This is a genomic window from Vibrio clamense (assembly GCF_050337905.1).
In the GTDB taxonomy this organism is placed as follows: Bacteria; Pseudomonadota; Gammaproteobacteria; order Enterobacterales; family Vibrionaceae; genus Vibrio; species Vibrio cortegadensis.
Genome location: NZ_JAKJTJ010000022.1, coordinates 288,358 through 346,028 on the forward strand (window position 1 = coordinate 288,358; position 57,671 = coordinate 346,028).

Consider the following 57,671-nt stretch of genomic DNA (forward strand, 5'->3'; position numbering starts at 1 on the left):
CGTACTAACAGAAGCTGCGGTTTCTGGTAAACGTGATGAGTTACGCGGCCTGAAAGAGAACGTTATTGTTGGTCGATTGATTCCAGCTGGTACTGGTTTCGCTTACCACCAAGAGCGTCAAAAACAGCGTGAAGAAGAGCAAGAAGGTCCATCTGCTGAACAAGCAACAGATAACCTAGCGGCACTTCTAAATGCTGGTTTCTCTTCTAACGAGTAAGCTAGTGTAGAGATAAAGGCAGCGTAATGTTGCCTTGATAGATAAATCCTCGGGCCATGCTCGGGGATTTTTTTTATCTTTAGAAAATGAACCATTTAATGCTGGTGGCTTTCTATCTGTAGGGAACAACTAAAGAAGAAAGAAGAAAGAAGAAAGAAGAAAGAAGAAAGAAGAAAGAAGAAAGTTAAGGAAAGGAGCTAAATCGCTGATGAGAAGCGATAGTTCGACCTCCTAAGCTGATTAGAGCTCTTAGGCTAGCATTGCGGTGCACAAAACCCTCTTACCATCGTAAGAAGGTTTCGGTATCTAATATTATCTTAGATATCGTGTTATCAAGCGCCTGGTGGAACGGCTAAGCTGTCAGCGATGAGTCGAATGAGCTGATCTTCAACTTCAAAGCGAGCTTCCGTTACTTCGCCAATAAATGAGAGATCGCTGTCTAGATTCTCAAGTAAATCTTCGCTCTGTATCGCTGCGTATTTGTCCGTAAAATTCAGTAGGGGCTCTGTGGTTAACACAATCTTGCCATAAGCTTGATTGATCTCTTCTGTCACTTCGAAACCTGTAGAACGCCACTTATCCATGACCATATCGTAAATTTTGAAATGTCCTTCAGAAATATAATCAACGAGATGTTGGCAAAATACCTGAAGCTCTTTTGGTGAAGGGAGCTCTGAGACAGCGCTGTTTGTTGTACAGGGCTGTAAAGTTGCGAGTTTACAGTATTCAACAATCAGTGATTGTCTGGTCTCGAGCCAATGGTCGATGACCTCACTTGAGCCACCCCACTGTTCTTGTACTTGTTTGAATTTATTTAGCATGACCATGTCCTCATGATCGGACCACAAGAGTGGTGATCGTCATCCGTGAAAAGCAAAGTATCCATAACACAATTTAAATTCTTATCTACCTGAGTTTTCGTTGATATTTCAATCTAAATTCTGGTATGAATTTAGATTGCCAGTAAAATGGAATAACTGCAAGTGGAGAGGAACAGAGATGTTAAAAAAAAGTGACAAAGGAACCAGCGACGTTTATTGGTGCATCGTTCTTGGCAGTGACTTATGGGTTGTAGATGGCACGCTTCCTTTAGGGAGTGCAAGTGAACTCGGCTTACCTTATGAAAAAGCCGTAAACATTGGAACCTATCAGGGGATTCCAGTGATGTGGTTAAACGATGCTGATGTGGATTGTCGCTATCCATTGACCTCTTTGCGCGAGTTACTGTTATTACCTGAAGCACTTTTTCTTCTCGCAAGCAAAGCTGTTCAGTATGGACACATGACACAAACTATGCGTTTCTGCGCTCAGTGCGGAGGACGCAATCACCTAAACCATAATCAGTTAGCTATGCAGTGTGGAGATTGCCGGACATTGCATTATCCGCGTATTTTTCCATGCATTATTGTTGGGGTAAGAAATAGTAAGCAAATACTTTTAGCGCAACATCCAAGGCACCGTAATGGTATGTACACAGTTATTGCAGGCTTCTTAGAAGTGGGCGAGACGTTAGAGCAATGTGTAGCGAGAGAAGTAAAAGAAGAAACTGGAATTGATGTGAAAAATATTCAATATTTCGGTAGCCAACCATGGGCATTTCCATCCAGTATGATGATGGCTTATATCGCAGAATATGAGTCAGGGGGGTTAAAACCAGATTATAGCGAGCTGACCGATGCGCAGTGGTTCTTGCCGAGTGAGATGCCAGCTGTTGCGCCTGAAGGGACGATTGCTCGTGCGTTGATTGAACATACGCTCGATCTGCTACATGAACCGACCACGTGAAAACGATGGTAATTCAACAAAATAGCTTTCAAATGATAAAAAAAACCCTCCGGTCAAGGAGGGGGTAAGTAAGATGTCGTTATGAGATGCTGAGTACTCTCATACTCAGTATTTATTATTTTAATTTTCGCTAGCGAGCAAATTTTTATCACGCTCTATAAACAGGTGCAAATTAAGCATTGATTTAAAAGTTAATAACTTGATCTAGGTTGCAAAGCACACAGCTTTTACAGTTAAATCAGTGTTAGAATAATGGCAAATAAATAGATATAGCTTTAATTGGAAGAACGGAATGACAGAATTAAAAAATGATCGCTATCTACGCGCCTTACTTAAGCAACCTGTAGATTGCACTCCGGTTTGGATGATGCGCCAAGCAGGCCGTTACCTACCAGAATATAAAGCTACGCGTGCACAAGCAGGCGATTTCATGTCTTTGTGTAAAAACGCAGAGCTAGCATCAGAAGTGACGCTTCAGCCTTTGCGTCGTTTCCCTCTTGATGCTGCGATCTTATTCTCAGACATTTTAACCATCCCTGACGCTATGGGACTTGGCCTATACTTTGAAACTGGCGAAGGTCCGAAATTCGAGCGACCAATTACTTGCAAAGCAGATGTAGAAAAAATCGGTGTGCCAGATCCTGAAGGTGAACTTCAGTACGTAATGAATGCAGTACGCCAAATTCGTAAAGATCTAAAAGGCGAAGTGCCTTTGATTGGTTTTTCTGGTAGCCCTTGGACACTAGCGACATACATGGTTGAAGGTAGCAGCTCTAAAGCCTTCACAAAGATCAAAAAAATGATGTATGCAGAGCCAGCAACCTTGCACCTGCTGCTAGATAAACTGGCTGACACGGTTATTGAATACTTAAATGCACAGATTAAAGCAGGCGCTCAGTCGGTGATGGTATTTGATACGTGGGGTGGAGTATTAACGCCTCGTGATTACAATGAGTTCTCACTTCGTTACATGCATAAAATTGTTGATGGACTGATTCGTGAAAACGAAGGTCGCCGTGTTCCAGTTACTTTGTTTACCAAAAATGGTGGCATGTGGTTAGAATCAATTGCGGCAACAGGTTGTGATGCGGTTGGCCTAGATTGGACGATTAACATTGCTGATGCAAAAGCTCGCATTGGTGACAAAGTCGCTCTACAAGGCAATATGGATCCATCGATTCTTTACGCTCAGCCTGAACGTATTCGCCAAGAAGTTAGCTCTATTCTTGAAGGGTTTGGTGATGCAGGAACAGGACATGTTTTCAACTTAGGTCACGGTATCCACCTAGATGTTCCACCTGAGAATGCAGGCGTGTTTGTTGAAGCGGTGCATGACTTGTCTAAGCCATACCATAAATAACGAATTGGTTATTTAATTGATTTAAAACGCCGACTTATCACAAGTCGGCGTTTTTATTTATCAGTTCCAAGGGTGGCTAAATGAGTGCGAACATAAGGAAGAACGCTCTGCTCGAACCAGCCATTGCTCTTGAGCCAAATATTATTTCGTGGTGATGGGTGAGGCAATGGGATGAATATAGGCGCCCAACGTTGCCATTGTTGAACCGTTTCGGTGAGCGTTGTTGGCTTATTAGGAAGGTAATACTTTTGTGCATATTGCCCGATGAGTAGCGTCATTTCTACATTTGAAAGTTGTTCTAATACTCTTTGGTGCCATAGAGGCGCGCACTCTTTTCTTGGTGGTAAGTCGCCACTTTTACTTTTTCCGGGATAACAAAGCCCCATTGGGACAATCGCAACGAGGTTCGGATCGTAGAAATCGGATTTATCCATCGATAGCCACTCTCGAAGCCTGTCCCCACTCGCATCATCCCAAGGGATAGAGCTCCGATGTACCTTAAGCCCTGGTGCTTGGCCTATAATTAAGATCTTTGCCTTAGCTGAGGCTTGTATGATGGGGTTCGCTCCATCAATTAAGTTGGGACCACAAACTTGGCAGCGTCGAATTTCCTCGAGCAATGTATCAAGCATTAATAGCCCTTATCAAAATCAATTATATTATTGAGTTGGAAGCCATCTCGCCAAAGCTGGTAGTTGTGCGCGAATATATTGACCACCTGACGAGGTTCACTCAAGGCCGCGATATGTGGAGTCACTGTTATCTGATTAAGCTTCCAGAAAGGGTGCGTAGGAGACAGCGGCTCATTTTCAAACACATCCAGAAAAGCATGTTCAATCCAACCGTTTTTTAGTGCCAATAAAAGAGATTTATTATCTAAAGTCTCACCTCGCCCAACATTAAATAGCAACGCTCGTTTGCAGTAACTCAATGTCTCTTCATTTAAGAGTGAACGGGTATTTTCAGTTGCAGGTAACGTATTTACAATAATATCCGCTTGCTGAAAGGCGGCTTTTATTTCATTGATATGGAAAGTGTCTTTAAAGCCAAACTTTTCATTCACAGTTAGGTTTTTGGTTGGGATCCCTGTTCGATTTATTCCAATAGTATGCAACCCGAGAGCTGACGCAGTTTGAGCAAGGTGGCTACCAATGGATCCCGTGCCCAGAATAACCATCACTTTTCCGGTCAGTGACTGATAGAAGTGGGGTTGCCATTGCTGTTTGGCTTGTTGCTGGTGGTAGAGAGCAAAATGGCGGTAGTGGCTCATTGAGTAGCCCAATACATATTCTGCTATCGCGGGTCCAAAAATGCCTTTGATGTTCGTTAGCGTATAGTCTTGGCGCAAATCACCCGACACTAAAGCATTAATTCCTGCATAAGTGGATTGGAGCCAATCGAGTTGCGTGAACTCATTGAGTTTAGCCGCTGCAAGTGGGGGAGATGCGAGTACAATTTCAGCTTGAGCAGGATCCTCACAGATCTCTAAATCGGGTAGAGACTGATTTTGAATGAGTTGTTTATAGGTGTCATCGTGTTCTGTGAGAATATACAGCTTATTCGAGAAATTGTTCATAGGCTTGTCTTTTTTCCCTAAGGTTTATCAAGTACACTTCTGCTGTCCTTTTCTGCAACTATTGAGTCACTATGCTACAGAATCCACTTCAGGTTCGTCTTGAAAAATTTGAACCTTGGCAACAAATTACTTTTATGGCTTGCCTGTGCGAGCGTATGTACCCTAACTATGCCATGTTTTGTGATAATACGAAATTTGCAGAAGCTCGCGTATATCGTGACGTGCTTGATAGTATCTGGGAAATTTTGACGGTCAAAACGGCTAAAGTTAATTTTGAACGTCAATTAGAAAAATTAGAAGAGTTATTTCCAAGCGCTGATGATTTTGATATCTACGCTGTCTATCCTGCAATGGATGCGTGCCAAGGGCTATCTACGTTATTGCATGGATTACTGGATCGTGAACAGCTATTTGACTGCATGATTAAGCTGAGCCAACAATCAGTACTGACGGTTGCTCATTTAGAGCAAGCTCAAGGCGAAGATGAAATCACAAACGACAATCAAAAAGATAATGAAGCGGTTTGTGAGGAGTGGGACGTTCAATGGGCTATTTTCAGACCATTACGTGAAGCGGAAGCTCGTGACATTGAGTTGATCAAAGATTTGCGTCAAGAATTGCGCGATGAACCGTTAAGTAATATCGGTATCACGATCGATTACTAATCACGGAAACCATGTCTAAAACAAAAAAAGCTCCTCGTAGGAGCTTTTTTTATATCGATGCTATTCGTGATTGTTTTTAGTCTGTTCGTTCTCATTTGAGATGCTGTCGTCGTCATCTCGACTTTCAATCACACCATGCTTGGTTTTCCATACTTCCCAGCGCTGAAACGCGAGTTCCTGCATATCCGTATTTTTATCCGCTTCATCGATAATCTCTTCCCCTAGTAGGTATTCAAAAATATCTTCTAAGGTGATTAAGCCTTGAATTGTTCCGTACTCATCCACGACGAGAGAGAGTTGCAGTCGATTAGCCATCATTTGGTCGAATGCTTTAGGAAGCGCTAAGTTATTGAGCATGACGTGAATCGGGCGCATGACCGCACCGAGTCGCTTCTCACCTTGGCCTAACTGCTGGAGCCTGAATAACTCAAGTCTGTGTACAAACCCGATGATATTGTCTTTCTGCTCGCTGTATATCAAAGGGCGAGAGAATGGTGTGTCTTTATGATGATTAAGAAAATCATTGATGCTTATCTCTGCATCGACCCGAAAAACGACCGTTCTTGGCGTCATGACTTGGGTGACCGGTACTTCCTGGATACCCAGTAAATTACTTAGAATTTTAGATTCACCTTCTGCAAATTCTCCGCTTTCTTTGGCGAGAATTGCCATTGCGGATAATTCATCACGCATTTTGGGCGCTACATGCCCTCGCGCCAAACGTTTGGTGATTTGTTCTGAGAACCATACAAAAGGAGTCAATGCCCATACCATCCAGCGCAGTGTGGTTGCCGTCATTGGAGAGAGTTGACGCCAATAAGTGGCACCGATTGTTTTCGGAACAATTTCAGAAAAAACTAAAATCCCCAGAGTTAACACAGCTGAAAAAACACCAAGCCATTGACTGCCGAAAACAACAGAAGCCTGAGCTCCTGCTGTCGCGGCACCAATAGTGTGTGCGATGGTATTTAAAGTTAAGATCGACGCTAATGGTCGGTCAATGTCTGATTTCAGTTTAGATAACGCTTCAGCCGCAGGGTGTTCTTGTTGGCGCAGTTGTGCGATGTAACTAGGGCTGATACTCAGTAATACCGCTTCGAGAACTGAACAGATGAATGACACTCCAATTGCGATGGAGATGTAGATAATTAACAGCAGCATAATGCCTCTATATAAAAATAATTAAGGTCTCAATTGCACACGTTTTCAACGGTTTTACTGCAACTGAGACTCTATAAATTGGTTCTCAAAGCAGTAAAAACAAGGCATGGAGAAGGTTAATAGGTAACAAATTGTGAGTTATTACTCATATTATGGTTAAAAGTACGGCATTGGGACTAAAGATCGATGACAAACCTTTGCCAGATGGGGCATTTATGTTTTAGAGTGAGTTGAATTCGATAACCTATGAGAAGGGAAACCTAATGAACAAGACCCAATTAATCGACTTTATTGCTGAAAAAGCAGACCTTTCTAAAGCACAAGCAAAAGCGGCACTTGAAGCAACTCTTGGTGGCGTAACTGACGCTCTTAAAGAAGGTGACCAAGTCCAACTAATTGGTTTTGGTACATTCAAAGTGAACCATCGCAATGCACGTACTGGCCGTAATCCTAAGACTGGTGATGAGATCCAAATTGCTGCTGCAAATGTTCCTGCGTTTGTTGCTGGTAAAGCACTGAAAGATTCAGTGAAATAATTTAGACTACGCCGAGGTACTTTTATCTCGGCGTGATTCCTTAATGAAAAAACTTCTTTTAGCTTCTGTACTCACTTCTTTCCTACTTGGATGTTCCACGACATCACCACGCCCTAATTTAGATCAGTTTTCAGAGTATTCTGGCGGCCTGTCTATGGGTGATGCAACAAGCTTCTATTGGTACACCGAAAAGTTAACCAAACCAAACACCGCCGCTGATTATGTGAGTGCCGGGGATTACGGTTGGTATAAATCTGATTACCGATGGGATGAAAATCAACTGCGTGAATTCATCCGAGAAGGTCAACAGCTCAGCTTTTCTGACAACGGCTTGGTGCCATATCGCATTCATGTTCGTTTTAATAAAGAAGGTGACGCGATTTATCAGCAATACCGTTTGAATGGGAAAGTATTGCCTTTGCAACGTGAACAATTGCAGCGTTATCAACAAGAATCGCTCGCTATTATTGATACAACAAAACAGCAAAATAGAGATGGTGTAGAACTCATTCAAGGTTATTGGGATGGCAGCGAGTTTGAAACGTGCTCTGGACGCGAGTTTAATAAATTTGAATTTAATCAAACGTTACCGAGCTTTGTGATAAATCGTTTAGCCTCCATTGATAGCTATGTGGCGTTTTTAGGTAGGCAATCAAATCGTAAGCTTGAAGTGACAGAGTTGTTGATGCTTGCCGATGACGATCACGACTGTATTGAAAGAACATCGTTGCTTGACTAGCAAGAAGATGATTAAGAATTAAAAAAAGGCGCTCATTGAGCGCCTTTTTTGTGTCACATTAACGGGCCAGATTATTTTAGCTCGTTTTCGCGCTCAATCGCACGGTAACCAATGTCATTGCGGTGGAACATGCCATTCCAGCTTACTTGCTTTGTTAACGCGTAAGCACGTTCCTGAGCTTCAGATACGCTATTTCCCAGAGCGGTAGCACATAGTACTCGTCCCCCGTCGGTGATCACGTCACCAGCAGTGTTATTCGCAGTACCAGCGTGGAAAACCTTTTGGCCTTCAACTTCGCTTGTTGGTAGTGAAATTACATCACCTTTTACGTAGTCAGCAGGGTAACCGCCAGCCGCAAGAACCACACCGATAGACGCTCGTGGATCCCATTTAGACTCTGCTTCATCGAGTTTCTCGTCGATAGCCATTAGGCAAAGCTCAACAAGATCCGATTCCATACGCATCATGATAGGTTGCGTTTCTGGATCGCCGAAGCGGCAGTTGTATTCGATAACCTTAGGTGTGCCGTCAGCATCGATCATTAGGCCTGCGTAAAGGAAACCGGTGTAAGGTGCACCTTCTGCATCCATGCCACGTACCGTTGGGTAGATAACTTCCTCAAGGATACGGTTGTGGATTTCAGGAGTTACTACTGGAGCTGGAGAATAAGCACCCATGCCACCTGTGTTAGGGCCAGTGTCTTTGTCGCCAACACGTTTGTGGTCTTGGCTGGTGGCCATAGGCAGAACGCTAGAACCGTCAACCATTACGATGAAGCTTGCTTCTTCGCCTTCAAGGAACTCTTCGATAACCACGCGGCTGCCTGCTTCGCCAAATGCGTTGCCTGCTAGCATATCTTTGATTGCGTCTTCAGCTTCTTCCAGTGTCATCGCAACGATAACGCCTTTACCCGCCGCAAGACCGTCAGCTTTTACTACGATTGGAGCGCCTTGCTCACGTACGTAAGCGATAGCTGGGTCAATCTCAGTGAAGTTTGCGTAATAACCCGTTGGGATGTCATGACGAGCTAGGAAGTCTTTGGTGAATGCTTTAGAGCCTTCAAGCTGTGCCGCCGCTTGAGTTGGGCCAAAGATTGGTAGGCCGACTTCGCGGAATGCATCTACCACTCCAATAACCAGTGGTGCTTCAGGGCCAACGATAGTCAGTTCGATTTTTTTCTCTTGAGCAAAAGCGACTAAACCAGCGATGTCTTCAACACCGATGTTTACGTTCTCAAGTTTCGGCTCAAGTGCAGTGCCTGCGTTACCTGGAGCGATGAATACCGTTTCAACGTTTGGGTTTTGTGCTGCTTTCCAGCCTAGTGCGTGCTCACGACCGCCAGCACCAATAATCAATACATTCATTTATTTATCCCTTGATAGCTGCGCCATATTGCTAATCTCTGTGTCGAGCTTGCTCATTTATACTTATAAACTCCGCGAGCTCTCCTTGACCTTATCAATATGGCTTTGCTCTAAAATGAAAATTTCTAAATTAAGAGTATTTCAAATTAGCTAAATTAAATAAGTTTTGCTCAAAGTAGTTGGCGCTTGCGTCATTCAACTATTCGAGGCCGCTTTAAATCAGTGGGAGCGCTAACAAGGCGACAAGCGAGCTTATCCCTATGAGCATAGCCCGCTATGTGATTAGGGTAAGCGAGCGTAGTCAACGCAGTTACCGCCCCAATGATGACAAGAGAATTAGTGGCGGAAGTGACGCATACCAGTAAAGATCATCGCCATGCCATGTTCGTCTGCTGCTGCGATAACTTCATCATCACGCATAGAGCCGCCTGGCTGGATAACGCACTTGATGCCTGCTTCTGCTGCCGCGTCGATACCGTCACGGAATGGGAAGAATGCATCAGATGCCATTGCACAACCTTCAACAACTAGACCTTCGTCAGCCGCTTTGATGCCTGCTATTTTAGCAGAGTAAACGCGGCTCATTTGGCCAGCGCCGACACCAATCGTCATGTCACCTTTCGAGTAAACGATAGCGTTAGATTTAACGTACTTCGCTACTTTCCAGCAGAATAGTGCATCTTTTAGCTCTTCAGCTGTAGGTTGGCGCTTAGAAACGACTTTTAGGTCGTCTTCAGACACCATGCCTTGGTCGCGGTCTTGAACTAGCAGGCCGCCGTTAACGCGCTTCACATCAAAGCCAGTCGTCTTCGTTGTCCACTCACCACACTCTAGTAGGCGAAGGTTTTTCTTAGCCGCTACGATTTCTACTGCTTGTGCAGAAACAGACGGTGCAATGATAACTTCAACGAATTGACGCTCAGTGATAGCCGTTGCTGTTGCTGCGTCTAGTTCACGGTTGAATGCGATGATGCCGCCAAATGCAGACGTTGGGTCTGTTTTGAATGCACGGTCGTAAGCTTCTAGGATGTCTTCACCTAGTGCTACACCACATGGGTTAGCGTGCTTAACGATCACACATGCTGGCTGGTCGAATTCTTTCACACATTCAAGTGCTGCGTCAGTATCAGCGATGTTGTTGTAAGAAAGGGCTTTGCCTTGGATTTGGCGAGCCGTTGAAACTGATGCCTCTTCAGGGTTTGCTTCAACGTAGAATGCGGCTGCTTGGTGGCTGTTCTCACCGTAGCGCATATCTTGTTTCTTCTCGAACTGTTGGTTGAACGTGCGAGGGAATTTCGACTCTTCGTCAGCCTTCTTACCTTCTTCATCAAGTAAAGAGGCGCCGTAGCTAGGAACCATAGTACCGAAGTAGTTAGCTATCATGCCGTCGTAAGAAGCTGTGTGCTCGAATGCTGCGATAGCGAGGTCGAAGCGAGTCTCTAGCGTTAGAGATTTCTCGTTCGCGTCCATTTCAGCAACAACGCGCTCGTAGTCGTGTGCGTTAACAACGATAGTTACGTCTTTGTGGTTTTTCGCTGCAGAGCGAACCATTGTAGGACCGCCGATGTCGATGTTTTCAACAGCGTCAGCAAGGGTACAACCTTCTTTAGCAACGGTTTCTGCGAATGGGTATAGGTTTACCACAACCATATCGATAGGGTTGATACCGTGAGTGGCCATCACGTCATCATCTTGGCCACGACGGCCAAGTACGCCACCGTGAACTTTCGGGTGCAGAGTCTTAACACGGCCATCCATCATTTCAGGGAAACCAGTGTAGTCAGATACTTCTGTCACAGAGATGCCTTTTTCAGCAAGCAGGCGAGCGGTACCGCCTGTCGATAATATATCTACACCACGGTTAGTTAGAGCTTGTGCAAACTCAACGATACCAGTTTTGTCTGATACGCTGATAAGAGCGCGGCGAATAGGGCGAGCGTTATTCATGCTTCCATCTTCCTCAAATTCACGGAGTTAAAGTTAAACTAAAGATATTTGCCAAAAAATGAACCTGTTCTTATTGCATTTTAAAGCCATACATTAAAAACTGGGTTTATTTTGGTAAAGACCTTTTGCGTTAATGGAGTGTATCTGTAACTCAAATTTGATGGCGCACATTCTAACCAATTAATGACATAAAAGCTCGCGCAATCGATTGGCATCTCAAAAATAATTATAAAAAAGTGCATTTAGGCGCTTAAAAGTAACGAAATGGTTAATAGAGGACATTATGTTTCAGATAGGAGAATTGGCAAAACGTTGTGGTGTAAGTACTGATACGCTACGTTTCTATGAGAAAAACCAGTTGCTTCATCCTGCTGGGCGAAGTGAATCTGGGTATCGTCTATATAATGAAAAAAATCAGCAACAAGTTACCTTCATCTTAAAAGCAAAATCTCTAGGGTTAAGTTTGGACGAGATAAAAGAGCTATTAGAGATTAAGTTGGAAGCAACACAGCATAGTTGTGCGGAAGTAAAATCGATCACGTCTTCTAAGCTCGATATGATTGATGAGAAGATTGCAGAATTGACGAAGATCAGAAGTGCATTGAAAAAGATTAATGACGCCTGTTGTGGGCATGTTGACGATGATGCGAGCCACTGTTCTATCTTGGCTGCATTAGAATAATGAGGTTTTTGTCTAGGCTCTTTCAATATTTGACGGCGAGATCAACTACACTGCTATAGTGTGTTTTATTTGGAGCAAAGAATGGCAGATCAAAATGTAGCGCAAATTTTAACGGCGTTTAGCAAAATTGAAGCTCAGTTGACGGCTCAGAATCGCACCTTGTCTGAATTGGCTGGAAAAGTCGATAAGCTTGAAAAGCAAAATATACAGCTGGTTAAGATGATTCAAGAAAAAACACACCTTGATAAATCAATGCAACAGTTAGATGGTGAGGGTAAAGTTGAAGTTACTCGACGCTTAAAGGTGTTGGAAGATAAATCAAAGAAAATTATCGATATGCTACAAGCGGGTGGTATTGGTGGTAAGAAAAGAGCTTGGCCTTAATGAATTCTATTTAGTCTTTGATACTTCAGATAGAATACGTGCCCATTTGTTGTTCAGTTAGTAGACGTGAAAATGAAATTAACGAAAGGTTTTACATTAATCGAGTTGGTTGTTGTGATTGTTGTTTTGGCTATTTTAGCCGTTGTCGCTGCGCCAAGGTTTTTATCTATTAATGAAAATGCCGACGTATCCGTGGTTAAAGGTCTTAAAGGTGCATTATCATCATCGTTTGGGATCGCCTATGGAAAGTTGATTGTTGATGAGCATGATGTGACAAATCGCGTAATACTATTGGACCCACGAGATCCGGAAGATGCTTGGTGTAAGCCAATAGCACCAGAGGTTCAATGTTCATTTGCTTATGGCTACCCTTCAAGCCGTGGCACGATTAAATCGGTAACTGAACTTGGTGATGATTGGAATATTAACCAGAGTGGTGGGGATCAAAAAGTATTTAAAATATATCTTAAAAAAGATGCCGATACGACGAGCACCGAAGGTACTTATAGTGATTTTTCACCATTAGCAGGCTCTTGCTATGTTGAATATATCGTGGATTACACACTGGGTTTAGAACTCGATGACCGGATCCGAATAGCAAATAAAAACTGCGGCTAATGTTATACCGTTGATGGTTATTTGTCGCAGTTAGTCTAGTTCACTTTCATTGTTTCATTTACAAAAAAAGCCAAACTATAAATAGCTTGGCTTCAAAGTAAAATAAACAGAAGAACTGTATTAGTTCATGCCGTATTTTTTAAGTTTCTTACGAAGAGTACCACGGTTGATACCCATCATAGTTGCTGCGCGAGTTTGGTTGCCGCGAGTGTATTGCATGATAGTGTCTAGTAGTGGCTGTTCAACTTCTGCCAAAACTAACTCATATAATTCGCTGACTTCCTGACCATTTAATTGAGCAAGATAGTTTTTCAACGATGCTTTAACAGAGTCACGTAGTGGCTTCTGAGTGATTTGATCTTGTGATGTAACTGTAGTCACTGTTAATGCTTCTGAAGTCAGATTTTGTTCGAACATATTTGGTCTAGCTCTTCTCGTAATTATGATGCAACGTTATCAAAATAACCTTCTAACGCTTCAAGTTGCAGCTGTGCTGCTTCTATCGCATTGAAGGTACGGCGAAACTCACTGGCTTGCTCATGCTCTTTTAGATACCAACCCACATGCTTGCGAGCAATGCGAGGGCCTAAGTACTCCCCATAAAACTGGTGAAGTGCGTCAACATGACCAAGTAAAATGCTTTTTACTTCCTCAAGAGGAAGTGCAGGCATCGTGGTACCGTTTACCAAGTAGTGTTGGATTTCCTGAAAAATCCAAGGTCGGCCCTGGGCGGGACGTCCTATCATTAAAGCGTCTGCACCTGTGTACTCCAGCACATACTTCGCTTTCTCAGGACTGTCGATATCACCATTGGCGATAACCGGAATCGAGATAGCTTGTTTAACCGCTTTAATGTTGTCGTATTCGGCCTCTCCTTTGTACATACAAGCTTTTGTGCGCCCATGTAGCGCTAAAGCTTGGATGCCGCAGTCTTCGGCTAATTTCGCAATATGGACACAGTTTCTGTTTTCTGTGTCCCAGCCAGTACGGGTTTTCAACGTCACAGGAACATCGACTGCATTGACTACCGCCTTAAGAATATCTTCGATAATCTCTGGATACTGTAGCAAAGCAGAACCGGCTAGCTTTTTATTTACTTTTTTTGCTGGACAACCCATGTTGATATCGATGATTTGCGCACCGTTTTCAACACTAAATTGAGCCGCCTCGGCCATAAGCTGTGGGTCAGCACCTGCAATCTGTACAGAGCGAATGCCCGATTCGCCCTCATGTACCATGCGTTGTTGCGACTTCGATGTTTTCCATACTTTGGGGTTAGAGGACATCATTTCACTGACAGCCATCCCCGCACCATAGCGAAGACATAACTCACGGAACGGTCTATCCGTCACTCCAGCCATAGGGGCCACGATTAGATTGTTCTTAAGTTTATAATTTCCGATTTTCAAAACATCATCACAGTTCTGTACCAGCAAGGGCGCGCATTTTACGCATTTTTTCGCTCCGTGAAAAGACTAATATTTGAGCATTTACAATTTGTTTATGTAATTTGTATAAATTTCAGTCAATTAGGGCGTAAAGTCTTATCTAGCCTTGCTTGTAACCAGATATACGACACCACTCTTGCTGCTCTACTATCGGATCTATGTGAAGCTCATCACGATAATAATTGGCAACATCTTCAGCTTGTGTATCTAAAACACCCGACATGGCAAGTTGACCATTTGGCTTAATTAAGCTTTTGATGATGCCTGAAAGTTCACGCAGTGGACCAGCAAGAATGTTGGCAACGACCACATCAGCAGTGAAATTTTCAGGTTGGTCTTGGGGTAGGAATAGCTCAAGTTGATCGGCAACACCATTGCGTTGTGCATTATCTTTAGAGGCCGTTAATGCTTGAGGATCGATATCGATCCCAACCACTTTTGCCGCACCAAGCTTGATCGCCGCGATCGCAAGGATCCCTGAACCACAACCGAAATCAAGAACCGTTTTTCCTTTTAGGTCTAGGCCTTCTAGCCACTCTAAGCAAAGTGATGTTGTTGGGTGAGTACCTGTACCGAACGCTAAGCCAGGATCAAGCATCACGTTAATCGCATCAGGTTCTGGAACATCACGCCAGCTAGGGCAGATCCATAAACGCTCACCAAACTTCATTGGGTGGAAGTTTTCCATCCATTCACGTTCCCAATCTTTGTCTTCGAGCTGCTCAACTTTATAAGCGAAACCTGCTTCAAGCATGTCGCTACTCTTGATTTGCGTGATGATGAAGTCTGTATTGGCTTCTGCGTCATATAACGCGACGATATCAGTATCACCCCAAAGTCGAGTCTCACCCGGCAGAGGTTCAAATACAGGCGTATCGTGTGCATCTAAAAAGGTGACAGATAACGCGCCTGTCTCTTCCATTAGCATGTCGCCAATTTGCTCTGCGTTGGCGTTAGTCGCATTAAGTTTGATTTGAATCCAAGGCATGATATTTGCTCTTTCGTTTCACGATGATTGAAAATTTGCTGCAGAGTCTACCAGAGTTCTACACAATTCAGAAAATAGAATAAAAAATGCCCACCGAAGTGAGCATTTTATGCGTTTCATGTTTCAATATTTAATACGTCAACATCGAACACTTAAGCTTTGCGTACAAGCTAAAAGTGATTATTGAAGACCAAGTTTTTTCTCAAGGTAGTGGATGTTTGCCCCACCGTGTTGGAAATTCTCGTCATTCATAATGGCTTGCTGTAGCGGTACGTTCACGTGAATACCTTCCACAATCATTTCTGAAAGGGCGTTCTTCATGCGAGCGATAGCAACGTCGCGGTTCTCACCGTAAGTGATAAGCTTACCGATCATTGAATCGTAATGTGGCGGTACTGTGTAGCCCGTGTAGATATGAGATTCCCAACGAACGCCCATACCACCTGGAGCGTGGAAGCGTTGAATTTTGCCTGGAGAAGGCAGGAATCGTACAGGATCTTCAGCGTTAATACGGCACTCAATTGAGTGACCACGCAGTTTGATATCATCTTGTGTGAATGATAACGGCTGACCAGCAGCAATGCGTAGTTGCTCTTTTACCAAATCGATACCAGTCACCATTTCAGTGATAGTGTGCTCAACTTGGATACGAGTATTCATTTCGATGAAGTAGAACTCGCCATTTTCGTATAGGAATTCAAATGTGCCAGCACCACGGTAACCAATTTCGATACAAGCACGGGTACAACGCTCACCAATGTATTTACGCATCTCTTCAGTGATGCCTGGTGCCGGAGCTTCTTCCACTACTTTTTGGTGGCGACGTTGCATAGAACAGTCACGTTCACCTAGGTGGATTGCATTACCTTGGCCATCTGCAAGAATTTGAACTTCAATGTGACGAGGGTTTTCTAGGAATTTCTCCATGTAAACCATGTCGTTGTTGAAACATGCTTTTGCTTCAGCACGCGTCATCGCGATAGCTTCTGTCAGTTCTGCTTCAGAACGAACAACACGCATACCACGACCGCCGCCGCCGCCAGATGCTTTAATGATAACTGGGAAGCCGATGCGTTTTGCGTGAGCTTTGTTTTTCGCTTCATCATCGTTAAGAGGGCCGTCTGAACCTGGTACACAAGGAACGCCCGCTTTCTTCATTGATGTGATAGCCGATACTTTGTCGCCCATCATGCGGATGGTTTCCGCTTTAGGGCCAACAAAGATAAAGCCAGAGCGTTCTACTTGCTCTGCAAAATCTGCGTTTTCAGATAGGAAGCCGTAGCCTGGGTGAACCGCAACCGCACCAGTTACTTCCGCTGCACTAATAATGCGAGGAATGTTCAGGTAGCTGTCGATACCGCGAGCAGGACCAATACAGATGGTTTCGTCAGCAAGAAGTACGTGTTTTAAATCACGGTCAGCAGTTGAGTGTACCGCAACGGTTTTAATACCAAGCTCTTTACATGCACGCAAAATACGTAGCGCAATTTCGCCACGGTTTGCGATAACTAATTTATCTAACATATCGAGTGACCTCTATTATTCGATCACAACAAGTGGTTGATCAAATTCAACGGGTTGGCCATCTTCAACAAGAATTGCAACTACAACACCAGATTTATCGGCTTCGATTTGGTTCATCATTTTCATCGCTTCAACGATGCAAAGAGTTTCGCCAGCAGTAACTTGTTGGCCTACTTTTACGAATGGTTTTGCATCAGGGCTTGAAGCACCGTAGAAAGTACCAACCATTGGCGAAAGAACTTGGTGTCCTGCTGGTGCAGCTGGAGCTGATTCTTCTGCTGTTGCTGCAACTGGTGCCGCGGCTACTGGTGCTGCTACAGGAGCGGCCATCGGTGCTGCTGCGTATTGGATTGGAGCAGGTGCACCAGTGTGGTTACGACTGATTCGTACCGACTCTTCACCTTCAGAGATTTCAAGTTCAGCAATACCAGACTCTTCTACTAGTTCGATAAGTTTTTTGATTTTACGAATATCCATCTTTTCTTTCTCTTTGTCTTGTTAAGTGACCTAAACTCTATGACCGAGTAGGTAAGTATTAGTTCTATCTATTCATATGTAATAAATAGATTACTTTGACTGGAGCTTGTTCAGCGCCGCAGCCAAAGCGAATTGATAACCTTGCGCGCCTAATCCACAAATAACGCCTTCTGCTTTATCGGATAGATATGAGTGATGGCGGAATGGTTCACGTGCATGAACATTGGATAAGTGCACTTCAATAAATGGGATCGCAACCCCGAGCAATGCATCACGTAGTGCTACGCTCGTATGAGTAAAAGCGGCAGGGTTGATGATGATAAAATCAACCTTTTGGTATGCAGCATGGATTGCTTCGATCAGTTCATATTCACGATTTGATTGCAGGTGGGTTAACTCCACCTCGGCTTCCTTGGCTTGTTCTGACAGGGCCGTCACTATTTGATCTAACGTTTGAGAACCGTAATGTGCGGGCTCTCTTAAACCGAGTAGATTAAGATTTGGGCCATTCAGAAGTAGAATGCTTAACTTTGCAGGCATCTTGGGCTTATCTTCCTTTATCGTGAAACGAATACCAATATTCCCATATTATTTACAAATCAGCGTTAATTTCTAGTGAAAAAAACACTGATTTTTAAATTTAGAACCAGATTATAGCTAATTCAGCGCAAATGGCAGCAATTTACTGGTCTTATCTCTCTGTTAGGGGGATGGTTTTTGTAACCAAGTTAACAAAAATGGTCGTTATCCTGCCATTTAATACGGATATTTGTGAGCTGGAATGGATCAAAAAAGCCGCCAATACACTGGCGGCTTGTGATTAATTATATGTCTTAAGCAAGTTCTGCTTTTTCAGCGATCAGCTTATCAACAACACTCGGGTCGGCAAGGGTGGATGTATCTCCGAGGTTACTGGTGTCTCCGGTAGCGATTTTACGCAGAATACGACGCATGATTTTACCTGAACGTGTTTTTGGTAAGGAGTCAGTCCAATGCAATACGTCTGGCGTAGCTATCGGGCCAATCTCTTTACGAACCCAATCTTTGACTTCTTTATGCAGCTCTGCACTTGGGAATTCACCATCATTAAGAGTGATGTAAGCGTAGATGGCTTGGCCTTTAATGTCATGTGGCACACCAACAATTGCAGCTTCAGCAATTTTATCGAATGCGACGAGTGCGGATTCGACTTCAGCGGTCCCCATTCGGTGACCTGATACGTTGAGAACATCATCCACACGACCGGTGATCCAGTAATAGCCATCTTCGTCTCGTTTTGCACCGTCACTGGTGAAGTACATGCCCTTGAACGTTGAGAAGTAGGTCTGTTCGAAACGCTCGTGATCGCCATAAACGGTACGCATTTGGCCTGGCCATGAATCGAGAATAACTAGGTTACCTTCAGCGGCGCCATCAATGATATTCCCCATATTATCGACTAACGCTGGTTGTACACCGAAGAATGGGCGAGTGGCTGACCCCGGTTTTAGGTCGGTTGCTCCTGGTAGTGGGGCAATGAGGATCCCGCCTGTTTCTGTTTGCCACCAAGTATCAACAATCGGTGAATTTTCATTACCTATGGTTTTGTAGTACCACTCCCATGCTTCAGGGTTAATCGGTTCACCAACCGATCCCATGATGCGTAAGCTACTACGTGAGGTATCTTCAACCGCTTCGTTACCTTTCGCCATTAATGCTCGGATAGCAGTCGGCGCAGTATAAAGAATATTTACTTGGTGTTTATCGACCACTTTACTCATGCGATTGGTGTTCGGGTAATTAGGAACGCCTTCAAACAGAATGGTTTTCGCCCCGTTGGCAAGTGGGCCATAAATGAGATAAGTGTGCCCTGTGATCCAACCGACATCGGCAGTACACCAGAACACTTCGCCTGGCTGGTAGTCAAAGACATATTTGAATGTCATTGTGGCATAGACGAGGTATCCACCTGTGGTATGCAGCACGCCTTTAGGTTTGCCTGTTGAACCGGATGTGTAGAGGATGAATAGTGGATCTTCCGCTTTCATCTCTTCTGGGGGGCAAATTTCAGAAACCGTTGATGTTGCTTCATGCCACCATACATCACGATGATCGTGCCATTCCACATCACCGCCAGTACGTTTGAATACGATGACCTTATCAATGGTTTTTACATCAGGGTTAGTCAGCGCTTCATCGACGTTTTTCTTCAGAGGTACTGCTCGCCCACCACGAACACCTTCATCCGCAGTGACGACAATTTTTGAATTAGAGTCAATGATACGACCTGAAAGTGCTTCAGGTGAGAACCCGCCAAATACGACGGTATGGACTGCACCAATACGAGTACAAGCTAACATGGCGACAGCAGCTTCAGGCACCATCGGCATGTAAAGGCATACGACATCACCCTTACGAACGCCTTGCTCTTTGAGAGCGTTTGAGAACAGGCACACTTCTTTGTGAAGTTGATTAAAGGTTAGGGTTTTATCATCTGCTGGGTCATCGCCTTCCCAAATAATCGCCACTTCATCACCGCGTTCCGCTAGGTGGCGATCAATACAGTTGGCTGACACATTGAGTGTACCGTCATCAAACCAGCGAATATCAACATGACCCGTATCGAAAGACGTACTTTTTACGTGAGTAAAGGGTTTAATCCAGTCTACTATTTTCCCGTGTTCGCCCCAGAATCCTTCTGGATCTGAAACGGATTGTTGGTACATCGCTAGGTAGGTATCTTCATCGGCGTGGGTTTGCGCTTTGATGTTCTCTTTTACTGGATAAATATGGGCTTCACTCATTGCATCTCTCCTTGTGCCTTGATCTTTTATCTTCTGGGCAAATTCCGTTTAGGCGTTGTTGTGATTGTTTGATATTGAATACCGCTATGCCTATAACTCTCTGCCAGTAGGCGAGTTTCTACAATTAGACTTTAGGATGAGTGTGAGATTTATGCTTAATTATCGGGAGGTTAACTAGGTTATAAATGAGAGGTTGATCGGCTCCTGCGGGTTTTAGTTGGCAGATAGGGTTAATGTTTAAAGTAAGCGGATGTGAATTCGGGTAAGTCACCTTTGGTCAGGCGAACAAAAACCAGTGCGGCAGATATCGCATCTTGTAGTGCGTCATGTTTGTCTTGAATAGGTAACTGAAGGTGATTACAGATCGCATCTAAGCTTAAGTCGATATAGGCATTTGGCAGCCGCTTTTCGAGCTGATCATGATAGATTTGACTGACTTCAATCAACTGATTGGGGAGGGGGAAGCCGAGTTGTTTTTTACACGCGATATCGAGAATCGTTTTATCGTAGCGGATGTGATAACCGACAAGCGGTCGATTGCCGATAAAGGCGAGTAGTTTCTCTAAGGCTTGTTTTTCACTGACGCCATCGAGAAGATCTTGATGGCGTATTTTGTGAATCTTTACTGAGCCAGAATCTAGCGATTGTGGGGCTCTTAAACGAACTTCAAAAGGTTGACTGGTGATGATCCGGTTATCGATAATTTTAGTGGCGGCAATGGTGACGAGTTCGGCTCGCTTGGGATCTAAGCTGGTCGTTTCACAATCTAAAGAGACAAACTCGCCTTGTTGTGGCGCAGCGAATAGCGACTGATAAGCGGAGCCTTGCAGTTTATAGTGCCACCATTTTCGAAAGAGCCAGTTCATTAGTTTAATCTCTCACTTGGTAGTGATAGCCAAGCCATTGCTTAAACTTTTTGACCACATGCAAGCTGTGGCGAAGCAAATCACGTTCGGTACGCTCTAATAGCTTAATGTCGATTTTATTGCCGCTATGTTGTTCTGAAAGTTGCTGAGCCAGACGTAGCTTAAAGAACTGTTTGAGAGCTTCACTGAGATTGTCTGCGGTCTCTTGCTCCAATACTTTTTGTTGGACTAAAGCGTCGATACGTTCAAATGTGTTATTCACCCTGATTCTGTGCTCTAAACTCAAAGCCCGAACACCATGAACAATCGGAAAAATACCCCCTTGCTTGATATCGACGCCTGATTTTGATTTTTTCACATTGCCAAAGAGGGTGAGTGGCACGGAGAAATTTAAGGCAGGGCGAATAAACTCCATGAGGATTAGCTCTTGATCCGCCATGAGTTCACTTAAATGCGTTTTAATCGGTGCTAAGAGCTCTCTATTTCCCGCCACGGCATGAGCGTCGGCGACAATTGCAATATCCATCACTTGCTCTGAACGCGCCTTTTTTACCCATTTTGACAGTGTCGCCTTCCATTCTGTTTGGCTCTTCACCCACTTTTCGTTATTCACCATGACATTACCGGGGCAGAGTGGGTAACCAAGCTGTTGCAGCGTGTGGGTTAAGGTATTCATGACCGATTCACACTGTTGCCACTGTAATCCATCTTTAAGGATGAGCGCATTGTCTTGGTCGGTTTTGATGATCTGCTCGCCGCGACCTTCGGAACCAAGCACGATAAGGCAACACTGATCATGCAGAGCTGGTGGAACCACGAGTTCGAATGCTTTCTCTATGATCTGCTCATTGACCGCAGAGATCAGCTGCATGATGAAGCGAGTACGTATGCCATTGCCCAATAAACTTTCAACCAATTGTCGTTGTTTATTGGAAGCCAGTGCAAGCTCTTCAACGCTGGATGCTCGTGCAATCGTCAGGCTAAGCACGTGCGAATGGGTAGAGAATGAACTCAATATTTGAGTCATATCGAGCATGCCGACCGCTTCATTTCCATCGCATACCATCACGCGTTTCATGCGGTTACGAGTCATGGTGATCATGGCGTTAAATAGGAAATCACCATCATCGACATGAAAGACAGGGAAGGTGGCGATTTGACTGACGGGTGTATCGAGTGGACGTTGATCTAGCATGACCGCATGCAGCATATTGGTCCGAGTCACGATCGCATAAGGGTGAAGGGTTGGGTTCTCTATGCGTCGAGGGTCGTCTTCAGACAGTTGAACAAGTGCTGAATCTAAAGCGTGTTCTTTTAGCTGCTTGGTGACGTCATTGATCGGCTGATCTGGTTGCAAAATCATTGGGGGGTGATAAATGCTGGCATCCACTTTGGTTAGAATGAATTCAGCAAGATTTTGCTGTTGCTGAGCCGATTCAATTAATGCTTGTCGCTTGGCTAAGTTGTTATCAAAATAGGCGGCAAACTGGCCGTTTTGATTATAGAGATCAATGAATACCTCTTTGGACAGTAAATAGCACAGTGTATCTTCTAGGGTGATGTATTGGTGTTTGGTGTGAGAATCAAATAGCGCACGAACATCAAACATATCGTCGTTAGCGTAGTGAGCGAAAACCTCTTTGCCATCTGCAGATCGCTCTTCTACGGCTCCTTTAATTAAAATATAAAGGCAATGGGATGGCTGCTCGGCGGCGATGATGGTCTCTTTATCTCGATAGTAAGCGACATCTAATGAAGCGCGTAGCGTTCGCTGCTGCTTTTCTGTGAGTCGGTCAAAAGGAGGCGCTTGCATATTGAATTTTTCAGGCATAGCAGAATTCACTTACATTAAGAGGCTTACTCTAGTGTGGCAAAATCCCGTTTAACCTCCAGACGACTTTGGTCTAATAACGGAATTTGTTTCTCTTCTGAGAGGAAAATATCGCCCTTATTGTTTGATTTATAGAATGCGGAAATACGCTTACGATTTTATTCCCTTTTTTCATGTTGTCTGACAGGGCATAATTGCGCGGATCTTTCTTCTCATGTGACTTTTTGTAGGACACGCCAATGTTTAACCCTTCTCCTTATGGCTGGATTTCTCAGTATTTTCTTGGTTTCTTCTTTGCGTATGGGGTGTATCTGCCTTTTTGGGCGCTATGGTTTGAGGGGCAAGGTGTATCGCCGACCGATATCGGTATTTTAATGGGAATCGGTTTTGCGACTCGTTGTGTGGCGAACTTAGTGTTAACGCCACGGATTCATAAAGTGGAACATTTGATGCCCGCCCTTCGGTGGTTAAGCTTCGCAGCGTTAATTTTTGTTGGTTTTCACTTTTTCACTGGCGGCAGTTTCTTGCTCATGGTGGCTGCGACGATCTTATTCAACCTATGTTGTGGTCCCATTATTCCGTTGTCCGATGCCATGGCAAACTATTACAGTCGCTTAAAGATGCTTGATTATGGGCGCACTCGTTTGTGGGGCTCAATTGCGTTTATTGCTGGTTCAACTGCGGTTGGTTTTTTAGTCGCGCAGTATGGTTCGGATATGATTTTGTATACCGCAATGGCAGGGGTGTTGTTCTCTATGCTAGTCGCAATGCGTAACCCTAATGTGATGCCTGTGACGGAACATGAAGAGCATGCAGAAAGACCGAAACTGACAGAGTTACTCAAAGAGTGGCCGATTATCCGCTTTCTGACTTTGATTGCTTTGATTCAAGGGAGCCATGCCGCCTACTACAGTTTTAGTGCTATTTATTGGAAAGAAGCAGGGCATTCCGAAGTCATCATCGGCTATCTATGGAGCCTTGGGGTGGTAGCCGAAGTCGCAGTATTCGCATTCAGTAAACGCTTATTTTCTGGCTGGTCATTACGAACGCTATTTTTGGTTGCTTCTTTTGGTGTGATTGCTCGTTGGGGGTTAACGGCTTCAACGACGATGCTGGTGGCTCTGGTTGTTATCCAGCTGCTGCACGGTGTGACTTTTGCGCTTGCTCATATCGCGGCCATTCAATATATCCAATCGGCACCACAGCATAAAATGGTGGCACTACAGGCATTGTATAATGCACTTCCATTAGGGGCGGTAATTGCACTGATGACGACATTAAGTGGCTGGGGTTATGAACAGTGGGGTGCCAATGTATTCTGGGGGATGGCATTGATGGGTGTATTGGCTCTATTTGTGCGAGTAGATGCAACGGATACACAAGATGATGCAATTTTAGCCACAAAATCTGAGCCTAAACCACAGAATTAGAGCCAGTTGATTGAGTTCAAAAACTATCCTTAGTTAAATGAAAAGCCAGAGCATGATGATTGCTTTGGCTTTTTTGTTACATGGACTGTAACGCCACTTGATGTAACAGCTGACGCGCGGTTAATTGGGCGGTGTGAAAACAAGGATATACTGGATGCAAGGTTGGATTGTCGTTCCTGTTTCTCTCGCCTATTTGGGTGTGCTGTTTTTGATCGCTTGGTATGGTGATCGGCAAACCAAGTGGCTAGCACGTTGGCGACCTTGGATTTATAGCCTGTCGATTGCGGTGTATTGTACCTCATGGACCTTTTACGGCACCGTAGGCCAAGCCAGTAATAACCCGTGGTCATTCTTGCCCATCTATATCGCGCCAATTCTTGTTTTCACCTTAGGGTGGCGACTCCTCGCTCGGTTGATTCTAATTGCCAAGCGTGAACATATTACGTCGATAGCGGATTTCATTGCTGCCCGTTATGGTAAATCTCAAGGCTTAGCGGTGGCGGTGACGTTAATTGCGGTGGTGGGCATTTTGCCTTATATCGCGTTACAACTTCGTGGAATTACCATGGGGTTGGATATTGTTGCCCCTCAGTTAGCGGAACAGTTCGGATATGGTAATTATCATGTCTCTTGGTTTGTTGTCGGGGCACTTGCCATCTTTACCATGTTGTTTGGCACCCGCCATATTGATAATACCGAGCATCATAGAGGCATGATGATGGCGGTGGCATTTGAATCTATCATCAAACTGGTTGCGTTTCTGACGGTCGGCTTTTTTATCATCTACTTAGCGTGGAATCGAGACAATATTGATCTGTTTGAAATAGCGTCGCTGACCTATCAATCCCCCAATATTCCGACACTGATTATCCATACGATTTTAACTATGCTGGCGATTGTCTGCTTACCACGCCAATTTCATACTATGGTGGTTGAAAATGAACGCGCGCAAGATCTGCATACCGCGCGTTGGCTATTTCCGATTTATCTGATTTTGATGGGGCTGTTTGTGCTGCCTATCGCTTGGGTCGGACAAGGTCTACTCGGCTCAAGTCCGGCTGATACTTTCGTAATCAGTATTCCAATGGCGGTCGGAGCCAGTGATATTGCTCTTTTGGCATTTTTGGGCGGAACCTCGGCGGCCAGCGGCATGGTGATTGTATCGACTATCGCATTGGCGATCATGGTTTCCAATGACCTGGTGATGCCACTTTTGCTGAGAAGAATGCGTTTAACTCAGCGCACTCATCAGCACTTTTCTGGCTTACTGTTGATGATCCGCCGGGCGCTCATTTTGTTACTGCTTCTTGGCGCTTGGGGGTTCTATCAAGTTCTCGACAGTATTCACTCTTTGTCTGCTATTGGCTTCCTATCATTTGCCGCAATTGCACAATTTTCACCGGCACTCATAGGCGGATTGTATTGGCGACAGGGGAATAGAAAAGGTGCTTATGTCGGGTTATTAGTGGGTTTCATTATTTGGTTGATGACCTTAATGAGCCAGACTGACATGCTTGCTGGAGACGCTGGAAGTAATGTGCTGCTGTGGGTGATCACGCCGCCTGAGTTTCTGGTTCAATTTAACCTTCAAGCATCAGATTGGGGTATTGTTCTGAGTGTGACGTTAAATGCACTCTGTTATGTGTTTATCTCTATGGTGACACGCCCAAGCCTAAGTGAGCGCTTACAATCGGCTTCATTTGTTGGCACACCAATGCCTGAGAACGAAAACATCAGTTTGTACCAAAGCCGCGTTACGGTTGCGGAACTAGAAATGCTGGCATCCCGTTTTGTTGGACGAAAGCGAGTGAAAACGGCCTTCAAGCATTACTGGACACAGCATAGCAAGGTGCTATTGCCCAATCAGCAAGCTCCTTCCGGTTTGATTCGGCATACCGAAAGAGTGTTGGCTGGTGTGTTTGGAGCCTCGTCTGCAAAGTTAGTGCTTACTTCGGCATTGCAGGGTAAAAACATGCAGCTAGAGGAAGTGGCGACCATTGTCGATGAAGCCTCTGAACTGTATGACTTTAGCCGAGGGTTATTGCAAGGGGCGATTGAACACATAGGACAAGGCATCGCAGTGGTGGATAAACAGCTACGGCTGGTGGCTTGGAATCAGCGTTATTTAGAATTGTTTGAGTTTCCGGCTGGGCTCATTCAAGTTGGGCGACCGATTTCCGATGTCATTCGCCATAATGCAGAGCAAGGTTTATGTGGGCCTGGAGATCCAGAAGAGCATGTTAAGCGTCGGGTTTATCATTTAGAGCAAGGTTCTCGGCACACCTCTTCTCGAACCCGAGCGGATGGACGAGTGATTGAAGTGCAAGGCAACCCTATGCCGGGCGGTGGGTTTGTGATGAGCTTTACCGATATTACCGTATTTAGAGAGGCCGAAAAGGCACTTAAAGATGCCAATGAGACGTTGGAGTTTCGAGTGCATGAAAGGACTCAAGAGCTAGAAACCCTGAACCGAAAATTAGTCTCAGCGACTCAAAAATCCGAACTGGAATCGCAGTCTAAATCACGATTTTTGGCGGCGGTGAGCCATGATCTTATGCAGCCGTTGAATGCGGCTCGTCTGTTTTCATCTTCATTAACGGAAGTTGCGCAAGATAAAGAAGTGAAGCGCTTAGCCAGTTACATTGAAAGTGCATTGGAAGCGGGGGAAGATTTGATTGGCGACTTGCTTGATATTTCACGGTTAGAATCTGGAAAGATGGACGTAAATGTACACAGTTTTGCTATTAATGATGTCTTAGCCAATTTAAATGCTGATTTCAGTGCTCTCGCCAAGCAGCAAGGGATCGATTTCCACATGATGCCCTCTTCATTGTATGTCATGTCTGACCCTAAATTACTGAGACGGGTAGTGCAAAACTTTCTGACCAACGCCTTTCGATACAACCCTAAAGGCAAAGTGGTTCTTGGGGTAAGGCGAGTGAAAGGCCAAGTTCGTATTGATGTGTGGGATAACGGCATTGGAATCGAGCAAGATAAACAGCAAGAGATATTCGAAGAGTTTAACCGAGGCAGCCAAGTTCGTTCCGATCAAGGGTTAGGGCTTGGCCTTGCGATTTCAAAAGGCATTGCTCATGTTCTCGGGCATCAAATATCAATGCGATCATGGCCAGATAAAGGCAGCGTCTTCTCTCTGACTCTTGAAAAATCACAGTTTGTAGAACCAAAGCAGCAAGCTTCGAAGCAGGAAGCGAATTCAGACCTTAACCATATCCGAGTATTGTGTGTCGATAATGAAACGGACATTTTACTGGGGATGGAGGACTTACTGGCACGTTGGGGGTGTGAAGTAAAAACCGCGACCGACTTAATGCAGAGCCTTAAAACGTTGGAGAATGGCTGGGTGCCAGATGTTATTTTCTCTGATTATCGACTCGACAATGGCAGAACCGGGCTTGAGGTATTGCAACAGTGTCGTCTGCGTTTGGGTGATAGTTTTGAAGGCGTGATCATTAGCGCAGATCGTACCGACGAGATGATGGATGGAATCAAAGGTAACGGCTTTAGTTTTATTGCCAAGCCAGTCAAGCCATTGAAGTTAAGGACGATATTGAATCGGGTCTATAAAGGGTGAATCATAACACTAGGCATAGCCCAAATTATTTAAATAAATGCAATTAAATAAAAAGCCGATGCAATGGCATCGGCTTTGGTTTCCGTGAGGGGCTGAGCTCCCTACAAGCTCAGCGCCTATTGGATTAATGGTCGTGAGCTTCACCTGCTCCTTTAGGGAAACGGATAGATTCAACCATCTCTTGTACATCTTCAGGAACTTCAGCCGTTACTTTATTTACCGCAATAGAGATAATAAAGTTTAGACACATACCTAGCGTACCGATGCCTTCTGGGCTGATACCAAACCACCAGTTTTCAGGTGAGCTTGCTGCTGGGTTGATGAACTTGAAGTAGATAATGTAGCTTGCTGTGAAGGCGATACCTGCCAACATACCTGCAATCGCACCTTCTTTGTTCATCTTCTTATAGAAGATACCTAGAATAATCGCAGGGAAGAAGGATGCCGCAGCAAGACCGAATGCGAACGCTACCACCTGTGCAACAAAGCCTGGAGGATTAATACCTAAGTAACCCGCACCAACAATCGCAACCATTGCAGCCAATCGAGCGGCGAGCAACTCTTGTTTGTCGGTCATGTTAGGTCTAAAGCCTTTCTTCAGTAAATCATGTGAGATAGACGTTGAGATAACCAGTAATAGACCCGCAGCGGTTGATAGTGCAGCCGCTAAGCCACCTGCCGCCAGTAAGCCAACAACCCAGTTTGGTAGTTTTGCAAGTTCTGGAGACGCTAGTACGATAATGTCACGGTTGATTTTCATCTCGTTACGCTCATCGCCTGAGTAGAACATCTTGCCATCGCCGTTCTTATCTTCCCAGCCAACTAGACCAGTACTTTCCCAGTTTTTATACCAGCTTGGCGCTTCTTCACCAGAGACACCTTGCATGTCTGGGCCATTAATCGTTTCAATCATATTTACACGAGCAAAGGCAGCAACACCTGGTGCGGTAGTGTAAAGCAATGAGATGAACAGTAGTGCCCAACCTGCTGAGATACGCGCATCACGAACACGAGGAACCGTGAAGAAACGAATGATTACGTGTGGCAGACCCGCAGTACCCACCATTAGAGCAGCACAGATGAAGAAGACATCGACCATGCTCTTATTACCTTCGGTATAAGCGGTAAAGCCGAGCTCTTCCGTTAAACCATCCAGTTTGTCGAGTAGGTAAACATCGCTACCTGTAATCGTAGAACCCATACCGACTTGTGGTAGTGGATTGCCCGTCATCATAATTGAGGTAAAGATCGCAGGGACAAGGAAAGCGAAAATGAGAACACAGAATTGAGCAACCTGCGTATAAGTGATGCCTTTCATGCCACCAAGTACGGCGTAGAAGAACACAATACCCATACCGATGATGATGCCGAGGTTAATATCAACTTCGAGGAAACGAGAGAATACAACGCCCACACCACGCATCTGACCTGCAACGTACGTAAATGATACGAAGATTGCACAGAATACCGCTACCATACGAGCTGTTTTCGAGTAGTAACGCTCACCAATGAAATCTGGCACCGTAAACTGGCCGAATTTACGTAGGTAAGGGGCTAAACATAGCGCAAGTAGTACGTAACCACCTGTCCAACCCATAAGGTAAACCGCACCGTCGTAACCAACGAATGAGATGATACCTGCCATAGAGATAAAGGATGCTGCTGACATCCAGTCAGCGGCGGTTGCCATGCCGTTTGCTACAGGGTGTACACCACCGCCTGCAACGTAGAACTCACTGGTTGATCCAGCACGAGCCCAGATAGCAATACCGATATAAACCGCAAAGGTAATACCGACCAATATAAACGTCCAAGTTTGAATATCCATGTTTTAACCTCTAGTCTTCCTGTACGTTGTATTTTTTGTCGAGCGCATTCATGCGAACAACGTAAACAAAGATTAAGGCGACAAAGGTATATATTGAACCTTGTTGTGCGAACCAAAACCCTAGCTTAAAGCCACCAAACTGAATGACATTCAAAGCATCGACAAACAAGATGCCTGCTCCATATGACACGACAAACCATATGGCAAGTAGTGACCCCATTATCCCCAAGTTTTCCTTCCAGTAGGCTTGAGCATGTTCTGTTGATTCGAACGACATGACCTTCTCCTTGATTCCATTTCGTAGAAACTGTTTTTGTAGATAATTACCGTGTTAACGTAATGTTACGATTTAGAAGATAGCAGCCTAAAATCAAGAGATCTGTGCAACTTTAGTCGGGAGGAATAAAACAAAAAACGCCCGAAAAATGGGCGCTTAATCAGATAGGAGGGGTAAAGTGTGATGTTAATTTGTTGTTAAATTAGCCTAAGGTCTAACGTTCAATAGGAATCAGAGAAGATTTATCTTAAGACGATCGTCTAGAGCTCACTTTCCATTTGTTGTAAAACAATGACCGCTTGAGTTCGGTTCTTAACATCGAGTTTTCTAAATATTGCGGTCATATGCGCTTTGATGGTGGCTTCGGAGACATGTAACTCATAAGCGATTTGCTTGTTGAGTAGGCCATCAGACAGCATACCGAGCACTTTGTATTGCTGAGGGGTGAGAGTGGCGATTTTCTCTGCGAGATCATTGCAGGCCGCATTGTTGGTAATTAATCCTTCAGGGAAGAAAGGGTCGCCTGCGAGGACTTGATTGAGCGCGCTAATCAGTGATCGCATATCGCTCGATTTAGGGATGAAGCCAAATGCACCATGGCTTTTCACTTGTGCAACAACACTTGCGTCCTCACTTGCAGAGATCACCACAATGGGCAGGTCGGGATGTTCTGCACGCAATTGAATTAACCCTGACATCCCGTTTGCTCCTGGCATTTTTAAATCCAGCAGCAGTAGATCGGGTTCTTCACCTTTAGCAAGAAGATCAAGCAGCGCACTGAGTGAATCCGCTTCTAAGAGATTTGCGCCACTGATCGCCATATGTACAGACTGGAAAAGGGCGTTACGGAATAAGGGGTGATCATCGGCAATGATAATGGTGTAGGTCGAATCCATGACGTTATACACTTTTTATAATTTAGTTAAATTTATTATTATCGCTAAACCTGTTTTGAACAATATTTATGCACTAAAAGTCTGAAGCATATCGACTTTTATTCATATGCACCCATGATCTTGCATTGGATTCAAAAAAAAGCCGTTCACGCAGAGGTAAACGGCTTAATTACGGGTATCAATCAACTCTAAAACGTCGATTCTGTTTTATAAATTATGATCTTGAATGTGACGAAGAAAAGGTTCTGCTTGCATAAAACCTGTCACTCGAGCATTTGGAACATGGCTACCCTTTCCGTCCCAGAACTCGATAGTTGGTAAGCCAAGAACATTCAATTGCTTTAATAATTCAATGTCTTGTGGCTGGTTTTTAGTCACATCGGCTTGGAGTAATACGAACTCTTTTAGCTTCTGTTCAACCTCTTGCTGGTGGAAGGTGTACTTCTCAAACTCTTTACAAGCGACACACCAATCCGCATAGAAATCGAGCATGACTGGCTTGCCTGATTTTTTCGCTTCCACTAGCTGTTGTTCTAGCTCAGTAATATTGTTCACGCGGATAAAACTGACCGTCGTTTCTGCTCTATTTTGTTGAGAGCTACTATCTGCAAACCAATAGTTGAGTGCAGGTTGCGCCGAGGCAAACAGACCTAAAACCGCAATAATGCCAATAAAGCTCTGTTTCCAACCTCCAAATGGTAAGGCGTTTTTGATGTGATACAGCCAACCAAATGCCGCAAAACCTAGTGTTGACCAAAGCACGGTTGACCAAAACTCAGGAAGAATACGTTCAAGCAAAAATATTGGAGCCGCGAGTAAGATAAAACCGAAAACAGTTTTCACTTTATCCATCCAACCACCAGCTTTCGGCAGTAACTTATTGCCGAATACGGCCACTAATATGAGAGGGATCCCCATCCCCATTGCAAGCGCATAAAGAGCGATCCCCCCCGTAAATAGATCACCACTTTGCGCGACATAAAGCAGTGCGCCAGACAAGGGTGCCGTTGTACACGGAGAGCAGACTAGCCCTGAAATTGCCCCCATGACAAATACACCGAAACTATTGCCGCCTTGTTGCTTATTACTTTGAGTATTCAACCATGTCTGTACGCTGCTTGGGAGTTGCAAGTTATAAACGCCAAACATCGACATCGCTAACCCAACAAATAGCACGCTCAAACCTATTAATACGTAAGGGTGCTGCATGGCGGCTTGAAATTGCATTCCGGCGGAAGCAACCACCAGTCCGAGTAAGGTATAAGTGAGAGCCATCCCTTGTACGTAAATAAAAGATAGCCCTAATGCTCGTCGATGATTGAGCTTACCGCTGCCTAATACGATACCCGTTAAAATAGGGTACATAGGTAACACACACGGAGTGAAAGCAAGGCCAACACCGAGAGCTAGAAATAGGAAAGGTGTCCACCAGTTATTGCCAAGTTTATCGGCTAAGCTTGAATCGTTTGAAGCCGGAGCGACAGTCGCAGAATTAGGATTCAAAGTAGTCGATGGCACCACGGCAACAGGAGTCTCAGATTGAGTTATTGCTGAGGTTTGTTGTTGAAGTGGGCGTTGTTCAGTTGTGGTTGTATCGCCATTAGCATTGAATGGAGTGAGGTCAATCACTCGGGTTTCCGGTGGGTAGCAGAATCCTGCTTTCGCACAGCCTTGGTACTGAACAATCAAGCGTGCGCCAGTTTGGTATTCGCTCAGTGGAACGTCAACAAACAGGGGTTGAGTGTAGATGTTTACCTGGCCAAAAAATTCATCTTGGTAAGGTTTGCCATCGCGCATTTGAATATCGCCTAAAGTGACGTTTTCAGCACTGATTGAAATACGATCTTGGTAGAGGTAGTAATCTTCTTTGACTTGCCAATCCAAAGATATTTGGTTGCCTTGTTGATAAAAGCTCAATGGGAAGGCTTGATCAACAGGCACAAAACTATTGTCTGTTGGAGCAAAAGCAGCGGATTTATCGCTATTACCAAACAGAGCAAGGGCAGGGCTAGATACTGTCATTAACCCAATGAAAAACAGAGTGACGAGTGCGCGCATAATGAAATTTACTAGAATTAAGTTGAAAGTATATTAACTCAATGAGACCCGATTTTATGGGGATAAGTTTCATTATTAAAAAATAAATATGATTTATGTGGTGGCGGGGAACACAGGGAAGCGAGTTGCAGAAGAGCAATGGCCTAATGATTAGGCCATTGTATGGAATAAAACCTTATAGCACGCCAAGGCGCTCTTTGACGACGCGCTCACATGCTTCAATATTGCTGACATCTTTTGGTGCGACGATCACAGTGTCATTTCCACCGACAGTCCCTAAGATCTCTCCGTGTGGATCGATATCAATTAAGCGCGCAACAAGTTGAGCACTGCCAGGGTGAGTTTTAATTACCACCATTAACTGGTTATGTGTAATAAATTCAATTTGAGAAGAGATCGACGAGCCAACACGAACTGGCGCACTTTCCACCGTCATGCAGTACACTTTCTTACCGCAAGCGTTTTGCACTTTAACGACACCCAATTGGGATAATAAGCGTGATACTGTGGATTGACTTATCCCTTCATACCCAAGTTCAATTAAACGCAAACGTAGGTCATTTTGCGTCGCAAAACTTTGTTGTTGAAGTAAACGCTTACATGCAGCGGTTAATGTTTTATCGTCGGCAGTTAGCGCCGTAGCCTGTATGTTTTCAGTATTCACGGACAACTCCTTATTAGTCTGCTTTTAGTCACAAGCTTAGGTTCAGTGTTGAACGAAAAGGCTAAAGGCGATGAGAGAGGCAAATATTATTAACTAGTATGCCGATGTTATCAGTATCTTTATATTGGTTTATTGAGCTTAATCACCAAATAAAAAACTATAATTAAGCTTTTTGATGGGTTCTTTGTTCTGAATTTTAACATCTAAAGTGCGCTAAAATAGTTGAAGTTATTGCAAAGGTGTTAAATATAAAAAACGGCCCATACTGACTATAATATCAGTATGGGCCGAGTTAGCATGTTTGTCTTTAAATCGACTTAAATTAGCGTTTTTCTGTCATGATTCCACGTGAGAATACTTTCTCACAGTATTTACATTTAAGCTGTACACGCTCTTTTTTCAGTAGAACTTTGAAGCCACTTTCTACTGGTTCACCATGAGAAATACAGTTGCTGTTTGGGCACTCAAAAATGGCGTTGATTTGCTCTGGTAGCGACAGTGTGAGCTTATCGACAACTTTGTAATTTTCGATTTGGTTTACGGTTGCTGCAGGGGCGTAAAGCGCCAATTGGTTCGCTTGTTCATTAGTAATGAACACATTCTCAATTTTGATTAGATCTTTATGACCAAGTGCTGATGACGGTAGGTTTAAGCCAATCGTAACGCGCTCGTTGGTTTTATGCATATTAAAAAGTTTTAGAACTTTTATGCCAACGTGAGCAGGGATGTGGTCAATTACTGAACCATTACAGATTGCTTCTACTTGTAGTTGAGTCTCTTTTACCATGATAAATTCCCCCTGCTTAAAGTTCTTTGTTTAGGACTAGTGCTAACAATGCTTCACGAGCGTAAACGCCATTTTCGGCTTGCTCAAAATAGTATGCGTGTTTGGTCTTATCGACATCTGTTGTGATTTCATCCACACGAGGTAGCGGGTGAAGAATCTTCAGATTATCTTTCGCTGGCTCTAGCATTGAAGCCGTTAAGATATAAGCCGCCTTCATGTGTGCGTATTCAGATTCATCAAAGCGTTCTTTCTGTACGCGAGTCATGTACAGAACATCCAATTCAGGCACTACTTCTTCGATGTTTTTGTGCATGCTGTATTTAATGCCAGCATCATCCAACTCTTCACAGATGTAATCAGGCATAGATAGCACTTCAGGAGCAATAAAGAAGAAGCGAACGTTGTCGAATTTTGCCAGCGCTTGGGTCAGTGAGTGAACCGTACGTCCGTATTTCAAGTCACCAACAAAAGCCACATTCAAGTTATCCAGTGTTCCTTGAGTCTCATAGATTGAGAACAAATCTAACAGTGTTTGAGTTGGGTGTTGGTTCGCACCGTCGCCGCCATTCACAATTGGCACGCCATTTGAGAATTCAGACGCTAAACGTGCCGCCCCTTCTTGTGGGTGACGCATAACAAAGGCATCCACATAAGATGAGATAACTTGTACTGAATCGGCAAGCGTTTCGCCTTTCTTCGCCAGTGATGTATTGCCACCGTTATCAAAACCAATGACCGTTCCACCTAAGCGTTGAACCGCAGTTTCAAAAGAGAGGCGAGTACGAGTTGAAGGTTCGAAGAAGCAACTTGCAACCACTTTGTTTTTTAATAGCTCTGGGTTTGGCTCTGCTTTAAGTTGCCCAGCGGTCTCTACGATCAACTCTAGCTCACTACGAGATAGCTCTGGAATTGAAATGATATGTTTATTAAATAACGAATGCGCCATAACGTTTTTCCTTTAACAACGAAACAAACTGATGAATCAAAGCTGCCCTTTAACGGGCCGCACCAAATTTAAGACAAAAAAAAGCCTCCAATAATAGGAGGCTTTTAATGGGATCTTTTCAATAACAACCAAAACTCGAAAAAATATGAAATAGATAACGACGCCGTTTTCAGGCCTTGTGCAATCAAATAGTGTAGATTGGTCGTCTTCATTTCTTTCTCTATTTTGGCAAATTGCGAAGGATTATACGTAGAATTCTATTCAGTGCAAACGTTTTCGTAAACTATTTTTAAGGTGAAATATTATGCGAAGTTTATGCTGGGTTTCGATTGGGGTGTTGATGTTTAAGTTTTTGATTTGTAGGTTTTTTGTGTTTGCAAGGTGTGGTGTCTTACAAAAAAATATGCGAGTAATATCCAAGATATTACTCGCAATATAACGACTAAGAACAATTGATGAGCCTAATAATATAGTCTTAGTCGATGTTCATGCATCAAACCAGAATCAATTACTGACCTAGTGTTGCAACCATGATTGCTTTGATTGTGTGCATGCGGTTTTCAGCTTCATCGAATACGATAGAGTGCTTAGATTCAACCACTTCATCTGTTACTTCAACGCCGTCTTTAAGCATTGGGTATTCTTGAGCAAGCTCTTTACCAACTACTGTATCTTCACCGTGGAATGCAGGTAGGCAGTGCATGAATTTAACATGTGGGTTGCCAGTTGCTTTTAGCATTTCCATGTTTACTTGGTAAGGCATCATTAGGTCGATACGTGCAGCCCAAGCTTCTTTCGCTTCACCCATTGATACCCAAACGTCAGTGTAAAGGAAGTCACAACCTTCAACACCTTCTTGAACGTTTTCAGTAACAGTGATTTTCGCACCAGTTTCTTCAGCGATTTCACGACATTGAGCTACTAGCTCTTCTTCAGGCCAGAATGCTTTAGGAGCAACTAGACGAATGTCCATACCCATTTTCGCAGCACCAACCATTAGAGAGTTACCCATGTTGTTGCGAGCATCACCTAGGTAAGCGAAAGTCATTTCGTGTAGCTGTTTGCCACGGCCGTGCTCTTGCATAGTTAGGAAGTCAGCAAGAATTTGAGTTGGGTGGAACTCATCTGTTAGACCATTCCATACTGGAACACCAGCGTATGCGCCAAGATCTTCAACGATTTCTTGACCGAAGCCACGGTATTCAATGCCATCGTACATGCGGCCAAGAACGCGTGCTGTATCTTTCATTGACTCTTTGTAACCGATTTGAGAACCAGAAGGGCCTAAGTAAGTTACGTTAGCGCCTTGGTCATATGCAGCAACTTCAAATGCACAACGAGTACGAGTAGACGCTTTTTCAAAGATAAGCGCGATGTTTTTACCCGTTAGGCGAGGCTGCTCGTAACCGTTGTACTTCGCTTTTTTCAACTCAGCTGCTAGTTCTAGCATGTGTTGGATTTCACGTGGAGTGAAGTCTAGAAGTTTTAGGAAGTTACGGTTGCGTAGGTTAAAAGCCATGATGTATTCCTTCTTGTATTATGACTCCCTACGACAATAGGTGTAGGGAGCATGTCTAAATTAAGTATTGGGTTTAAGTATTTTTTATCTTTTTAAACTATTAAGCGTCGCGTTTGATGTTAGTTCCCGCTTCGCCCTTCAAGATGCGTAGGCCATCTTCAAGTGCGCCGATACCAACTAACTTGCCGCCTTGTTTGATGAATTCACATGAAGCTTCAATCTTAGGCCCCATTGATCCTGCATCGAATTCGTACTGAGATAATTCGCTTGGTGTGGTTGCGCTTAGAGCATGTTGCGTTGGTTTGCCCCAGTCTAGGTATACCGCGTCAGCGTCAGTTAAAATAAGTAGTGCATCTGCGTCTAGCTGTTTCGCAAGGAAAGCCGCTGACATGTCTTTGTCGATAACCGCTTCAACACCGACTAATTTACCGTTCTCTTCTTTTACTGGGATGCCGCCACCGCCAGTACAGATTACTAAGTGGCCTTGATCGATAAGCGTAGTGATAGCGTCGCTTTCGATGATGCCTGTCGGTTGTGGGCTAGGCACAACACGACGGAAATGTTTGCCGTCTGGCTTAATTGACCAGCGGTATTTCTCAGCCAATTCTTTCGCTTCCGCTTCTTCGTAAATTGGACCGATTGGTTTTGTTGGGTCTGCAAACGCTGGATCTTTTGGATCAACAGTCATTTGAGTCAACATGCAAGAGATATGTGTTTGAGGAAGGTAGTTTCTAAATTCCTGCATCAACATGTAGCCGATCATGCCTTGAGTTTCTGCTCCCAGAACGTCTAATGGGTATGGACTTACTTTTTTGTATTCCAAACCTTGTAGTGCTAATAGACCAACTTGTGGGCCGTTTCCGTGCACTAGAACTACGTTGTACTCTTCGGCGATCTTAGAGATAGTTTTAACTGCGGTTTCAATATTTTCACGTTGGATATCAGCTTCAAGTGGCTGACCACGGCGTAGTAGTGCATTACCACCCAACGCTACGACAACAGTTTGCTTAGTCATAATCGATTCTCTTTGAATTCTGACTAAGGTCGAAATCGTTATTCCGACCTTAGTATTTAGCTTAGTTTTTGTTGCTTTAACACGAATTGCTTAGTTGAAAGTGGCGATTAGATACCGTCACGTTCGATTGGGCAGCTCATGCAGCGTGCGCCGCCACGGCCACGACCAAGTTCGTCACCTGGGATAGGTAGAACTGTGATGCCCGCTTTGTCGTATTTTTCGTTAGTGTAAGTGTTACCTTCGTAACCAATTACAACACCTGGTTTAACAGTTAGTACGTTGTTAGCATCGTTCCATTGCTCACGTTCTGCAGTGAAGTTGTCACCACCAGTTGTGATTAGGTTTAGCTTGTCTACGCCTAGTGCTTTTTCGATAGCAGTAACGAAGTAACCTTCTTCTTTAACGTTAACAGCGCCAGTTTCGTCGCCAGTTAAGCTCCAGCATTGAACGTCTTTACGAACCACTTCTGGGTAAACAGAGAATGTATCTTCGTTCATGTGTGTCATTACTGTATCTAAGTGCATGCAAGAACGGTGTTTAGGAAGTTCCATTGCAATAACTTGTTTCGCTTGGCCATGTTTGAATAGGCTAGAAGCTAGCTGCTCAACACCTTGTGGCGTTGTACGCTCAGACATACCGATAAGTACAGAACCTTTACCAATTACAAGAACGTCGCCGCCTTCAATTGTAGAGTGGTCGTACATTTTTTCTTCGTCGCCGTAGTACTTAACAAAGTCTGCACCAGCGAATGTTGGGTGCCAGCGGTAAATTGCACGAACGTGGTTAGTTTCACGTTGACGAGCTTCTTTAGCCATTGGGTTGATAGAAACACCGCCGTATACCCAGCAAGAAGTATCGCGAGTAAATAGGTGGTTTGGTAGAGGCTCGATGATGAAGTCTGTCGGAGCGTGCATGCTTTGCATCATAGAAGATGATTTCATTGGCATTTCAGCGTAAGACAAACCACCCGTTAGGATTTTAGCAAGTTCAACGTTTGGTAGGTCAGCTAGGTAGCAACGTACGTCATTTGCAAATGTTTTACCTAAACGGTAATCAGACACTTGACGAGTCAGCAACCATTCTTTCGCTTCAGCTACTGCTAGAGTGTCAGCAAGAAGGTCTGTTAGAAGTAAAACTTCAACGCCTTGGTCACGTAACGTTTTAGTAAATGCATCATGCTCTTTACCTGCACGTTCTACTGCTAACACATCATCAAATAATAAGTCGTGGCAGTTAGATGGTGTTAGGTGGCTAAGTGAACGTCTTGGACGGTGAACTAGAACGCGACGTAGTTGGCCAACTTCAGAACCTACATAGAACTTACTCATAATCTTATCTCTCTATTTGAATGCTTTTATATTTAAAAGCACATTATTATTTCGTAGGGAATAAAGGATTAATTTAAATATCCAGTTTTTCTTTCTGGAGCCCATATTACTCCAGAGTGAATAGGATTCTTAGAGGTTAGTCACAAATAGATTATTCACGTGAAACCCTTGTGTGGCGGGGCTTGTAACAAATTTTATGCAGCAATTTACTTTAAATTGACATGGGTTTTTAGTGGCTTTTTCGCGTAATTATTCGCTATTTATGCCGTTGTTGGTTGAATGCTGGATTTTTATGGGAAATTTATTCAATAATATTTTTTATAGAGAGGTGGATATGCAATTTTCTTATTCACTATAACTGTGTATCTATATGCATTTAGGTTGGATTGTGTGTTTTTTTAACAAAACTTTTTTACGTAAAGTGCTTGTAGGTCACATTTTATATTTTGGGGTAATGACGTTTTTTTTGGTGAATTTAGGGTGTTTTTATTATTCAAAATGAGTCGGCGATAATATTGTAATATTTCTTTTTTTATAGTTATTCAAAAATACTCATTAATTATGTTTCAACCATTTAATTAGCCATAAATGTTATGGATGAATAGTCGTGATATATATAAATCTATCAAAATGAATTAATAAACACGTATAAATAATAGGTGTTTACTTCTACTTCTACTTCTACTGTTGATGTTGATGTTGATGTTGATGTTGATGCGACCATGGTTGACGGTGCGTCTCCGTATGTATTCTTGACTTGAAGACTTGAAGACTTGAAGACTTGAAGACTTGGGACTTGAATATGAGGCCTATGAGCTGAATAGGCAGGGCAGTTTAATGGCTCACGCAGATCTAGCGGCTCGTATGGCCATACTTGTAGCGGTAGATTGATGGCCAGGCATCATTGACGAGAAGAAGAGAGAAAAGGGTCAGCATGACGACTCATGGAGCAGCATGCAGTAGAAGATACAACGCTCGTGAGTAAGAGGTGGTATGTGATGGACGATAAGAAAGGACGTCAGGAAAGACAAATACAGAGCGAAAAAAAACCGCCCGTAGGCGGTTTTTAACAGTCAATGCTGTGATTACATGATAGCGCCGATACTTAGCGTAACCATGATTACAACCAATAGGATTGCAAGTAGTGGAGCGACCCACTTAACCCAGCGAACGTATGGTACACGAGCGATAGCAAGACCACCCATAACCACTGCAGACGTTGGTGTCATTAAGTTCACTAGACCAGATGCAGATTGGTAAGCCGTTACAACGAGTTCACGTCCTACGCCAGCAAAGTCAGCTAGTGGAGCCATGATTGGCATTGTTAGTACCGCTAGACCTGAAGATGAAGGAACTAGGAATGATAGTAGAATTTCTAGTAAGAACATCACGTTGATGAACACGATAGATGACAAGCCAGTTACTGCGTTTTCTGCAGCGAACAGGATAGTATCAGTGATCATACCGCGGTCCATTACTACCACGATACCACGTGCGATACCGATGATTAGCGCAACACCTAATAGGTCACGAGCACCATCAATGAAGCTAGTGGTGAACTCTTCTTCACTCATGCGAGCGATAAGGCCGATAAGGATAGTTGAACCTAGGAACATTGCAGAGATTTCTGCCATCCACCAACCAGCAACCGATACACCGTAAATCATTACACCGAATGAAGCAGCGAAGATAGTTAGAATGATTTTACGAGTAGTTGTGAAATCAAGAAGCTCACCCGTTTGGTTTCCAAGGAAGTGCGCTTTGTTCTCTTCGTATTTATCGTAAACGATTGATTTAGTTTGGTCAGCACGTACCATTTTTGCATAGCGCATAACGTAACCAACACAGATAACCCAACCGATAACAAGCATAAGAACACGTAGCACGATACCGTCAGTGAACGGGATGCCTGCTGCGTTTGCTGCGATAACAGTAGCGAATGGGTTAATTGTTGAACCTAGAGTACCGATACCAGCACCTAGTAGAACCGTTGCTGCTGCGACTAATGGGTCAAAGCGAGCGGCCATCATTACTGGAACAAGTAGCGTGTAGAATGGTAGAGATTCTTCCGCCATACCATAAACCGTACCACCAGCAGCAAAGAGCGCCATGAGTATCGGAATCATTAACTCTTCTCGCCCCTCAAGACGAGCGGTTACACGTTCGATACCTGCATCGATTGCACCTGTTTTCGTTACTAGGCCAAGGAAGCCACCGATAACTAGAATGAAAAGTGATACATCAATCGCAGCCGCTTCATAGCTGTTGTGATCGTAGAAACCATCGATTGGAGCCATTAGTACATCAACAACGCCTTGTGGGTTACCATCAGTCGCTTTGTAGGTACCAGTGATTGGCACTTCACGGCCTAGTTCTTCGTTCATCGCGCGGTCGTATTGACCTGCTGGAACGATCCAAGTTAGAAGTGCAACAGTTGCAATCAGTAGGAATAAAATAGTGTAAGCAGAAGGGAATTTAAAGTTAGCAAAAAAGCCGCCTTTTTCTTCCTTTTGAACAGTTTCGGTAGTCATAGCAATCTCCTTTCACGTCATTGCTCTAAAGGCAGTTCAGTGTGAATTCGCGAGTCAAAAATAAATAGCTGATCCAAAAATGGGTAAATAAAGAATTTTAATCAAAATGCGAAATGATTAGTTAATTAAATAATGCATTAAACCAATAATTTATATTTGTGATTATTAAATTAAATCCGATATTAAATTTAAAGTTTCATTTATCTGGCGGCTATTTTAAATCCCATTGTGAAATCTATCCTAGGCGTTGTTCACACTTTTATTGTGCTAACTTTATGCTCAATAGCCGTTCTTGGGATTATCAGGGTATTAGTGTGCTTAAAGTGGTTATCTATGCTGCTGGTTGAGGCGTGTTCTTTTATTTTCGGGTCTCTAGGAGGTCGTGTGCATAAATGTTTGGAATTTTATGCAAAAGAAAATTCAGCTATGTTTTTGCTGTTATTTCGATAATGTTTGATGCATATCAAATATGAAGCGTGATCTAGATTTGTTTTGTGCTTTGAGTAACTAAAAATATAAGAATTTACACTAAGTTACGCAGATTATTGCTGAATAAAACTGGATGATAATTAAGCGCATGATTCAGTGAAGAAAAGCGATGGGTGACTGGTGAGAAATAAAAAGAGGAGCGATAATCGCTCCTCTTTATTCAATGCAAAATTGACTCGATTAGATCATGATGTTCGATAGGATCAGACCAAATACAATGCTAAATACCATGCTGAGTAAGCCAGGGATCATAAAGCTGTGGTTGAAGATGTACTTACCAATATTGGTGGTACCGGTTCGGTCAAAATCAATCGATGCGATGATAGGGCCGTAGTTTGGAATGAAGAAGTAGCCGTTAACCGCAACGAAGGTTGCAATGATGATCGTTGGTGGAAGACCTAAAGCGATCGCCACTGGAACAAGAACCGCAGTTGTTGCGCCTTGGCTGTTTACCATTACCGATAGAGCAAATAGCGCGAATGCAAATGTCCATGGTGCCACTTCAACTAAACCAGATACCGCCTCTTTTACCATTGCAGCATGGCCGCCAATGAAAGTATCGCCTAACCAAGCAATACCGAAGATAGCCACAATCGCACGCATACCAGCATGGAACACAGAGCCTTGGCTAATCGCATTGCCGTCTGGTTTACAGATCAAGATGATAAGAGCAGCAACCGTTAGCATTACGATTTCAATGGTGTGCGCCATACCCATAGGAGAGCCATCAAATTGAGGGCGCAGTGATGGGAAAGCACCCATGATAACCACTGTTAGCGCACCAAATAGGAACATGCCTACTGATTTTTTCGCTTGTGGTGTGATGATGATATCTTCAACCGCTTCCTCTTGTTCCATCTCTTTACGGAACTCAGGATCTTGCATACGGCGTTGGAATTCAGGATCGTCTTTTAGCTCTTTACCAAGTTTGTTAACAATGACACAAGCACAAGCAAGGCCAAGGAAAGTACTTGGGATCGTCACAGAAAGCACGTTACCTAGTGTGATGCCTTGTGGTTCTAGGAAGGCAACCAAAGCGACAACAGCAGCTGCAATTGGGCTTGCAACAATCGCAAATTGTGATGCGATAACGGCCATACCCAGTGGGCGTGCAGGGCGAATACCACTACGACGGCTCACTTCTGCAATAACAGGTAGAACAGAGTAAGCAACGTGGCCAGTACCTGCCATCATTGTGAAAAAGTAAGTCACTAAAGGTGCGATGAAAGTGATGTGACGAGGGTTTTTACGCAGAATGCCAGATGCAATCTTGATCATGTAATCCAAACCACCAGACGCTTGCATTGCTGCTGCCGCTGCAACCACCGCCATGATCATTAACATTACGTTAATTGGTGGGCTTGTTGGTTGGATGCCGAAAATAAAACTTAATACCGCAAGACCGACACCGCCCATAACGCCGAGGCCGATCCCCCCGATACGAGCACCGATCAGGATACATCCCAATACGACGATTAGCTCAAGTAAAAACATGAGTGACTCCTAAATATATAGTTATTGATAATTTGGTCAGAAACAAAAAAAGGCTCTGTCTCCAGAGCCTTTATTCTTTAATCTATTATTCGTAGCGTTTGCCTTTGTACTGCGGACGCATAAGGTTCTCGACAGAGAAGATGTCATCTAACTCTTCTTCAGTCAGTAAGCCACGCTCTAGAACAACATCACGAACGCTCTTACCTGTTTCAGCACAAATCTTACCAACAATGTCACCTTCATGGTGGCCAATGTATGGGTTTAGGTAAGTCACGATACCGATAGAGTTGAACACGTGCGCTTCACAAATTTCTTTGTTTACCGTAATGCCGTCTACACACTTGTCACGTAGGTTCACACAAGCGTTAGTTAGAATGTCTAAAGATTCAAACATACTTTGCGCGATAACTGGCTCCATTACGTTCAATTGAAGTTGACCGCCTTCAGCAGCAAAAGAAACCGTGTTGTCATTACCTAGAACTTTAAAGCAAACTTGGTTTACTACTTCAGGTACTACAGGGTTAACTTTTGCAGGCATGATAGAAGAGCCAGCTTGAAGTTCAGGAAGGTTCAGCTCATTCAGACCAGCGCGAGGGCCAGAAGAAAGAAGACGTAAGTCGTTACAGATTTTAGACAGTTTAACGGCTAGACGTTTTAGTGCACCGTGGATCATCACGTAAGCACCACAGTCAGACGTTGCTTCGATCAAGTCTTCTGCTGGTACGCACTCAAGACCAGTAACTGCTGCTAAGTGTTTTACTGCTAACTCTTGGTAACCAGGAGCGGCGTTAAGACCAGTACCAATCGCTGTCGCACCTAAGTTCACTTCTAGAATCAGTTTAGATGTGTAATCTAGGTTTTTAATTTCTTCATTTAACGTTACAGCCCAAGCATGGAACTCTTGGCCAACTGTCATTGGAACGGCGTCTTGCAGCTGTGTACGACCCATTTTTAAAATGGTATCAAATTCTTGGCTCTTAAGTTCGAAAGCACCTTTTAGGTAGCCAATCGCTTCAGTTAGCTTAGTTACGCTGTTGTATACCGCAATACGGAAGCCTGTTGGGTAAGCACAGTTAGTCGATTGGCTCTTGTTCACATGATCGTTAGGGTTAACGAAATCGTATTCGCCTTTTTCTTTACCCATAAGCTCTAGAGCAACGTTAGCGATAACTTCGTTGGTATTCATGTTTACAGAAGTACCAGCACCACCTTGGAAAACATCCGATGGGAATTGATCCATACATTTGCCTGTTTCAAGAATCAGGTCACAAGCTTGGATGATGAATTTTGCTACGTCACTTGGGATAACACCTAACTCTTTGTTTGCTAATGTAGCGGCTTTCTTTGTCATGACCATGCCACGAACAAATTCAGGTACATCTGAAATAGTCACATTAGAGATATTGAAGTTTTCCACTGCACGTAGAGTATGGATGCCGTAGTAAGCATCAGCAGGAACATGACGTTGACCAAGAAGGTCTTCTTCTAGACGAGTTGCTTGATTTGCAGTGCAATTTTTTTCAGATAGGGTAGCCATAACAGGATCCTTAGAGATTTATTCTGACAATATAGTAGTTTATTAGCCAATTCTGTGCGTAAAGAATCCATTCGCTAGAGTTTTTGGCTGTAAAATCCGTCCTGACTTATGTGGCACATAATACTGTACTGTGCGCATAAAAATAGTAACTAGATCACCTTTTCTGCTTTTGTTTTGTCATTCTTTTGCAAAGTTCGTTGACTTCGTTTTGATAAGCTTTTTTACAGGATAAATTTGAGCTTGTAAGGGGTTTCGGCATACACTGAAGAAAACCAAAGGAGGACTTGTGTTTCCGATTTTACTTTTACTATTTATATTTGTGCCAATCATTGAAATTGGCTTATTTATCCAAGTGGGTGGCTTCCTTGGTTTATGGCCAACTATCGCCTTGGTTTTGATCACTGCATTTGCGGGCGCTTCTCTGGTTCGTAGCCAAGGTATTCAAACCCTGATGTCGGTTCAAGGCCGTTTGCAGCAAGGTGAAATGCCAGCTCAACAGATTCTTGAAGGTGTCATGCTTGCCGTAGCAGGTGTGTTGCTCTTAACGCCAGGCTTTATGACGGATGCATTTGGTATGTTGGTATTACTGCCTGCGCCACGAGCTATGATTGCAAAACAGTTAATGAGCAAAATGGTGGTGAATAACATGTCGGGTGGATTTAACGCCGGTTCATTTGGCTCAGGCCCGATGGGAGGAAATGCAAATCAAAGTGGGCATAACCCATTTGAGCAAGACCCTTTTCATCGCGACCCGTTCAATTCACAACAAAGAGATGATGGTAATACCTTCGAAGGTGAGTTTGAAAAAAGAGAAGATGATGAAGGCAAACGCTTGAAATAGTCATCTCTACTAAGATTACCGATAATAAAAAAGGATTGATGCGTGATGCTCAATCCTTTTTTGCTTTTTGCTCTCAGCGACTTGTCTGATCATTCACGAAAAATGGATGACGTCTTTGACGCGATCTGCATGAGAATGAATTAGGTTCGATTAAACCGCGCCGTTAAAGCCCATTTGTCGCCAAGCTTCAAACGCAATAATAGCCACGGCGTTAGACAGGTTTAAACTGCGGCTATCTGGCATCATTGGAATACGAATTCGCTGTTCCATTGGTAAGCTTTCAATATATTCAGCAGGTAGGCCGCGAGTCTCTGGCCCAAACATCAACACATCTCCCGCTTGGAAAGAGGCATCCACGTGATGACCCGTTGTCTTCGTTGTACAGGCAAAGATTCGGAAATCACCTTCACGCTCATTCTGTAAATACTCTAGAAAGGCTTCTAAGCTTTTATGACGCTTCACTCGTGCGAGATCATGATAATCCAACCCTGCACGGCGAACTTTCTTCTCTTCTAAATCAAATCCTAGCGGCTCGATTAAATGCAAGTTTGCTCCGCAGTTGGCACAAAGACGAATTATATTGCCAGTATTTGGCGCGATTTCAGGTTCGTAAAGAGCGATATCAAACATATGAGTCCACTATATAAATAAGATAGGCAAGGAGTATAAGACGGCTATAGTCGGAAATACAGCCGATTTATTCTTGCAGTGGAAGTTCAATTTGGACTTTTAAACCACCGAGAGCGCTTTTGCTCGCTTGAATCGTTCCACTATGTTGCCTGATCGCGTTCTCAGTAATCGCTAAACCTAATCCGGTTCCTCCTGAATGACGATCTCTGGCGGTTGACACGCGGTAGAACGGTCGGAAAATCTCTTTGAGTTCACCTTCGGGCACACCGTTTCCATCATCTTCAACACATATGGTCAAACACTCTTTATCGACACTCATCGCCACATTAACCGTGGTTTTCCCATAGCAAATGGCATTACGGATAATGTTCTCTACTGCACTCATCAATAGCTTAGGGCTACCTGAGATGTGTCTTTCAGGAATGGCGCTGTAAGTTAACGTTTTATCCATCTGTTCAGCTTCAAATTGAGCATCGACAAGGATCGCTTCCCATAAGCTTGAAAGTGGCTGGATCTCCCTAGCAAGGTGGCTGTCGACTTGCATTCGAGATAGTGCTAATAGCTCACCGATCATCTGCTCAAGTCGCTGCGCTTCCGTATCGATTCGTTCTAGTTCTGAGCTTTCCCCCTGTTTACGTGTCGCCAATGCGTTAGCCATTCTCAAACGCGTAAGTGGGGAACGCAATTCGTGGGAGATATCAGACAGCAGTCGTTGCTGCCCAGACATCATTTGATTCACCGCCAGTACCATCTGGTTGAAGCTTGCGCCCGCTTGCCTAAATTCTGACGTCCCTTTTTCTAATTCAGGATCAGCCACAAATTCACCTTTGGCGACTCGCTGGGCGGCTTTTTCTAATTTACGAGCAGGCTGGCTTAATGCCCATGCTAACCATAATAAGAGTGGGGTACTGACGATCATGACGGCAAACAGCAATTGGAAGGGCTTATCAAACAGTCGCAATAGAAACGGCGGAGGCCGATCCCACTTGACCCCGACAAACATCTGCAGTTCTTGATTCGCTAAAGTAATAGGAATTGGGCCTGCCAGCATATATCGGCCATACAGTTTCTGTTTCGGTTGGCTATTGTCATCAATACTGGAGATAAAGTTCTGCACTGCCTTGAATTTAAAATCCTTATGCTTTCTGATCGTGAGAATGTTGCCTTCTAAATCGGTAATGAAAAAGCGTGCTTTACCGCTGCGATGATCGCTCTTCTCTAAGCTGTATATAATAGAGGTGAGATTATCGTTATTTTGAAAGCGAGCCTCGGTATTCTTTTGGATGGAGAATAAGCGACTTAAATGATCAGGGGGAACATCGCGAGCCACACGAGGATCTAAATGGGGCAGGGTTAACACGGCCAGAAGAACGAGTAACATCGTGAGCCAGAAAATGGCAAAGATACGCCCGTATAAGCTGGTGATTTTAGGTACGCGCATTACCCTTCCTCCACCAACAAGTAGCCGCGTCCACGCAATGTTTTGATTCGAGGTTTTCCATCCGCTCGCTCTGGGAGTTTCTTGCGCAAATTAGAGACATGCATATCAATAGCGCGATCAAAAGCGGCCAGACGTTTGCCTAGCACATCTAAGCTTAAGGCCTCTTTGGTTAACGTCGTTCCCGGGTTTTGAATGAAGTGAGCCAATAATGAGAATTCGGTGGTGGTTAAATCGATCAATTCACCTTTACAGTAAGCTTCCTGTTTTCCTGGGTAAACGTGGATATCTTGATATTCAATACCATCACTGTTTTTGGTATTTGGTGCTGTTTGTGTGCGGCGTAAAATAGCTTTAATACGCGCCAGTAATTCGCGGTCACTAAATGGTTTTGGTAGGTAATCATCCGCCCCAAGCTCTAAGCCTATCACGCGGTCGATCTCTTCCCCTTTAGCGGTTAGCATGAGTACAGGAGTTTCCCACTGAGTGCGCAGGCGCTTAAGAGTCTCCATTCCATTAAGCTTTGGCATCATCACATCAAGAAGAATTAAATCGATGTCATCTGTGATAGCGTCAAGCCCTGCTTCACCATCGTTTGCTTCTGAGACCGTAAAACCTTCAAAGCTCAAAATGTCTTTTAGTAGACTGGTGAGTTCAGTATCGTCGTCGATGAGAAGAATATGTGCCATTGCTTTGCCTTTATCCAGGTGATTACCTATTTATATTACTGTTAAACCTTAGCCGATTAACAGTCTTTACGATTCTTTACGCTCTCTATACGCCACTTTACATCGAAGGTTCTATTCTATACTCAACCGCTGTGAAGACAGCACGCCAACGAATCATTGATGAAGGTATCTATTATGAAAAATGCAAAGAAAATAATTTTAGCCGCTGTAGTTCTTCCACTTACTCTTGGTACCGCAAGTGCATTCGCATTCGGTGGTGGTAAAGGTCACCATAAAGGTCCTGACGGTAAATGTGGTGGATTCGATAAAGGCATGATGCGCCAATTGGATTTAACGGATGAGCAGCGCGATCAACTAAAAGAGATGCGTGAAGCTGGGCGTAAAGAAATGAAAGGTAAGTACGCAGAGAAACGTGCTGAAATGCAAACGCATCATGCGAAGGTTCAAGCTCTTGTGCTGGCGGATAACTTTGATGAAGCGGCGGCTAACGATCTTGCGAAAGAGATGGTTGAGCAACAATCTGAGCGTCGTGTACAAATGATGAAGAAAAAGCATGAGATGTTCAGCGTATTAACGGCTGAGCAAAAAGCAAAAGTGCAGGAGCTTCAGCAAGAGAGAATGCAAGAGTGTTCAGCTAAAATGGAAAAGCGCATGAAAAATAATTAATACGGTATTTCGTATTAATAGCGTCATACATTCATGATAAAAAAGCGGCTTAGCGTCGCTTTTTTTGTGTCTGCTGTTTGGAGCTCGCTAATGGGGCCACTCTAACGCTCTGATTTTCTGTCAGTGATGCTGTTATTGCCATACAACGCTACTGCTATACAACTTTACAGCTACACAACTTAGTTTTTTCAGCGTTCGCTTTTTTGGATATATATTCAAGCATCGATTTGCAGGTTATACTTTGTTCACTTCACACTCATTATTGGCATTATGAAACAAGAATACGCACGTTTGGTTACTATGGCCGCTTGGGCTGCAACGACAATTGCTTCGCTATTATTGATTGTAAAAATGGTGGCGTGGTGGATGACAGGATCGGTAAGCTTATTGGCTTCAGTGATCGATTCGCTGCTTGATATTGCAGCCTCGGTCGTCAACTTAATTGTGGTTCGATACTCCCTTCAGCCAGCAGATAAAGAGCATACTTTTGGTCATGGTAAAGCCGAATCATTAGCGGCGCTGGCTCAAGCGATGTTTATTTCGGGTTCGGCTTGTTTCTTGATCCTCAACGGCGTAGAGCGTTTCTTTAGACCGCACGAACTGAATTCTCCAGAGTACGGTATTTATGTCAGTTTCTTTGCCATTATCATGACGTTTGGACTGGTTCGTTTTCAAAAACACGTGGTGCAGAAAACCGGTAGCCAAGCCATTGCTGCGGATTCTTTGCATTATCAAACTGACCTCTATATGAATGCGGCGATTATGATTGCGCTAGGATTAAGCTGGTTTGGTATTGGTCAGGCGGACTCAGTATTTGCTGTCGGTATTGGGCTTTATATTCTCTATAGTGCATTTCAAATGGCCAATGAAGCGGTGCAATCTCTACTGGATCGCCAATTACCAGAAGAGGAGATCGAACAGATAAAGCAGGCTTCTATTTCAATTGATGGGGTTTTAGGTGTACACCAAGTTCGCACACGTATGTCTGGCCCTGTTCGCTTTATTCAACTGCATTTAGAGCTTGGAGATGAGATCGTGCTTATTGAAGCGCATCGCATTTCTGATCTCGTTGAAGCAAAGCTAATACACCTTTTCCCAGAAGCTGATGTATTAATTCATCAAGACCCATATTCCGTGGTGTTTGGCAGTGAAAAAGAGCAGAAGACTCAAGATTGGTGATGATTTTTATATAAGAAAAGAAGACAAATTTGTAGCCATTGACTATCTTTTCTGCAATATAAAGAAAACAAAGTGATTCTGATATGAATCAACAAAGTAAATGAGTAAAACTGTAATACTCTTACATAAGTAGATAAATTACATAATTTAGTGCGATTTGAGTGGTATTCCTGTTTGGTAAATGTAACATAGCGCACAAAATAACAGATTTAGTGAGTGGCAAATTACATGCGGCTCACACTAAAATTAATAATAGATTCCCAATAATCGAGGGTGAGCATGATTAAGAAGATCGGTGTTTTAACAAGTGGCGGCGACGCACCAGGTATGAATGCTGCAGTTCGTGGCGTAGTTCGTACTGCACTATCCGTTGGCATTGAAGTTTACGGTATTTATGATGGCTATTTAGGTCTTGTTGAAGACCGCATTGAGAAACTTGACCGTTCAAGTGTTTCTGATGTGATTAACCGTGGTGGTACTTTCTTAGGTTCTGCTCGCTTCCCTGAATTCAAAAATGTAGAAGTACGTGAAAAAGGCATCGAAAACCTTAAAAAACACGGTATCGAAGCACTTGTGGTTATTGGTGGTGACGGCTCTTACATGGGAGCGAAGAAACTAACTGAAATGGGTTATCCTTGTATCGGTCTTCCTGGCACTATCGATAATGATATCGCTGGTACGGATTACACTATCGGCTACCTAACGGCGTTGAACACTGTTATCGATGCGATTGACCGTCTACGTGATACATCTTCATCTCACCAACGTATCTCTATTGTTGAAATCATGGGTCGCCACTGTGGTGATTTGACTCTGACTTCAGCGATTGCTGGTGGTTGTGAATACATCATCACACCAGAAAATGGTTTAGACAAAGAAGCGTTGATCAAAAGCATTCTTGCGGGAATCGAAAAAGGTAAGAAGCACGCTATTATTGCCCTTACTGAATTGATGATGGACGCAAACGAACTAGCAAAAGAGATTGAAGCGGCAACAGGTCGTGAAACTCGTGCAACGGTTCTTGGTCACATTCAACGTGGTGGTCGTCCAACGGCATTTGACCGTGTTCTTGCTTCTCGCATGGGTAACTTTGCGGTACATCTTCTTATGGAAGGTGAAGGCGGTCGTTGTGTTGGTATCCAAAAAGAAGAGTTGGTTCACCACGATATCATCGACGCTATTGAGAACATGAAGCGCCCAGTGCGTAATGACCTGTTCAAAGTTGCTGAAGAGTTGTTCTAAGGTTTAGTTCAATTTAATGCAATATAAGCCGCTGCACAGCCAGCGGTTTTTTTGTATCTGTTGATTGGAGTTCCTGCTGCTTGGTCTTTTGTTCTCTCTTTTTCTATTTGTTTTGCTAAATATCTCAAAGCATTACCTTGTGATTTCTCGTCTTTCAGAACTTAACGTATACTCGTTGGCTACTCTTTTGTTGTATTTGGATATACCAAACGGATGATGCTTTCTCAATCAAATGGCTGCATGCCTTCTCTATCTTTGATGAACCGTATTTATGCAGCACTATTGCCACTGCTTCTCGTACTTGCAACGACGTTGAGTTCGCTTGCGTTTGCCGCCGACTCGAATCAATTAAGCGGTGTGAAAAGTGAAATATCTCGTCAGAAAAAAACACTCACCTCTCAGCAAAATCAATTAGATAAACTGCAAAAATCGCTAAAGAACCAAGAGCTGAGTATTGTTAATTTAGAGAAAGAGATTAAGCAGACTCGCAAGCACCTGGCAACGTCTGATGCGAACATCAAGAATTTGAAGAAGAAGATTCAAACTCTAGAAACTCAGAAGAAACAACAAACCGCTAAATTGGAGCAGTTAATTCAAGCTTATTATGTCACTGAAAGAGCAAAAGCATCGACGAGCATTCTGAATAATGGAGTGGAAGAGGATAGGATCAGCCAATACTTCCAACATCTTGCTCGTGCTCGTTCTGAAACCATCACCGCGCTAAATCACACCAGTGAGCAACTGATTAAAAGTCAACATCAGCTCAGTTTAGAAAAAGATCAGATAGCGGCACTGCTTAAGCAGCAAACGAAAAAACGCGATCAACTCACGAAAACGCAGTCCAAGCGTAAAAGTACCGTTGGAAGTATCAAAAGAAGTATTTCGGGAGATAAGAACTACTTAGCGGAGTTGCAGCGTAATGAGACGCGCTTGAAAGCTGAAATCGCCGCAGCAGCCAAACGAAACTCAATCCCGATGGACGGGCTGGCAAAGAAAAAAGGGCGCTTACCTTGGCCATTGAAAGGTAGAGTTCTACACAATTTTGGGACGAAGCAGACAGGGCAAATTAACTGGAAAGGGATTGTGATCAGTGCCAAATCGGGTCAGGCGGTTAAGTCGGTCTATTCTGGTACTGTCGTTTTTGCTGAGTATTTACGTGGGTACGGACTGGTGGTGCTGCTGGATCATGGCAAAGGTGATATGACGCTCTATGGTTACAATAAAGCGTTACTAAAAAAAGAGGGAGATAAAGTCGCAGCTGGAGAAACGATCGCCCTTGCAGGAGATACTGGTGGACAATCTCGATCTTCGCTTTACTTTGAAATTCGTCGTAATAGCCAAGCACAAAACCCTAAACGTTGGTTGGTGAAATAGAACCCTTTACATCGTAACCGCTAATTGATCTTCGATATTAGCGGTTCATTTCACTATTTATTGCGCGGTATCTATTGATAACAAGCGGTGACCGCTTCAATAAAACGTGTGACATCTTTCGTGGGTAAAGCGTTTATGCCTGCCGCCGCTTCTCTTCCTCCCCCCGTTGGGAATTGACTACAAATCTCGCCAGCCTTCCGCTTATTATTTAACGGTGCTCGTAATGAGACTTTAAAACTGCCATCACTGTTTTCTGTTAGTACCGCATGAGCGGAGTTCGGGCTTTCATTGGCGAGTTGGTTTCCAAATACGCCACTGATGCGTCTAGAGGTTGCCGTGTTTGGCAGTGAAAATACAGATAAAATAGAAGACTGGTAGAAGGGGGCTAAACTACAAATCGTTTTTATATCGTCTTGATACGCTTGTTGTAAAACATAGAAAGGGGAGTGGTGATCGTCTATGACTGCAAATGGTGATGAATACTGGAGCAGAGCTTGATATAAATCGGCAGGATGAAAGTGTAGATCTTCTAACTGCTCACCATAACCGTTGTAGTTAATTAAAGTGCCAAGCTCTTTCAATTGTGATTTTTGTAATGCATCAAACCCAGCGGTATCGGCTAATGCGTCGGCAATAGAAAGTAAGTTATCCCCATACGCCGCCGTAATGGCCCATGCATGGTATTTTCCATTTAACAGCTTATCGACAATCAAACCTGTGCATGTGTTCGGAGCCAGATCGATGTGTGCATCTAGGTTGTCTGCTTGAGGAATCTCCCCAGATTGGTGGTGATCAGCATAAAAAACATCAGCGCCTGAATCGATTAATTGATGCAGTGCTTTGCTGTTTTTTACCATCGAAATATCTAAGACCGTCACGCTATCTTCGCCACTGGTCGTGGGTAACTGAGCGAGTAAATTAATGTCGCGCTTTACACCTGTGATCAAGGTTGCGGTTTGAGGGGTAGCGAGGCGTAACTGTAGCAGAGCAATAATACCGTCGGCATCACCATTGAAGATATCGTAGTTCATGAAGGTCCATTTCTGATTGAGTTTATCAGCCTCTATCTTATGCAAGATAGGCCGTAAGTGGAAAATACGGATGTGTTATAAGGTAGAAGGCGTCAGGTCAGAAGCGGTGAGAAAAGTGATTGTTACTCACAACCACTCATTATTTAAAGGGTCAATTAAGCATTCATGACTTTTACGCCATCTTCTAATAGCTGTAATTGCTCAAACCCTTTCGCGGTGGCTTTAGGCTTCATTACGGTAATCATTTGTAGCATGCCTTGATGTACAACGGATTCTGTAATTTGAATTTTTGGCGACATCGCAGATTGATAACCAAGCCAACTTGAGGCAATTAAATGCAGCGTTGTCACTAATGGTTTTATCTCTTCTTCACTGACGGAAAGCAGTTCGATTTCAACAAATGCTCTTGTGATACTGACAAGGTTCGCTTGTAACTTGTCCTGCACTTCGATGTACTCTTCATGCAGTTTTTCATCACGAGAGAGAATTTCAGGCAGGTTTGCGTAGAAGAAGCGGTATTTCCACATTAAGGTGAAAATTGAATCGAGGTAGCTACGCAGCAATACTAGCGTCTCTTTTTGGCCTTCGATTGGGGTAAAACGCTCCAATAACTCAGCGGAGTAGAGAGCAAAAATTTCACGCACTATCTCTTGTTTGTTATTAAAGTGGTAGTAAAGGTTCCCAGGGCTGATCTCGATGTGCGCCGCAATGTGGTTGGTCGTGATATTACGTTCACCATTTTCATTAAAAAGATCTAGTGCTGCGAACACAATTTTATCGCGTGTCTTCATTTTCGTTAAATGCCCCTATCCATGTATATCGCAAGTATACCCACAGAACTCACTAAGAGCGAATCTCAGCCTGTGTTTTATCACTCATCGTACTTGCTGAGGATGTAAACACCGAACGACGCACTGGCGGAAAAATGGCGCAAAAAAAGCGCCCGTAGAAATACGGACGCTCTGTTTTGCGATTAAAAAGCCTTAAAAGAGTAAGTCTCTTTAATTATTTTAGTTTGAACGATTATTTAGTTAGAACTTCACCAGACATTTCAGCCGGGATTTCTAAACCAGATAGTGCAAGCATCGTTGGAGCTAGGTCAGAAAGCTTACCGCCTTCTTTAAATTCTAGATCTTTGTTACCTACGTAGATAAGCGGTACTGGCAAGTTAGTGTGCGCAGTGTGAACGCCACCTGTCTCCGGGTTAACCATCATTTCCGCGTTACCGTGGTCAGCCGTGATCAGCATTTGACCATCTACTTCTTTGATTGCAGCAACTACTTTACCGATGCACTCATCCAAAGCTTCCATCGCTTGAACTGCTGCATCGTATACGCCAGTGTGGCCAACCATGTCACAGTTAGGGAAGTTACAAACGATAGCGTCGTATTTGCCGCCCTTAATTGCTGCAACCAATTTTTCTGTTAGCTCAGGAGCACTCATCTCAGGTTGTAGGTCGTAAGTCGCGACTTTTGGAGAAGCTACAAGTTGACGCTCTTCGCCTTCAAATTCGTCTTCTTTACCGCCGTTGAAGAAGAAAGTTACGTGTGCGTATTTTTCAGTTTCAGAAATACGTAGCTGAGTTTTGCCTTCTTTAGACAACCACTCACCGTAAGTGTTTTCTAGTGATGCTGGTGGGAATGCGCAAAGTAGAGGGATGTTTGCAGCGTATTGAGTCAGCATAACAAAGTCGATTGCTGGGAATACGTTACGAGCGAAACCATCGAAATCAGGAACGAATGCACGAGTAATTTCACGCGCACGGTCAGCACGGTAGTTCATGAAGATAACCGCATCGCCTTCAACGATTGCTGCTGATGCTTCGCCTTCTGCTTTGATTTCAGTTGCTTGTACGAACTCATCGTTCTCTTCACGAGCGTATGCGGCTTCAAGGCCTGCAACCGCTGAATCAAAAGTGAATTCTGCTTTTGCTTCAGTAAGTAGCTCGTAAGATTTTTGTACGCGATCCCAGTTGTTATCACGATCCATTGCGTAGTAACGGCCAATTAGAGAAGCCACACGGCCTTTACCTAATTTAGCGAATAGATCTTGGAAGCGTTGCAGTGAGTTTTCTGCGCTGCGCGGTGGAGTATCACGTCCGTCTAGGAAGCAGTGTAGGTAAATTTTCTCTGCGCCACGCTCTGCTGCTGCTTCTACTGCTGCATAGATGTGATCTTCATGAGAGTGAACGCCACCAGGAGACATAAGACCCATGATGTGAACCGCTTTGTCTGCTTTAACGGCTTTGTCGATAGCGTTAACTAGCGTTTCGTTTTGTTGGAACTCGCCATCTGAGATAGATTTAGTGATACGAGTAAGATCTTGATAAACAACGCGACCAGCACCGATGTTAGTGTGACCAACTTCAGAGTTACCCATTTGACCATCAGGTAGACCTACATCTAAGCCAGAAGCTGAGATGAGAGTGTTAGGCTGGCTTGCCATTAGACCGTCAAGTACAGGTGTTTTTGCATTTGCGATTGCGTTGTCTTGGTTGTCTTCACGGTAACCGTAACCGTCAAGGATCACTAGAGCCATTGGCTTCTTAGCTGACATAGGACTGACCTCGTTCAATTCAAAGTAATTTTAAGAAATAAATTAGCGTAATTTTACTACAGTTTATAGTGGAAACTGTAGGCTAAGATCAAATAATGTTCGCAGTTTATCGTTGCTCGCTTTCATATATTGTCATTTTTTCTTTTGAACTCAGAGATTAGTACCACAATTCAACTGGATGGATGCAAGATAGATATCAAGAGGGGCTAAAAGAGTGGCTGTTCTTTTCGATGAGTTCTGCCGATACGAATAATCATTTACAACAGATCTCAATTATTGCTTAGAAATATTTTCCTCTCTCGCTTCGCGCTTATAACCTCGCTATACTCCCTGTCTAACTTTTTAGCCCGATATTGTAGAGTGCAGATATGCAAGAATACGTAGCATTTTTTCAAGAGAATATGATCCTAGCAATTGCGTGGATTGGTTTGGTTGTTGCAGTGATCATGAATATTGTGAAATCAACGACAGCAGCATACAAAGAGATCAACTCAGCGGAAACCACACAACTGATGAACCGTGAAAATGGTGTGGTTGTGGATATCCGTACTAAAGATGAGTTCAAGAAAGGGCATATTACGGACGCAGTTCACATTTTACCGTCTGATATCAAAGCGGGTAACTTTGGTAGCCTTGAAAACCATAAAGCTGACCCAATCATTGTTGTATGCAAGACAGGCCAA

General features: G+C 43.7%; 51 protein-coding genes (2 of these 51 only partly in view). 17 read left to right on the plus strand and 34 right to left on the minus strand.

Translation table 11 applies throughout. The annotated features are described in order from the left end of the window. Nucleotides 1–217: the end of a DNA-directed RNA polymerase subunit beta' gene (rpoC, locus tag L4C39_RS10620; RefSeq protein WP_113795399.1), read on the plus strand. 3,986 nt of this gene lie to the left of the window's left edge; 217 of the gene's 4,203 nt are visible here — the last part of the coding sequence; its start codon lies beyond the left edge, outside the window; the stop codon is at nt 215–217. A gap of 332 nt (nt 218–549) precedes the next feature. Here the strand turns inward: rpoC and L4C39_RS10625 are convergent, their stop codons facing one another. Further along, entirely contained in the window at nt 550–1,044 is a 495-nt protein-coding gene (locus L4C39_RS10625; protein ID WP_040887246.1) for an Rsd/AlgQ family anti-sigma factor, read from the minus strand. 172 nt (nt 1,045–1,216) lie between these two features. On the opposite strand from L4C39_RS10625, the gene nudC reads away from it, so the two are divergent. Continuing rightward, the gene (nudC, locus tag L4C39_RS10630; RefSeq protein ID WP_429745800.1) at nt 1,217–2,002 is read left to right on the plus strand and encodes an NAD(+) diphosphatase; all 786 of its coding nucleotides are present in this window, start codon (nt 1,217–1,219) and stop codon (nt 2,000–2,002) included. Between the two features lie 292 nt (nt 2,003–2,294). Beyond that, nucleotides 2,295–3,362, plus strand: a complete 1,068-nt coding sequence (hemE, locus tag L4C39_RS10635) for a uroporphyrinogen decarboxylase (RefSeq protein WP_017053186.1) — start codon at nt 2,295–2,297, stop codon at nt 3,360–3,362. A gap of 53 nt (nt 3,363–3,415) precedes the next feature. Here the strand turns inward: hemE and L4C39_RS10640 are convergent, their stop codons facing one another. Next, entirely contained in the window at nt 3,416–3,994 is a 579-nt protein-coding gene (locus L4C39_RS10640; RefSeq protein ID WP_429745802.1) for a uracil-DNA glycosylase family protein, read from the minus strand. Then, nucleotides 3,994–4,938, minus strand: a complete 945-nt coding sequence (locus L4C39_RS10645; protein ID WP_429745804.1) for a D-2-hydroxyacid dehydrogenase — start codon at nt 4,936–4,938, stop codon at nt 3,994–3,996. Before L4C39_RS10645 ends, L4C39_RS10640 begins: the two co-directional genes overlap by 1 nt. A 71-nt stretch (nt 4,939–5,009) precedes the next feature. Between L4C39_RS10645 and L4C39_RS10650 the strand changes: the two genes are divergently transcribed. After that, complete coding sequence (locus tag L4C39_RS10650) at nt 5,010–5,603, plus strand: YjaG family protein (protein WP_113795403.1); 594 nt, start codon at nt 5,010–5,012, stop codon at nt 5,601–5,603. A 60-nt stretch (nt 5,604–5,663) separates the two neighbouring features. On the opposite strand, the gene L4C39_RS10655 is transcribed toward L4C39_RS10650, so the two are convergent. Then, a complete protein-coding gene (locus L4C39_RS10655) occupies nt 5,664–6,764 on the minus strand; it encodes a CNNM domain-containing protein (RefSeq protein ID WP_171757088.1) in 1,101 nt (366 codons plus the stop codon). 263 nt (nt 6,765–7,027) lie between these two features. Here L4C39_RS10655 and hupA point away from each other — a divergent pair, with 263 nt between their 5' ends. Together hupA and L4C39_RS10665 are read left to right on the plus strand one after the other, a co-directional pair. Next, nucleotides 7,028–7,300: a nucleoid-associated protein HU-alpha gene (gene hupA / locus L4C39_RS10660; RefSeq protein WP_017053190.1), complete on the plus strand. Its 273-nt coding sequence runs from the start codon at nt 7,028–7,030 to the stop codon at nt 7,298–7,300. A 43-nt stretch (nt 7,301–7,343) separates the two neighbouring features. Beyond that, entirely contained in the window at nt 7,344–8,039 is a 696-nt protein-coding gene (locus L4C39_RS10665; protein ID WP_017053191.1) for a DUF1481 domain-containing protein, read from the plus strand. Nucleotides 8,040–8,110: 71 nt separating this feature from the next. Here L4C39_RS10665 and purD read toward each other — a convergent pair whose 3' ends face one another. Together purD and purH are read right to left on the minus strand one after the other, a co-directional pair. Continuing rightward, complete coding sequence (gene purD / locus L4C39_RS10670) at nt 8,111–9,403, minus strand: phosphoribosylamine--glycine ligase (protein ID WP_429745808.1); 1,293 nt, start codon at nt 9,401–9,403, stop codon at nt 8,111–8,113. Between the two features lie 336 nt (nt 9,404–9,739). Beyond that, nucleotides 9,740–11,350 carry a bifunctional phosphoribosylaminoimidazolecarboxamide formyltransferase/IMP cyclohydrolase gene (gene purH, locus L4C39_RS10675; protein WP_371712093.1) on the minus strand — a complete coding sequence of 537 codons (1,611 nt, stop codon included), beginning with the start codon at nt 11,348–11,350 and terminating at the stop codon, nt 9,740–9,742. A 283-nt stretch (nt 11,351–11,633) separates the two neighbouring features. Between purH and zntR the strand changes: the two genes are divergently transcribed. From zntR to L4C39_RS10690, 3 genes are all read left to right on the plus strand, one after another. After that, complete coding sequence (gene zntR / locus L4C39_RS10680; protein ID WP_017053194.1) at nt 11,634–12,032, plus strand: Zn(2+)-responsive transcriptional regulator; 399 nt, start codon at nt 11,634–11,636, stop codon at nt 12,030–12,032. An 81-nt stretch (nt 12,033–12,113) separates the two neighbouring features. Then, nucleotides 12,114–12,416 (plus strand): hypothetical protein, encoded by a 303-nt coding sequence (locus L4C39_RS10685; protein ID WP_113795407.1) that lies wholly within the window; start codon nt 12,114–12,116, stop codon nt 12,414–12,416. Between the two features lie 72 nt (nt 12,417–12,488). After that, on the plus strand, nt 12,489–13,034 hold the full coding sequence (locus L4C39_RS10690; RefSeq protein WP_429745811.1) for a prepilin-type N-terminal cleavage/methylation domain-containing protein: 546 nt from the start codon (nt 12,489–12,491) through the stop codon (nt 13,032–13,034). A 120-nt stretch (nt 13,035–13,154) separates the two neighbouring features. On the opposite strand, the gene fis is transcribed toward L4C39_RS10690, so the two are convergent. From fis to L4C39_RS10735, 9 genes are all read right to left on the minus strand, one after another. Beyond that, on the minus strand, nt 13,155–13,451 hold the full coding sequence (gene fis / locus L4C39_RS10695) for a DNA-binding transcriptional regulator Fis (protein WP_004729744.1): 297 nt from the start codon (nt 13,449–13,451) through the stop codon (nt 13,155–13,157). Nucleotides 13,452–13,474: 23 nt separating this feature from the next. Next, the gene (gene dusB, locus L4C39_RS10700) at nt 13,475–14,443 is read right to left on the minus strand and encodes a tRNA dihydrouridine synthase DusB (protein WP_429745824.1); all 969 of its coding nucleotides are present in this window, start codon (nt 14,441–14,443) and stop codon (nt 13,475–13,477) included. A gap of 139 nt (nt 14,444–14,582) precedes the next feature. After that, nucleotides 14,583–15,470 (minus strand): 50S ribosomal protein L11 methyltransferase, encoded by an 888-nt coding sequence (gene prmA / locus L4C39_RS10705; protein ID WP_113795410.1) that lies wholly within the window; start codon nt 15,468–15,470, stop codon nt 14,583–14,585. 180 nt (nt 15,471–15,650) lie between these two features. Beyond that, nucleotides 15,651–16,994, minus strand: a complete 1,344-nt coding sequence (gene accC / locus L4C39_RS10710) for an acetyl-CoA carboxylase biotin carboxylase subunit (RefSeq protein ID WP_113795411.1) — start codon at nt 16,992–16,994, stop codon at nt 15,651–15,653. A 15-nt stretch (nt 16,995–17,009) separates the two neighbouring features. Continuing rightward, the gene (accB, locus tag L4C39_RS10715; protein ID WP_113795412.1) at nt 17,010–17,471 is read right to left on the minus strand and encodes an acetyl-CoA carboxylase biotin carboxyl carrier protein; all 462 of its coding nucleotides are present in this window, start codon (nt 17,469–17,471) and stop codon (nt 17,010–17,012) included. Nucleotides 17,472–17,561: 90 nt separating this feature from the next. Beyond that, nucleotides 17,562–18,011 carry a type II 3-dehydroquinate dehydratase gene (aroQ, locus tag L4C39_RS10720; protein WP_113795413.1) on the minus strand — a complete coding sequence of 150 codons (450 nt, stop codon included), beginning with the start codon at nt 18,009–18,011 and terminating at the stop codon, nt 17,562–17,564. A 293-nt stretch (nt 18,012–18,304) separates the two neighbouring features. Next, complete coding sequence (gene acs / locus L4C39_RS10725; protein WP_017053201.1) at nt 18,305–20,254, minus strand: acetate--CoA ligase; 1,950 nt, start codon at nt 20,252–20,254, stop codon at nt 18,305–18,307. A gap of 230 nt (nt 20,255–20,484) precedes the next feature. Then, nucleotides 20,485–21,120, minus strand: a complete 636-nt coding sequence (locus L4C39_RS10730; protein ID WP_371712097.1) for a 3'-5' exonuclease — start codon at nt 21,118–21,120, stop codon at nt 20,485–20,487. 4 nt (nt 21,121–21,124) lie between these two features. Beyond that, nucleotides 21,125–22,951, minus strand: a complete 1,827-nt coding sequence (locus L4C39_RS10735; RefSeq protein WP_429745829.1) for a DUF294 nucleotidyltransferase-like domain-containing protein — start codon at nt 22,949–22,951, stop codon at nt 21,125–21,127. A gap of 239 nt (nt 22,952–23,190) precedes the next feature. Between L4C39_RS10735 and L4C39_RS10740 the strand changes: the two genes are divergently transcribed. Both L4C39_RS10740 and L4C39_RS10745 read left to right on the plus strand, forming a co-directional pair. Continuing rightward, nucleotides 23,191–24,381, plus strand: coding sequence for a 3-phenylpropionate MFS transporter (locus tag L4C39_RS10740; RefSeq protein ID WP_113795417.1), 1,191 nt, complete (start codon nt 23,191–23,193; stop codon nt 24,379–24,381). 154 nt (nt 24,382–24,535) lie between these two features. Then, nucleotides 24,536–27,973, plus strand: coding sequence for a PAS domain-containing hybrid sensor histidine kinase/response regulator (locus tag L4C39_RS10745; RefSeq protein ID WP_429745831.1), 3,438 nt, complete (start codon nt 24,536–24,538; stop codon nt 27,971–27,973). A 124-nt stretch (nt 27,974–28,097) separates the two neighbouring features. Here the strand turns inward: L4C39_RS10745 and L4C39_RS10750 are convergent, their stop codons facing one another. The 13 genes from L4C39_RS10750 to aspA form a co-directional block, all read right to left on the minus strand. Next, nucleotides 28,098–29,801 (minus strand): sodium:solute symporter family protein, encoded by a 1,704-nt coding sequence (locus L4C39_RS10750; RefSeq protein ID WP_017053206.1) that lies wholly within the window; start codon nt 29,799–29,801, stop codon nt 28,098–28,100. A 10-nt stretch (nt 29,802–29,811) separates the two neighbouring features. Beyond that, a complete protein-coding gene (locus L4C39_RS10755) occupies nt 29,812–30,078 on the minus strand; it encodes a DUF4212 domain-containing protein (protein ID WP_429745834.1) in 267 nt (88 codons plus the stop codon). A gap of 260 nt (nt 30,079–30,338) precedes the next feature. Beyond that, a complete protein-coding gene (locus tag L4C39_RS10760) occupies nt 30,339–30,974 on the minus strand; it encodes a response regulator transcription factor (RefSeq protein ID WP_017053208.1) in 636 nt (211 codons plus the stop codon). Nucleotides 30,975–31,181: 207 nt separating this feature from the next. Continuing rightward, on the minus strand, nt 31,182–33,032 hold the full coding sequence (locus L4C39_RS10765; RefSeq protein ID WP_429745836.1) for a protein-disulfide reductase DsbD: 1,851 nt from the start codon (nt 33,030–33,032) through the stop codon (nt 31,182–31,184). Nucleotides 33,033–33,207: 175 nt separating this feature from the next. Beyond that, entirely contained in the window at nt 33,208–33,696 is a 489-nt protein-coding gene (locus tag L4C39_RS10770; RefSeq protein ID WP_017053210.1) for an arginine repressor, read from the minus strand. Nucleotides 33,697–34,018: 322 nt separating this feature from the next. Then, the gene (gene pyrI / locus L4C39_RS10775; RefSeq protein WP_017053211.1) at nt 34,019–34,483 is read right to left on the minus strand and encodes an aspartate carbamoyltransferase regulatory subunit; all 465 of its coding nucleotides are present in this window, start codon (nt 34,481–34,483) and stop codon (nt 34,019–34,021) included. Nucleotides 34,484–34,499: 16 nt separating this feature from the next. After that, nucleotides 34,500–35,429: an aspartate carbamoyltransferase gene (gene pyrB, locus L4C39_RS10780; protein WP_429745839.1), complete on the minus strand. Its 930-nt coding sequence runs from the start codon at nt 35,427–35,429 to the stop codon at nt 34,500–34,502. 508 nt (nt 35,430–35,937) lie between these two features. Then, a complete protein-coding gene (gene argF, locus L4C39_RS10785) occupies nt 35,938–36,948 on the minus strand; it encodes an ornithine carbamoyltransferase (protein ID WP_017053213.1) in 1,011 nt (336 codons plus the stop codon). Between the two features lie 100 nt (nt 36,949–37,048). Beyond that, nucleotides 37,049–37,963, minus strand: a complete 915-nt coding sequence (gene arcC, locus L4C39_RS10790) for a carbamate kinase (RefSeq protein WP_017053214.1) — start codon at nt 37,961–37,963, stop codon at nt 37,049–37,051. A 107-nt stretch (nt 37,964–38,070) separates the two neighbouring features. After that, complete coding sequence (arcA, locus tag L4C39_RS10795) at nt 38,071–39,291, minus strand: arginine deiminase (protein ID WP_113795421.1); 1,221 nt, start codon at nt 39,289–39,291, stop codon at nt 38,071–38,073. Nucleotides 39,292–40,376: 1,085 nt separating this feature from the next. Continuing rightward, nucleotides 40,377–41,822, minus strand: a complete 1,446-nt coding sequence (locus tag L4C39_RS10800) for a YfcC family protein (protein WP_429745842.1) — start codon at nt 41,820–41,822, stop codon at nt 40,377–40,379. A gap of 669 nt (nt 41,823–42,491) precedes the next feature. After that, entirely contained in the window at nt 42,492–43,805 is a 1,314-nt protein-coding gene (locus L4C39_RS10805; protein ID WP_429745844.1) for an anaerobic C4-dicarboxylate transporter family protein, read from the minus strand. 85 nt (nt 43,806–43,890) lie between these two features. Then, on the minus strand, nt 43,891–45,342 hold the full coding sequence (aspA, locus tag L4C39_RS10810) for an aspartate ammonia-lyase (protein WP_017053361.1): 1,452 nt from the start codon (nt 45,340–45,342) through the stop codon (nt 43,891–43,893). A gap of 286 nt (nt 45,343–45,628) precedes the next feature. Between aspA and L4C39_RS10815 the strand changes: the two genes are divergently transcribed. Next, on the plus strand, nt 45,629–46,183 hold the full coding sequence (locus L4C39_RS10815; RefSeq protein ID WP_017053362.1) for an FxsA family protein: 555 nt from the start codon (nt 45,629–45,631) through the stop codon (nt 46,181–46,183). Between the two features lie 150 nt (nt 46,184–46,333). On the opposite strand, the gene trmL is transcribed toward L4C39_RS10815, so the two are convergent. The 3 genes from trmL to L4C39_RS10830 form a co-directional block, all read right to left on the minus strand. Then, nucleotides 46,334–46,813: a tRNA (uridine(34)/cytosine(34)/5-carboxymethylaminomethyluridine(34)-2'-O)-methyltransferase TrmL gene (gene trmL, locus L4C39_RS10820; protein WP_261888612.1), complete on the minus strand. Its 480-nt coding sequence runs from the start codon at nt 46,811–46,813 to the stop codon at nt 46,334–46,336. A gap of 67 nt (nt 46,814–46,880) precedes the next feature. Then, nucleotides 46,881–48,254, minus strand: coding sequence for an envelope stress sensor histidine kinase CpxA (cpxA, locus tag L4C39_RS10825; RefSeq protein ID WP_136995678.1), 1,374 nt, complete (start codon nt 48,252–48,254; stop codon nt 46,881–46,883). Further along, nucleotides 48,254–48,940 (minus strand): response regulator, encoded by a 687-nt coding sequence (locus L4C39_RS10830; RefSeq protein ID WP_113795425.1) that lies wholly within the window; start codon nt 48,938–48,940, stop codon nt 48,254–48,256. Before L4C39_RS10830 ends, cpxA begins: the two co-directional genes overlap by 1 nt. Before the next feature lie 174 nt (nt 48,941–49,114). Here L4C39_RS10830 and L4C39_RS10835 point away from each other — a divergent pair, with 174 nt between their 5' ends. The 4 genes from L4C39_RS10835 (at nt 49,115) to L4C39_RS10850 (ending at nt 53,401) form a co-directional block, all read left to right on the plus strand. Beyond that, nucleotides 49,115–49,606 carry a CpxP family protein gene (locus L4C39_RS10835; protein WP_429745848.1) on the plus strand — a complete coding sequence of 164 codons (492 nt, stop codon included), beginning with the start codon at nt 49,115–49,117 and terminating at the stop codon, nt 49,604–49,606. A 270-nt stretch (nt 49,607–49,876) separates the two neighbouring features. After that, the gene (gene fieF, locus L4C39_RS10840) at nt 49,877–50,785 is read left to right on the plus strand and encodes a CDF family cation-efflux transporter FieF (RefSeq protein ID WP_261888610.1); all 909 of its coding nucleotides are present in this window, start codon (nt 49,877–49,879) and stop codon (nt 50,783–50,785) included. 279 nt (nt 50,786–51,064) lie between these two features. Continuing rightward, nucleotides 51,065–52,027 (plus strand): 6-phosphofructokinase, encoded by a 963-nt coding sequence (gene pfkA / locus L4C39_RS10845; RefSeq protein WP_017053368.1) that lies wholly within the window; start codon nt 51,065–51,067, stop codon nt 52,025–52,027. Nucleotides 52,028–52,267: 240 nt separating this feature from the next. Next, nucleotides 52,268–53,401: a murein hydrolase activator EnvC family protein gene (locus L4C39_RS10850; RefSeq protein WP_429745883.1), complete on the plus strand. Its 1,134-nt coding sequence runs from the start codon at nt 52,268–52,270 to the stop codon at nt 53,399–53,401. 71 nt (nt 53,402–53,472) lie between these two features. On the opposite strand, the gene L4C39_RS10855 is transcribed toward L4C39_RS10850, so the two are convergent. The 3 genes from L4C39_RS10855 to gpmM form a co-directional block, all read right to left on the minus strand. After that, the gene (locus tag L4C39_RS10855; RefSeq protein WP_429745851.1) at nt 53,473–54,432 is read right to left on the minus strand and encodes a DHHA1 domain-containing protein; all 960 of its coding nucleotides are present in this window, start codon (nt 54,430–54,432) and stop codon (nt 53,473–53,475) included. A 155-nt stretch (nt 54,433–54,587) separates the two neighbouring features. Next, a complete protein-coding gene (locus tag L4C39_RS10860) occupies nt 54,588–55,223 on the minus strand; it encodes a TetR/AcrR family transcriptional regulator (protein ID WP_113795430.1) in 636 nt (211 codons plus the stop codon). Between the two features lie 232 nt (nt 55,224–55,455). Next, complete coding sequence (gene gpmM, locus L4C39_RS10865; protein WP_371712104.1) at nt 55,456–56,988, minus strand: 2,3-bisphosphoglycerate-independent phosphoglycerate mutase; 1,533 nt, start codon at nt 56,986–56,988, stop codon at nt 55,456–55,458. A 368-nt stretch (nt 56,989–57,356) separates the two neighbouring features. On the opposite strand from gpmM, the gene L4C39_RS10870 reads away from it, so the two are divergent. Next, nucleotides 57,357–57,671, plus strand: the 5' portion of a protein-coding gene (locus tag L4C39_RS10870; RefSeq protein ID WP_136995684.1) for a rhodanese-like domain-containing protein. 120 nt of this gene lie beyond the right edge of the window; the window shows 315 of its 435 coding nt (coding positions 1–315); the start codon lies at nt 57,357–57,359; the stop codon falls past the right edge of the window.

Coding starts and splice junctions, on each gene's coding strand:
- L4C39_RS10805 (WP_429745844.1), bottom strand. CDS start 43,805: ATGTTTTTACTTGAGCTAATCGTCGTATTGGGATGTATCCTGATCGGT.
- L4C39_RS10645 (WP_429745804.1), bottom strand. CDS start 4,938: ATGAACAATTTCTCGAATAAGCTGTATATTCTCACAGAACACGATGAC.
- L4C39_RS10640 (WP_429745802.1), bottom strand. CDS start 3,994: ATGCTTGATACATTGCTCGAGGAAATTCGACGCTGCCAAGTTTGTGGT.
- hupA (WP_017053190.1), top strand. CDS start 7,028: ATGAACAAGACCCAATTAATCGACTTTATTGCTGAAAAAGCAGACCTT.
- L4C39_RS10830 (WP_113795425.1), bottom strand. CDS start 48,940: ATGGCACATATTCTTCTCATCGACGACGATACTGAACTCACCAGTCTA.
- L4C39_RS10690 (WP_429745811.1), top strand. CDS start 12,489: ATGAAATTAACGAAAGGTTTTACATTAATCGAGTTGGTTGTTGTGATT.
- prmA (WP_113795410.1), bottom strand. CDS start 15,470: ATGCCTTGGATTCAAATCAAACTTAATGCGACTAACGCCAACGCAGAG.
- L4C39_RS10685 (WP_113795407.1), top strand. CDS start 12,114: ATGGCAGATCAAAATGTAGCGCAAATTTTAACGGCGTTTAGCAAAATT.
- L4C39_RS10730 (WP_371712097.1), bottom strand. CDS start 21,120: ATGAACTGGCTCTTTCGAAAATGGTGGCACTATAAACTGCAAGGCTCC.
- accB (WP_113795412.1), bottom strand. CDS start 17,471: ATGGATATTCGTAAAATCAAAAAACTTATCGAACTAGTAGAAGAGTCT.
- accC (WP_113795411.1), bottom strand. CDS start 16,994: ATGTTAGATAAATTAGTTATCGCAAACCGTGGCGAAATTGCGCTACGT.
- hemE (WP_017053186.1), top strand. CDS start 2,295: ATGACAGAATTAAAAAATGATCGCTATCTACGCGCCTTACTTAAGCAA.
- pyrI (WP_017053211.1), bottom strand. CDS start 34,483: ATGGTAAAAGAGACTCAACTACAAGTAGAAGCAATCTGTAATGGTTCA.
- pyrB (WP_429745839.1), bottom strand. CDS start 35,429: ATGGCGCATTCGTTATTTAATAAACATATCATTTCAATTCCAGAGCTA.
- L4C39_RS10655 (WP_171757088.1), bottom strand. CDS start 6,764: ATGCTGCTGTTAATTATCTACATCTCCATCGCAATTGGAGTGTCATTC.
- purD (WP_429745808.1), bottom strand. CDS start 9,403: ATGAATGTATTGATTATTGGTGCTGGCGGTCGTGAGCACGCACTAGGC.
- L4C39_RS10800 (WP_429745842.1), bottom strand. CDS start 41,822: ATGACTACCGAAACTGTTCAAAAGGAAGAAAAAGGCGGCTTTTTTGCT.
- nudC (WP_429745800.1), top strand. CDS start 1,217: ATGTTAAAAAAAAGTGACAAAGGAACCAGCGACGTTTATTGGTGCATC.
- arcC (WP_017053214.1), bottom strand. CDS start 37,963: ATGACTAAGCAAACTGTTGTCGTAGCGTTGGGTGGTAATGCACTACTA.
- fis (WP_004729744.1), bottom strand. CDS start 13,451: ATGTTCGAACAAAATCTGACTTCAGAAGCATTAACAGTGACTACAGTT.
- L4C39_RS10855 (WP_429745851.1), bottom strand. CDS start 54,432: ATGAACTACGATATCTTCAATGGTGATGCCGACGGTATTATTGCTCTG.
- L4C39_RS10850 (WP_429745883.1), top strand. CDS start 52,268: ATGCCTTCTCTATCTTTGATGAACCGTATTTATGCAGCACTATTGCCA.
- L4C39_RS10835 (WP_429745848.1), top strand. CDS start 49,115: ATGAAAAATGCAAAGAAAATAATTTTAGCCGCTGTAGTTCTTCCACTT.
- pfkA (WP_017053368.1), top strand. CDS start 51,065: ATGATTAAGAAGATCGGTGTTTTAACAAGTGGCGGCGACGCACCAGGT.
- trmL (WP_261888612.1), bottom strand. CDS start 46,813: ATGTTTGATATCGCTCTTTACGAACCTGAAATCGCGCCAAATACTGGC.
- cpxA (WP_136995678.1), bottom strand. CDS start 48,254: ATGCGCGTACCTAAAATCACCAGCTTATACGGGCGTATCTTTGCCATT.
- L4C39_RS10625 (WP_040887246.1), bottom strand. CDS start 1,044: ATGGTCATGCTAAATAAATTCAAACAAGTACAAGAACAGTGGGGTGGC.
- L4C39_RS10740 (WP_113795417.1), top strand. CDS start 23,191: ATGTTTAACCCTTCTCCTTATGGCTGGATTTCTCAGTATTTTCTTGGT.
- L4C39_RS10860 (WP_113795430.1), bottom strand. CDS start 55,223: ATGAAGACACGCGATAAAATTGTGTTCGCAGCACTAGATCTTTTTAAT.
- gpmM (WP_371712104.1), bottom strand. CDS start 56,988: ATGTCAGCTAAGAAGCCAATGGCTCTAGTGATCCTTGACGGTTACGGT.
- arcA (WP_113795421.1), bottom strand. CDS start 39,291: ATGAGTAAGTTCTATGTAGGTTCTGAAGTTGGCCAACTACGTCGCGTT.
- L4C39_RS10750 (WP_017053206.1), bottom strand. CDS start 29,801: ATGGATATTCAAACTTGGACGTTTATATTGGTCGGTATTACCTTTGCG.
- aspA (WP_017053361.1), bottom strand. CDS start 45,342: ATGGCTACCCTATCTGAAAAAAATTGCACTGCAAATCAAGCAACTCGT.
- L4C39_RS10665 (WP_017053191.1), top strand. CDS start 7,344: ATGAAAAAACTTCTTTTAGCTTCTGTACTCACTTCTTTCCTACTTGGA.
- zntR (WP_017053194.1), top strand. CDS start 11,634: ATGTTTCAGATAGGAGAATTGGCAAAACGTTGTGGTGTAAGTACTGAT.
- fieF (WP_261888610.1), top strand. CDS start 49,877: ATGAAACAAGAATACGCACGTTTGGTTACTATGGCCGCTTGGGCTGCA.
- aroQ (WP_113795413.1), bottom strand. CDS start 18,011: ATGCCTGCAAAGTTAAGCATTCTACTTCTGAATGGCCCAAATCTTAAT.
- argF (WP_017053213.1), bottom strand. CDS start 36,948: ATGGCTTTTAACCTACGCAACCGTAACTTCCTAAAACTTCTAGACTTC.
- L4C39_RS10760 (WP_017053208.1), bottom strand. CDS start 30,974: ATGGATTCGACCTACACCATTATCATTGCCGATGATCACCCCTTATTC.
- purH (WP_371712093.1), bottom strand. CDS start 11,350: ATGAATAACGCTCGCCCTATTCGCCGCGCTCTTATCAGCGTATCAGAC.
- L4C39_RS10745 (WP_429745831.1), top strand. CDS start 24,536: ATGCAAGGTTGGATTGTCGTTCCTGTTTCTCTCGCCTATTTGGGTGTG.
- L4C39_RS10755 (WP_429745834.1), bottom strand. CDS start 30,078: ATGTCGTTCGAATCAACAGAACATGCTCAAGCCTACTGGAAGGAAAAC.
- L4C39_RS10765 (WP_429745836.1), bottom strand. CDS start 33,032: ATGCGCGCACTCGTCACTCTGTTTTTCATTGGGTTAATGACAGTATCT.
- L4C39_RS10735 (WP_429745829.1), bottom strand. CDS start 22,951: ATGCCTGAAAAATTCAATATGCAAGCGCCTCCTTTTGACCGACTCACA.
- L4C39_RS10650 (WP_113795403.1), top strand. CDS start 5,010: ATGCTACAGAATCCACTTCAGGTTCGTCTTGAAAAATTTGAACCTTGG.
- acs (WP_017053201.1), bottom strand. CDS start 20,254: ATGAGTGAAGCCCATATTTATCCAGTAAAAGAGAACATCAAAGCGCAA.